General features: G+C 70.2%; 60 protein-coding genes (2 of these 60 running past the window's edge). 29 read left to right on the top strand and 31 right to left on the bottom strand.

What is annotated here, in order from left to right:
• Positions 1-429, bottom strand: partial view of a hypothetical protein gene (locus tag NIE79_RS14670; protein ID WP_238679095.1) — the start only. Its footprint begins 1,014 nt before the window's first position; 429 of the gene's 1,443 nt are visible here — the first part of the coding sequence; the start codon lies at positions 427-429; its stop codon lies beyond the left edge, outside the window.
• 145 nt (positions 430-574) lie between these two features.
• Here NIE79_RS14670 and NIE79_RS14665 point away from each other — a divergent pair, with 145 nt between their 5' ends.
• Positions 575-805: a CDGSH iron-sulfur domain-containing protein gene (locus NIE79_RS14665; RefSeq protein ID WP_238679094.1), complete on the top strand. Its 231-nt coding sequence runs from the start codon at positions 575-577 to the stop codon at positions 803-805.
• A gap of 15 nt (positions 806-820) precedes the next feature.
• On the opposite strand, the gene NIE79_RS14660 is transcribed toward NIE79_RS14665, so the two are convergent.
• The 3 genes from NIE79_RS14660 to NIE79_RS14650 are packed head-to-tail and all read right to left on the bottom strand — an operon-like array spanning position 821 to position 4,839.
• Positions 821-1,918, bottom strand: a complete 1,098-nt coding sequence (locus NIE79_RS14660; protein WP_238679093.1) for an iron-containing redox enzyme family protein — start codon at positions 1,916-1,918, stop codon at positions 821-823.
• Positions 1,919-1,967: 49 nt separating this feature from the next.
• Positions 1,968-3,722: a thiamine pyrophosphate-binding protein gene (locus NIE79_RS14655; protein WP_238679092.1), complete on the bottom strand. Its 1,755-nt coding sequence runs from the start codon at positions 3,720-3,722 to the stop codon at positions 1,968-1,970.
• The gene (locus NIE79_RS14650; RefSeq protein WP_238679091.1) at positions 3,715-4,839 is read right to left on the bottom strand and encodes a baeRF2 domain-containing protein; all 1,125 of its coding nucleotides are present in this window, start codon (positions 4,837-4,839) and stop codon (positions 3,715-3,717) included. The genes NIE79_RS14655 and NIE79_RS14650 overlap by 8 nt, the downstream gene beginning before the upstream one ends.
• A gap of 142 nt (positions 4,840-4,981) precedes the next feature.
• Here NIE79_RS14650 and NIE79_RS14645 point away from each other — a divergent pair, with 142 nt between their 5' ends.
• Positions 4,982-5,530 carry a hypothetical protein gene (locus tag NIE79_RS14645; RefSeq protein WP_238679141.1) on the top strand — a complete coding sequence of 183 codons (549 nt, stop codon included), beginning with the start codon at positions 4,982-4,984 and terminating at the stop codon, positions 5,528-5,530.
• A gap of 72 nt (positions 5,531-5,602) precedes the next feature.
• On the opposite strand, the gene NIE79_RS14640 is transcribed toward NIE79_RS14645, so the two are convergent.
• Positions 5,603-5,941, bottom strand: coding sequence for a DUF3817 domain-containing protein (locus tag NIE79_RS14640; RefSeq protein ID WP_112602008.1), 339 nt, complete (start codon positions 5,939-5,941; stop codon positions 5,603-5,605).
• A 153-nt stretch (positions 5,942-6,094) separates the two neighbouring features.
• Here NIE79_RS14640 and NIE79_RS14635 point away from each other — a divergent pair, with 153 nt between their 5' ends.
• Positions 6,095-7,573, top strand: a complete 1,479-nt coding sequence (locus tag NIE79_RS14635; protein WP_238679090.1) for a glutamate-cysteine ligase family protein — start codon at positions 6,095-6,097, stop codon at positions 7,571-7,573.
• 30 nt (positions 7,574-7,603) lie between these two features.
• Here NIE79_RS14635 and NIE79_RS14630 read toward each other — a convergent pair whose 3' ends face one another.
• The gene (locus NIE79_RS14630; protein WP_238679089.1) at positions 7,604-7,990 is read right to left on the bottom strand and encodes a DUF2267 domain-containing protein; all 387 of its coding nucleotides are present in this window, start codon (positions 7,988-7,990) and stop codon (positions 7,604-7,606) included.
• 299 nt (positions 7,991-8,289) lie between these two features.
• Between NIE79_RS14630 and NIE79_RS14625 the strand changes: the two genes are divergently transcribed.
• Complete coding sequence (locus NIE79_RS14625) at positions 8,290-9,330, top strand: S66 peptidase family protein (RefSeq protein WP_238679088.1); 1,041 nt, start codon at positions 8,290-8,292, stop codon at positions 9,328-9,330.
• Here NIE79_RS14625 and NIE79_RS14620 read toward each other — a convergent pair.
• The 3 genes from NIE79_RS14620 to NIE79_RS14610 all read right to left on the bottom strand — a co-directional run bounded on the left by NIE79_RS14620 (position 9,327) and on the right by NIE79_RS14610 (position 12,152).
• A complete protein-coding gene (locus NIE79_RS14620) occupies positions 9,327-9,461 on the bottom strand; it encodes a GNAT family N-acetyltransferase (protein WP_238679087.1) in 135 nt (44 codons plus the stop codon). The genes NIE79_RS14625 and NIE79_RS14620 overlap by 4 nt on opposite strands.
• A gap of 538 nt (positions 9,462-9,999) precedes the next feature.
• On the bottom strand, positions 10,000-11,172 hold the full coding sequence (locus NIE79_RS14615) for a zinc-dependent alcohol dehydrogenase (protein WP_238679086.1): 1,173 nt from the start codon (positions 11,170-11,172) through the stop codon (positions 10,000-10,002).
• A gap of 29 nt (positions 11,173-11,201) precedes the next feature.
• Positions 11,202-12,152, bottom strand: coding sequence for an SRPBCC family protein (locus NIE79_RS14610; protein WP_238679085.1), 951 nt, complete (start codon positions 12,150-12,152; stop codon positions 11,202-11,204).
• A gap of 241 nt (positions 12,153-12,393) precedes the next feature.
• Between NIE79_RS14610 and NIE79_RS14605 the strand changes: the two genes are divergently transcribed.
• The 3 genes from NIE79_RS14605 to NIE79_RS14595 all read left to right on the top strand — a co-directional run bounded on the left by NIE79_RS14605 (position 12,394) and on the right by NIE79_RS14595 (position 16,151).
• Positions 12,394-13,404, top strand: coding sequence for a carboxypeptidase-like regulatory domain-containing protein (locus NIE79_RS14605; protein ID WP_238679084.1), 1,011 nt, complete (start codon positions 12,394-12,396; stop codon positions 13,402-13,404).
• 329 nt (positions 13,405-13,733) lie between these two features.
• Entirely contained in the window at positions 13,734-14,096 is a 363-nt protein-coding gene (locus NIE79_RS14600; protein WP_238679083.1) for an SCP2 sterol-binding domain-containing protein, read from the top strand.
• Between the two features lie 3 nt (positions 14,097-14,099).
• Complete coding sequence (locus NIE79_RS14595) at positions 14,100-16,151, top strand: amylo-alpha-1,6-glucosidase (RefSeq protein ID WP_274524082.1); 2,052 nt, start codon at positions 14,100-14,102, stop codon at positions 16,149-16,151.
• Positions 16,152-16,159: 8 nt separating this feature from the next.
• On the opposite strand, the gene NIE79_RS14590 is transcribed toward NIE79_RS14595, so the two are convergent.
• Complete coding sequence (locus tag NIE79_RS14590; protein ID WP_238679082.1) at positions 16,160-16,624, bottom strand: hypothetical protein; 465 nt, start codon at positions 16,622-16,624, stop codon at positions 16,160-16,162.
• 159 nt (positions 16,625-16,783) lie between these two features.
• Entirely contained in the window at positions 16,784-17,737 is a 954-nt protein-coding gene (locus NIE79_RS14585) for a helix-turn-helix domain-containing protein (RefSeq protein WP_238679081.1), read from the bottom strand.
• Positions 17,738-17,830: 93 nt separating this feature from the next.
• Here NIE79_RS14585 and NIE79_RS14580 point away from each other — a divergent pair, with 93 nt between their 5' ends.
• Positions 17,831-18,841: a saccharopine dehydrogenase family protein gene (locus NIE79_RS14580; RefSeq protein ID WP_238679080.1), complete on the top strand. Its 1,011-nt coding sequence runs from the start codon at positions 17,831-17,833 to the stop codon at positions 18,839-18,841.
• Positions 18,842-19,090: 249 nt separating this feature from the next.
• A complete protein-coding gene (locus tag NIE79_RS14575) occupies positions 19,091-20,584 on the top strand; it encodes a DUF1996 domain-containing protein (RefSeq protein ID WP_238679079.1) in 1,494 nt (497 codons plus the stop codon).
• A gap of 72 nt (positions 20,585-20,656) precedes the next feature.
• Here the strand turns inward: NIE79_RS14575 and NIE79_RS14570 are convergent, their stop codons facing one another.
• The 3 genes from NIE79_RS14570 to NIE79_RS14560 form a co-directional block, all read right to left on the bottom strand.
• Positions 20,657-21,163, bottom strand: coding sequence for a hypothetical protein (locus NIE79_RS14570; protein WP_238679078.1), 507 nt, complete (start codon positions 21,161-21,163; stop codon positions 20,657-20,659).
• 82 nt (positions 21,164-21,245) lie between these two features.
• Positions 21,246-22,256 (bottom strand): HEAT repeat domain-containing protein, encoded by a 1,011-nt coding sequence (locus tag NIE79_RS14565; RefSeq protein ID WP_238679077.1) that lies wholly within the window; start codon positions 22,254-22,256, stop codon positions 21,246-21,248.
• A gap of 6 nt (positions 22,257-22,262) precedes the next feature.
• The gene (locus NIE79_RS14560; protein WP_238679076.1) at positions 22,263-22,931 is read right to left on the bottom strand and encodes a HEAT repeat domain-containing protein; all 669 of its coding nucleotides are present in this window, start codon (positions 22,929-22,931) and stop codon (positions 22,263-22,265) included.
• A 468-nt stretch (positions 22,932-23,399) separates the two neighbouring features.
• On the opposite strand from NIE79_RS14560, the gene NIE79_RS14555 reads away from it, so the two are divergent.
• Positions 23,400-23,690, top strand: a complete 291-nt coding sequence (locus tag NIE79_RS14555; RefSeq protein WP_238679075.1) for a hypothetical protein — start codon at positions 23,400-23,402, stop codon at positions 23,688-23,690.
• Here NIE79_RS14555 and NIE79_RS14550 read toward each other — a convergent pair.
• The 7 genes from NIE79_RS14550 to NIE79_RS14520 form a co-directional block, all read right to left on the bottom strand.
• Positions 23,679-24,443, bottom strand: coding sequence for an HTTM domain-containing protein (locus tag NIE79_RS14550; RefSeq protein WP_238679074.1), 765 nt, complete (start codon positions 24,441-24,443; stop codon positions 23,679-23,681). The two genes, NIE79_RS14555 and NIE79_RS14550, sit on opposite strands and share 12 nt — an antisense overlap.
• Complete coding sequence (locus NIE79_RS14545) at positions 24,433-25,050, bottom strand: hypothetical protein (protein WP_238679073.1); 618 nt, start codon at positions 25,048-25,050, stop codon at positions 24,433-24,435. The genes NIE79_RS14550 and NIE79_RS14545 overlap by 11 nt, the downstream gene beginning before the upstream one ends.
• Entirely contained in the window at positions 25,047-26,327 is a 1,281-nt protein-coding gene (locus NIE79_RS14540) for a sulfotransferase family protein (protein ID WP_238679072.1), read from the bottom strand. Before NIE79_RS14540 ends, NIE79_RS14545 begins: the two co-directional genes overlap by 4 nt.
• A 20-nt stretch (positions 26,328-26,347) precedes the next feature.
• Positions 26,348-28,504: a peptidase domain-containing ABC transporter gene (locus NIE79_RS14535; RefSeq protein WP_274524080.1), complete on the bottom strand. Its 2,157-nt coding sequence runs from the start codon at positions 28,502-28,504 to the stop codon at positions 26,348-26,350.
• Between the two features lie 7 nt (positions 28,505-28,511).
• Positions 28,512-28,694, bottom strand: coding sequence for a hypothetical protein (locus NIE79_RS14530; protein WP_238679070.1), 183 nt, complete (start codon positions 28,692-28,694; stop codon positions 28,512-28,514).
• Complete coding sequence (locus tag NIE79_RS14525) at positions 28,687-31,797, bottom strand: type 2 lanthipeptide synthetase LanM family protein (protein ID WP_238679069.1); 3,111 nt, start codon at positions 31,795-31,797, stop codon at positions 28,687-28,689. Before NIE79_RS14525 ends, NIE79_RS14530 begins: the two co-directional genes overlap by 8 nt.
• Positions 31,798-31,905: 108 nt before the next feature.
• Positions 31,906-32,124, bottom strand: a complete 219-nt coding sequence (locus NIE79_RS14520) for a hypothetical protein (RefSeq protein WP_238679068.1) — start codon at positions 32,122-32,124, stop codon at positions 31,906-31,908.
• A gap of 478 nt (positions 32,125-32,602) precedes the next feature.
• Between NIE79_RS14520 and NIE79_RS14515 the strand changes: the two genes are divergently transcribed.
• The gene (locus tag NIE79_RS14515; protein ID WP_238679067.1) at positions 32,603-32,803 is read left to right on the top strand and encodes a hypothetical protein; all 201 of its coding nucleotides are present in this window, start codon (positions 32,603-32,605) and stop codon (positions 32,801-32,803) included.
• Positions 32,804-32,886: 83 nt separating this feature from the next.
• Here NIE79_RS14515 and NIE79_RS14510 read toward each other — a convergent pair whose 3' ends face one another.
• On the bottom strand, positions 32,887-33,408 hold the full coding sequence (locus NIE79_RS14510; protein ID WP_238679066.1) for a hypothetical protein: 522 nt from the start codon (positions 33,406-33,408) through the stop codon (positions 32,887-32,889).
• Between the two features lie 261 nt (positions 33,409-33,669).
• Between NIE79_RS14510 and NIE79_RS14505 the strand changes: the two genes are divergently transcribed.
• On the top strand, positions 33,670-34,857 hold the full coding sequence (locus NIE79_RS14505; protein ID WP_238679065.1) for a DUF418 domain-containing protein: 1,188 nt from the start codon (positions 33,670-33,672) through the stop codon (positions 34,855-34,857).
• A gap of 9 nt (positions 34,858-34,866) precedes the next feature.
• Positions 34,867-35,958, top strand: coding sequence for a winged helix DNA-binding domain-containing protein (locus NIE79_RS14500; RefSeq protein ID WP_238679064.1), 1,092 nt, complete (start codon positions 34,867-34,869; stop codon positions 35,956-35,958).
• A 13-nt stretch (positions 35,959-35,971) separates the two neighbouring features.
• On the opposite strand, the gene NIE79_RS14495 is transcribed toward NIE79_RS14500, so the two are convergent.
• The 4 genes from NIE79_RS14495 to NIE79_RS14480 all read right to left on the bottom strand — a co-directional run bounded on the left by NIE79_RS14495 (position 35,972) and on the right by NIE79_RS14480 (position 38,410).
• Positions 35,972-36,415, bottom strand: a complete 444-nt coding sequence (locus NIE79_RS14495; protein ID WP_238679063.1) for a DUF5990 family protein — start codon at positions 36,413-36,415, stop codon at positions 35,972-35,974.
• 14 nt (positions 36,416-36,429) lie between these two features.
• Positions 36,430-37,083: a TMEM175 family protein gene (locus NIE79_RS14490; RefSeq protein ID WP_238679062.1), complete on the bottom strand. Its 654-nt coding sequence runs from the start codon at positions 37,081-37,083 to the stop codon at positions 36,430-36,432.
• An 8-nt stretch (positions 37,084-37,091) separates the two neighbouring features.
• Complete coding sequence (locus tag NIE79_RS14485) at positions 37,092-37,874, bottom strand: MBL fold metallo-hydrolase (protein ID WP_238679061.1); 783 nt, start codon at positions 37,872-37,874, stop codon at positions 37,092-37,094.
• Positions 37,875-37,939: 65 nt separating this feature from the next.
• Entirely contained in the window at positions 37,940-38,410 is a 471-nt protein-coding gene (locus NIE79_RS14480) for a hypothetical protein (protein WP_238679060.1), read from the bottom strand.
• Positions 38,411-38,567: 157 nt separating this feature from the next.
• On the opposite strand from NIE79_RS14480, the gene NIE79_RS14475 reads away from it, so the two are divergent.
• The 3 genes from NIE79_RS14475 (at position 38,568) to bla (ending at position 43,005) form a co-directional block, all read left to right on the top strand.
• On the top strand, positions 38,568-39,269 hold the full coding sequence (locus tag NIE79_RS14475) for a DUF4396 domain-containing protein (RefSeq protein ID WP_238679059.1): 702 nt from the start codon (positions 38,568-38,570) through the stop codon (positions 39,267-39,269).
• Positions 39,270-39,438: 169 nt separating this feature from the next.
• The gene (gene rph / locus NIE79_RS14470) at positions 39,439-42,054 is read left to right on the top strand and encodes a rifamycin-inactivating phosphotransferase (RefSeq protein ID WP_238679058.1); all 2,616 of its coding nucleotides are present in this window, start codon (positions 39,439-39,441) and stop codon (positions 42,052-42,054) included.
• Positions 42,055-42,081: 27 nt separating this feature from the next.
• Complete coding sequence (bla, locus tag NIE79_RS14465; RefSeq protein WP_238679057.1) at positions 42,082-43,005, top strand: class A beta-lactamase; 924 nt, start codon at positions 42,082-42,084, stop codon at positions 43,003-43,005.
• A 5-nt stretch (positions 43,006-43,010) separates the two neighbouring features.
• Here bla and NIE79_RS14460 read toward each other — a convergent pair whose 3' ends face one another.
• Positions 43,011-43,442, bottom strand: a complete 432-nt coding sequence (locus tag NIE79_RS14460; RefSeq protein ID WP_238679056.1) for a winged helix-turn-helix transcriptional regulator — start codon at positions 43,440-43,442, stop codon at positions 43,011-43,013.
• Between the two features lie 119 nt (positions 43,443-43,561).
• On the opposite strand from NIE79_RS14460, the gene NIE79_RS14455 reads away from it, so the two are divergent.
• Positions 43,562-44,281 carry a DsbA family oxidoreductase gene (locus NIE79_RS14455; RefSeq protein WP_238679055.1) on the top strand — a complete coding sequence of 240 codons (720 nt, stop codon included), beginning with the start codon at positions 43,562-43,564 and terminating at the stop codon, positions 44,279-44,281.
• 5 nt (positions 44,282-44,286) lie between these two features.
• Here the strand turns inward: NIE79_RS14455 and NIE79_RS14450 are convergent, their stop codons facing one another.
• Positions 44,287-44,853, bottom strand: a complete 567-nt coding sequence (locus tag NIE79_RS14450) for a dihydrofolate reductase family protein (RefSeq protein ID WP_238679054.1) — start codon at positions 44,851-44,853, stop codon at positions 44,287-44,289.
• Between the two features lie 58 nt (positions 44,854-44,911).
• Positions 44,912-45,409 carry a pyridoxamine 5'-phosphate oxidase family protein gene (locus tag NIE79_RS14445; protein WP_238679053.1) on the bottom strand — a complete coding sequence of 166 codons (498 nt, stop codon included), beginning with the start codon at positions 45,407-45,409 and terminating at the stop codon, positions 44,912-44,914.
• 75 nt (positions 45,410-45,484) lie between these two features.
• On the opposite strand from NIE79_RS14445, the gene NIE79_RS14440 reads away from it, so the two are divergent.
• Positions 45,485-46,159, top strand: a complete 675-nt coding sequence (locus NIE79_RS14440; protein WP_238679052.1) for a winged helix-turn-helix transcriptional regulator — start codon at positions 45,485-45,487, stop codon at positions 46,157-46,159.
• A 155-nt stretch (positions 46,160-46,314) separates the two neighbouring features.
• On the opposite strand, the gene NIE79_RS14435 is transcribed toward NIE79_RS14440, so the two are convergent.
• The gene (locus tag NIE79_RS14435) at positions 46,315-46,884 is read right to left on the bottom strand and encodes a TetR/AcrR family transcriptional regulator (RefSeq protein WP_238679051.1); all 570 of its coding nucleotides are present in this window, start codon (positions 46,882-46,884) and stop codon (positions 46,315-46,317) included.
• Positions 46,885-46,987: 103 nt separating this feature from the next.
• Here NIE79_RS14435 and NIE79_RS14430 point away from each other — a divergent pair, with 103 nt between their 5' ends.
• The 10 genes from NIE79_RS14430 to NIE79_RS14385 all read left to right on the top strand — a co-directional run bounded on the left by NIE79_RS14430 (position 46,988) and on the right by NIE79_RS14385 (position 53,594).
• Positions 46,988-47,920 carry an NmrA family NAD(P)-binding protein gene (locus NIE79_RS14430; RefSeq protein WP_238679050.1) on the top strand — a complete coding sequence of 311 codons (933 nt, stop codon included), beginning with the start codon at positions 46,988-46,990 and terminating at the stop codon, positions 47,918-47,920.
• Positions 47,921-48,018: 98 nt separating this feature from the next.
• On the top strand, positions 48,019-48,555 hold the full coding sequence (locus tag NIE79_RS14425) for an RICIN domain-containing protein (protein ID WP_238679049.1): 537 nt from the start codon (positions 48,019-48,021) through the stop codon (positions 48,553-48,555).
• Between the two features lie 178 nt (positions 48,556-48,733).
• Positions 48,734-49,267, top strand: coding sequence for an RICIN domain-containing protein (locus tag NIE79_RS14420; RefSeq protein ID WP_238679048.1), 534 nt, complete (start codon positions 48,734-48,736; stop codon positions 49,265-49,267).
• Between the two features lie 9 nt (positions 49,268-49,276).
• Positions 49,277-49,558 carry a hypothetical protein gene (locus tag NIE79_RS14415; protein WP_238679047.1) on the top strand — a complete coding sequence of 94 codons (282 nt, stop codon included), beginning with the start codon at positions 49,277-49,279 and terminating at the stop codon, positions 49,556-49,558.
• Positions 49,559-49,614: 56 nt separating this feature from the next.
• A complete protein-coding gene (locus NIE79_RS14410; protein WP_238679046.1) occupies positions 49,615-50,499 on the top strand; it encodes a S41 family peptidase in 885 nt (294 codons plus the stop codon).
• A 209-nt stretch (positions 50,500-50,708) separates the two neighbouring features.
• Positions 50,709-51,098: a hypothetical protein gene (locus NIE79_RS14405; protein ID WP_238679045.1), complete on the top strand. Its 390-nt coding sequence runs from the start codon at positions 50,709-50,711 to the stop codon at positions 51,096-51,098.
• Between the two features lie 243 nt (positions 51,099-51,341).
• A complete protein-coding gene (locus NIE79_RS14400; protein ID WP_238679044.1) occupies positions 51,342-52,112 on the top strand; it encodes an alpha/beta hydrolase in 771 nt (256 codons plus the stop codon).
• A gap of 412 nt (positions 52,113-52,524) precedes the next feature.
• The gene (locus NIE79_RS14395) at positions 52,525-52,902 is read left to right on the top strand and encodes a DUF2089 domain-containing protein (RefSeq protein WP_238679043.1); all 378 of its coding nucleotides are present in this window, start codon (positions 52,525-52,527) and stop codon (positions 52,900-52,902) included.
• On the top strand, positions 52,902-53,159 hold the full coding sequence (locus tag NIE79_RS14390; RefSeq protein WP_238679042.1) for a hypothetical protein: 258 nt from the start codon (positions 52,902-52,904) through the stop codon (positions 53,157-53,159). Before NIE79_RS14395 ends, NIE79_RS14390 begins: the two co-directional genes overlap by 1 nt.
• A 12-nt stretch (positions 53,160-53,171) precedes the next feature.
• Complete coding sequence (locus tag NIE79_RS14385) at positions 53,172-53,594, top strand: SHOCT-like domain-containing protein (RefSeq protein WP_238679041.1); 423 nt, start codon at positions 53,172-53,174, stop codon at positions 53,592-53,594.
• An 11-nt stretch (positions 53,595-53,605) separates the two neighbouring features.
• Here the strand turns inward: NIE79_RS14385 and NIE79_RS14380 are convergent, their stop codons facing one another.
• The gene (locus tag NIE79_RS14380) at positions 53,606-53,947 is read right to left on the bottom strand and encodes a GlsB/YeaQ/YmgE family stress response membrane protein (protein WP_238679040.1); all 342 of its coding nucleotides are present in this window, start codon (positions 53,945-53,947) and stop codon (positions 53,606-53,608) included.
• A gap of 21 nt (positions 53,948-53,968) precedes the next feature.
• On the opposite strand from NIE79_RS14380, the gene NIE79_RS14375 reads away from it, so the two are divergent.
• Positions 53,969-54,307, top strand: partial view of a hypothetical protein gene (locus tag NIE79_RS14375; protein WP_238679039.1) — the 5' end (the start) only. 435 nt of this gene lie beyond the right edge of the window; 339 of the gene's 774 nt are visible here — the first part of the coding sequence; the start codon lies at positions 53,969-53,971; its stop codon lies beyond the right edge, outside the window.

Raw genomic sequence — 54,307 nt, 5'->3', positions numbered from 1 at the left:
TGTCATCTCGAAGCCCGCCGGGAGCCATGGCACGCCGAGGGCCACCGCGAGGTGCGCTGCCGCGCCGTGCGGAGAGCCGATCAGCACCCCGGGGTAGCGCCGGCGGGGGTACTGGTCGACGAACCAGCGGGCCACACGGGCGGCGTCCACCTCGTCGATCTGGGCCATGGTGAGGGCGACCCGGCCGGCGGCGCGGGTGACAGCGGCACGGCGTACCGGCTCGGGTGCGCCGGGGAACCGCGACGTCGGCCCGGTCTGCCCGAGGTCGGCGCAGTCGACCCCGCGCAGTGCCCGGGCGGTGGCGGCGACCAGCACCCGGGCGGAGCTGCCCGCGGCCACGACCCGGTCGCCGGCAAGACCGGCGCCATCGGCCGTGAGCCCCTTGTGCACCTTGTGCACCGGCCCCACCTTGCCTCGTTCGCTCACCACGCGGCCCGGCTTCCCGTCCCGATGGGGTTCAAACGGGGCATCACCCACCCGGCGGCACATTCCGCTGGTCAGCGGGGTGCCCCGGTCATCACCGGCGTTCGGCGGCTCGGGTTTCGCCAGGGCCAGGACGGGCACTTCCGGGGCCATGCGCACCGACGACACCAGCGAGCCTGCCGCCGCCACGATCACCCCGTACGAGGACGGACCGCTGCTGGTCCGCGGCGACTTCGCGTTGGTCACCCCGGACGGCGAGCGCATCGACGCGCGGCGGGGCACCGTGGCGTTGTGCCGGTGCGGCAAGTCGGCGCTCAAGCCGTTCTGCGACGGCACCCACAAGGCGATCAACTTCCGCGCGGGCACCAGCCGCGAGGGCTGACCCCGCCGTCGGGTCTCAGCCGGCGGCGAGTGGGACGGCGGCCGTCGAGGCGAGCGGGACGGTCGGCAGCACTGTGGGTGGCAGGGCCGGTGGGGCGGGTGTCCGCAGCGAGCTGCGGCCGGCGGCCCAGCTGTCCAGCAGGTGCGCGGCGAACAGCCGGTCCACAGCGAGCCCGGCCGCCGCGCCGAAGAGCACGTCGGAGGCGAGGGCAGGCTCGACGCGGACCAGGCCGCCGCACAGGTCGTGCGCGGCGATCTGCTCGTGCACCGCGTCGGCCTCGACGTGCTCGTCGTAGAAGCGGGTGGCCACCTCGTCGAAGCCGAGCCGGCGAAGCCCGTTGCCGTAGCGACGGTTCGGCAGCGAGGAGGTCATCTCGAACGCGGCCAGGTGCCCGAGCAGCGCGCCGCGCAACCGTCGGTGCAGCCCGAACAGCGACATCAGGTTGTTGGTCGCCAACGTCACCGCCGGTGCCACGTCGATGTGGGCGCCGTAGCCGGTGTCCAGGCCCAACCCGTCGAGGGTGCTTCGGAACAGCTCGGCGTGCATCCGGTCCAGCCGCCCGTTGCCGTACTCGTCGGTCTGGATCTCCACCAGCGCGGCCTTGGCCGGGCCGCCGAGGCGGGGCAGTGCCCAGCTGTGCGGGTCCGCCTCCCGCAGGTGGTAGACGGAGCGGTGGGCGACGAACTCGCGGAACTGGGTGAGGTCGGCGCGGCGTTGCAGCGTCGCGGCCAGCGACGGCCCGTCGTCGGCCGCGACCAGCTCGGCCAGGCCGGCCGCCACCCCGGCGGCGGGCACCGACGGCGCGCCGACCAGCCGGCGCAGCGCCGCCTCGAAGACCCGTTCGCAGCGGGCGCGCAGCGCCAGCAGTGTCGGCTGCCACTCCCACGACTCGTCCACCCCGAGCCAACCCCGGTAGTGCAGCTCGTAGCAGAGGAACAGCGTGAGCTGAAGGTCCTCGTCGGTGATCGGGTCCGCCGGGTCGAGGTCGACGCCGAGATCGGCCGGCAGGTCGCGCGGTGGGCGCCGCAGAGCCTCGACGACCGCTGTGGAGAGCGGACCCCGCGCCGTCGGCACTGTCGCGGGACCGTAGCGGCGGTCGGCGGGCTCGGACATGGGACCTCCAGCGTCGTCGGGCCGCTACTGATGCCCTGGTCCGGGGTGGCTAAACGAGGTCGTCGGCGTTCGCGGTGACCTCCACCTGCTCGCGGACCTTCCGGGCCGGAGCGCCCTCGGCGTACAGGCCGCGAAGGTCGGCGAAGGCGGGCTCCGGCGGCGCCAGCGACACCGCCGGGTCGACGACGGCCTCCAGTACGCAGGGGCGGTCCGCGGCGAGGGCCTCGTCCCAGGCCGCGCCGACCAGCTCCGGGCGGTCCACCCGCACCCCGTGCAGCCCCAGCAGCCGCGCCCACCCGGCGTACGGCACGTCCGGGCGGCGGTGGGTCGGGTCGGACGACGGCCGTCGCCCGCCACCCATGCCGTTCTGGTCCCGGTTGTTGAGCACCAGCACCACCAGCCGCGGGTCGCGCCACTGCTGCCAGAGGTGCGAGACGGTGATCAGTTCGGCGAGCCCGTTGAGCTGCATCGCCCCGTCACCGACCAGCGCGACCACCGGCTGGTCGGGGGCGGCGAGCTTGGCCGCCACCGCGTACGGCAGCGCGCAGCCCATCGAGCCGAGGGTGCCGCACAGCTGCGCGTTGACCCCGGGCGGCAGGGTCAGGTGCCGGGCGTACCAGTAGAGGACCGAGCCGACGTCGACGGCGACCGCGCCGGTGCCGGGCATCCGGGCGGACAACTCCTGAAGGACGAGCTGCGGGTTGACCGGGTCCGCTGCGGCGGCGGCCCGCTCGGCGGCGACCTCCCGCCACCGGTCCACCGAACTCTCCACAGTCGCGCGCCACTGCTGTTCGGGCCGGCCGCGCAATCGGCTCAGCAGCGCCCGCAGCGTCTCGGCGGCATCACCGACGAGCGGCACGTCGGCCGGGTACCGGGTGCCGATCCGCCGGCCGTCGATGTCGATCTGCACAGTGCGCGCCTGCTCGGGCATCGGGAAGTAGTCGGTCCACGGGTCGTTGGTGCCGACCATCAGCAGCGTGTCGCACCCACCCATCAGCTCGGCCGCCGCCGGGGTGCCGACCTCGCCGAGCACCCCGGTGTGGAACGGCAGCCGCTCGTCGAGCACCGGCTTGCCGAGCAGCGAGGTGGCCACCCCGGCGCCCAGCCGGTCGGCGATCTCGATGATCTCGGCGGCCGCGTCCCGACCACCCTGGCCCACCAGGATCGCGGTCCGCTGGCCGCCGCTGAGCAGCTGCGCGGCGGCGTCCAGGTCCACGTCGTGCGGCAGGACCCGAGCCAGCGGCTCGCCGGGCGTCGCCGTGATCACCCCGGCGCCGTACGACTGCAGGTCGGGCACCAGCGCCTCCTGCAACTGTCGGGGCAGCACCACGCACGTCGGGCTGCGGGTGGCCGCCGCCGTCCGGAACGCCTGGTCCAGCAGCGCCCCCACCTCGTCGGGGCTGCGGCCGTACCGGACGAACTGGTTGCACACGTCCCCGAGGAGACGGCTCAGCCCGATCTCCTGGTGCGCTCCGCCGAGTGGCCCGGAGATGTCCTCCCCGACGATGGCCACCACCGGCTTGCTGTCCAGCTTGGCGTCGTAGAGCCCGTTGAGCAGCTGGACGGCGCTGGGCCCCTGGGTGGCGAGGCAGACCCCGATGCCGCCGGTGAACTTGGCGTGCCCGGTGGCCATGAACGAGGCGGTCTCCTCGTGCCGGGCCGGGATGAACGCCGGCTCGCCGCCGGTGCGGTCCAGCGCGTCGACCAGTGGAGCGATCGCCTCGCCCGGGTACCCGAAGGCGCGGGGCACCCGCCAGGCCAGCAGCCGCTCCACCACGATGTCCGCGACTGTTCGGTCAACCATTGCCGCGCCCCGGTGTGCCGGGGTCGACGTAGCGCAGCACCGCGCCGACGCCGTCGGTCAGATCGGGCGCCTCGTCGGCGCCGAGCACTGTCAGTGCCGCGTCGGTGCCGACGAGCGCTCGGACCAGCGCCGCGTCGGCGCGTACCCGCTGCGGGTCGGCCACCGACATGGCGGCCAACTGCCCCGGGTCGACGGCGATCTCGGTGGGTTCCGCGCCGATCCACAACTCACCGTTGGCCGACGGGTCATCCACGATGATCATCATGTCCACCTGGTTGCGTTGCAGGGCCGAGACGACCGCGTCGAGGCCGCCGCCCACGTCCTCCTGCACGCCGAACTTGTCCAGCGCGTCGCTGATCCGCTGGTCGGCGATCTCCGCGATGGTCTGCACGGTGAGGTCGTCCAGCATCGTCTGGTCGGCGCCGCCGGCCCGCGACCCGGCATCGGTTCGGACCACCAGGTCCTGCCAGCGCTCCGGCATCTGGGCGGCGATCATTCCGGTGGCCCGGACATCACCGGCGACCACCACCACGTCCGCGCCGACCCGGTCGGCCAGCTGCACTGTCGCCGCTGTGACGTCGCCGGCGTTCTGGTGCCACGCCTCCATCGCCGCCCGCTGGTAGCGCGACTGGGACCAACCGCCGGGCTTCGTCCGCCGCAGCGGGTACTCGTCCCGGCCGGCGACGTGCGCTCGTCGGGGCACCCCGCCGGCGCTGACCGCCATCGCGTCGGCGCCGAGCCGATCGGCGACCACACGTACCCAGGCCACCTGCTCGCCGCGCTGGGCGAGCAGCGGCATCACGTGCGGCAACGGGCCGACGTTGGCCAGGTCCCGCAGTGGCGGCGCGGACAGGTACTCGGAGAGCACCACGTGGCCATGACTGGCGAACAGTGCCAGGCCGTAGTCCCCGACCATCGGATCGTGACCTCGGACCACCCGGTCCAGCGCGGCGATGTTCGCCTCGTCCGCCCCCTGTTCGGCCAGGCTGCGTTCCAGGGCACGCCAGCGCAGGTCCAATGCGGGTTTGGCGTCCTCCGTGTCCGCGGAGGCGTCCAGATACACCGAGCACCACGGCCCGGGACGGTCGTAGAGCGGGCGCAGGAAGGACAGCTGCATGCTCGACCCCTTTCCAGCTCGGCCCCCCGCTTACCCGGGTCGCCGGGGATGTCACCTCGCGGCCGTGAGCCCGTGACCAGGTTTCATTCACGTCGTTCAACTGAGGACGTCGATACGATCTGTGAACACAAGCGGACTCTCGGTGGTGGGAATGGACAGCGGACTCGATACCCGACGGATCGTGCACCCGACGGAACGAATCGTCACCGGGCGGCTGATCCGCCTGCTCGACGGCTACACCCGTGAGGTACGCATCGGTCAGCCGGTGCTGGTGGCGGTGCTCGCCGCAGCGGCCTTCGCCCGGTTGCCCGCCCTGCTGCTGCGCTCGCTCTTCTCGTTCGGCGGTGGCGGCACCCGCCGTCGCTGGAAGGAGCTGAAGCAGGGCCCGGAATACCTGGTCACCCCGGTGCGGCTCCGCAACACCGCCGGTCAGCTCTGCGAGGTGGAGCTGCACGGTCACCTGCCGCAGAGCGCCCTGCACCCGGCCGATCAGGTGCAACTCACACTGCGCCCGCAACGCGACCCGGAGCTGCCGCCCCGGATCGAGCGGATCGTCAACCTCACCACCGGGCAGTTGCTGACCCCGCGCACGGCGACGCTCTGGTCGCATCTCGGGCCGCCACTGCTGTTGCAGGCGTTCCTGGGCACGCTGCTGCTGGCCGGCATCGCGGCCTGCTCCGCGCTGACCTGACCGGTCCGGCGGACGCGCGGGCCGCCCGGCCGCTCAGCTCAGCGGGGCGGGGTGCGCGGGCGGGTCGGCGGCTCAGCCGACCGGGGCGGGCTCGCGGGCCGGTTGCCGGTCGACGCCGAGCATGCCCCGGCGGCGGGCCCAGCGCTCGAAGGCCAGGGTGGCGAACGGCGGCACCGCGCTGGCCAGGGCCACCGCCGTGGCCAGCAGGCTCCACCTGTGCAGCCGGGCCACGGCCAGCACCAGCAGGACGTACGCGACGAACAGGCCGCCGTGGATCGGCCCGAAGATCTTGACGCCCAGCTCGTTGTCCGGCGGACCGTACTTGACCAGCATGCCGACCAGCAGGGCCAGCCAGGAGCAGGCCTCGGCGATCGCCGCCGCGACGAACAGCCGGGTCACCTTCTCGCGCATCCGCACGCCACCACCTCTCGGGCCGCAATGCTATCGGTCTGCTCCGGCTGGGCTAACGGGGTGGGCAGTTGGGTAGGAAAGGGTCCTCGGGTCTTCCCCCGCCCGCCGATCACGTGCGAGGTTAGGGGGACCAGCGGTGACGGGGTGGTGACCATGGGCGAGGACGTCGGCGTACGAACCTTCAGTCGAGAGGATCGCGCCCGCTATCGCGACAAGGTCCGCCGCTGCCTCGATGTCTTCGCCGAGATGCTGCGCGAGTCCCGCTTCGACCTCGACCGGCCGATGACCGGCGTGGAGATCGAGCTGAACCTGGTCGACGAGGCGTCGAATCCGGCGATGCGCAACGCGGACGTGCTGGCGGCCATCGCCGATGAGAGCTTCCAGACCGAGCTGGGCCAGTTCAACGTCGAGATCAACGTGCCGCCGCGCCGGCTGACCGGCACCGGCACCGCCGACTTCGAGGAGTACGTGCGGGCCAGCCTCAACGCCGCCGAGGTGAAGGCCCGGGCGATCGGCGCGCACATGGTCATGATCGGCATCCTGCCGACGCTGCGCCCCGAGCACCTGACCGCCGAGACACTCTCGGCCAACCCCCGCTACAAGTTGCTCAACGAGCAGATCTTCGCGGCCCGCGGTGAGGATCTGCCGATCGCCATCAGTGGGGTGGAACGTCTGGCGGTCACCGCCGACACGATCACCCCGGAGGCGGCCTGCACCAGCACCCAGTTCCACCTCCAGGTCAGCCCGGCCCAGTTCGCCGACTACTGGAACGCCGCCCAGGCGGTGGCCGGCATCCAGGTCGCGGTCGGCGCTAACTCGCCGCTCTTCTTCGGCCGGGAGCTGTGGCGCGAGACCCGTATCCCGCTGTTCCAGCAGGCCACCGACACCCGGTCGGAAGAGATCAAAGCCCAGGGGGTACGCCCCCGGGTCTGGTTCGGCGAACGCTGGATCACCAGCGTGTTCGACCTGTTCGAGGAGAACGTGCGCTACTTCCCGGCGCTGCTGCCGGTCTGCGATCCGGAGGACCCGGCGCAGGCCCTCGCGGCCGGCGAGGTGCCCAATCTGGCCGAGTTGCGCCTGCACAACGGCACCGTCTACCGGTGGAACCGCCCGGTGTACGACGTGTCGCGGGGTCGCCCGCACCTCCGGGTGGAAAATCGGGTGCTGCCGGCCGGTCCGACAGTGCTGGACACCATCGCCAACGGCGCCTTCTACTTCGGGTTGGTGCGCGCCCTCGCCGAGTCGGACCGGCCGCTGTGGTCACAGATGTCGTTCAGCGCCGCCGAGGAGAACTTCACCAGCTGCGCCCGGCACGGCATCGACGCGCAGGTCTTCTGGCCCGGTCTCGGCTACCTGCCCGTCACCGAGTTGGTGTTGCGCCGGTTGCTGCCGATGGCGCATCACGGCCTGGACCGGTGGGGGCTCGACCCCAGCGAGCGTGACCGGTTGCTCGGCATCATCGAGCAGCGCTGCCTGACCAGCCGCAACGGCGCGACCTGGCAGGTGGAGACGCTGCACCGGTTGGAGTCGGCCGACCACCTGGACCGGCCGGAGGCGCTGCGCGAGGTGGTCCGGCACTACGTCGACCTGATGCACAGCAACCGACCGGTGCACGAGTGGCCGATTCCGTGAGCGCCCCGGTTGGCCGGATCGGCGCGGGGCTCAGCCTCGCGGGGTGGGCACACCGAAGAGGTCGATGATGCCGCCGGGAAGCTGGGCGAGCAGGTCGTGTCGCTCGTCGTCATTCAGCGCCTCGGCGACGGTACGCAGCACCGCCTGGGCGTGTTGACGCACCTGGTCCGCGTTCGCGACCTGTTCGCGGTCGCCGACGTGCTTCAGGAACTCACCAATGTCCCACCGGCGGCCCTGCGGATTACGGGTGACCGACGCGTCCAGCCGCTCCGGTAGCTGTGCCGCCAAATTGTCCGCCTCCTGTCCGGCGAGCCGCTCGCCGAGCACCGACAGGACGGCCTGTATGGACCGCACGGCTTCGTTCTCACCGAGGCCCGCGCGCTGTCGTACCGTGGCGATCATCTGCTCGTACTCCATGCCCCGCTCCTTCGGTCTCGTCGGCATGCCTTCAGGCCTGCCTGCTGACGAACGGGGCGAGTTCCCAGGCTCCCTGGCCACAAACGGGGTGACGGGCGGATCCGGACTCCCCGCCATCGGCGGGCGGTACCTCACGAAGCAGTCACGTCACGCCGGAGTGGCTTCCGTCCCTTGTGGACCCCGCCCGACATCGATGAATGTCGTAGGCTGTGGCAGCTCGTACATCGTCTGATCACGATGAGGGGACGCCGGTGGCCACTTCTGAAACAGACCCAGCCACGATTAAGGGGCCCGCGCGGGTGCCCCTGTCCCGTCGAGGCGTGCTGCGGATGGGAGCGGCGGCGGCCGGAGGCGCTGCGCTCGTCGGCTCGGCGGAGACCGCGTCCGCGCAGGCCGCGCCGGTTGGCGCGAAGCGCGTCCTGCGGGCACCGGCGCTGGCACCCGGTGACCGGGTCCGGGTCGTCTCACCAGGCAGCACGCCGGACCCCACGAACATGGCCCGCGGCATCGAGATCCTGCGCAGCTGGGGCCTGGAGGTCGAGCTGGGCACGCACGTCTTCACCAAGTACGGCTATCTGGCCGGCACCGACGCGCAACGGCTGGCCGACCTGAACGCCGCCCTCACCGACCCGGGCATCCGTGCCGTCTTCGCCGCCAGAGGTGGTTACGGCACCCAACGGATCGTCGACCAGATCGACGTCTCCGTTCTCCGCCGGGACCCCCGGGTGGTCGTCGGCTTCAGCGACATCACCAGCATCCACGGCAAGCTCTGGCGCGACACCGGCCTGGTCACCTTCTACGGTCCCATGGTCAACTGGAGTGACGCCCGCACCGGCCCCGAGTCGGCCGAAGCGCTCCGCAGGGCGGTGATGAGCACCGCGCCCGTCACGATCTCCCGGGACCCGGCCGAGACAGCCGCTTCAGTGGTGGTGCCGGGGCGAGCATCGGGGCCCCTGCTCGGCGGCTGCCTGACGCTGATCTCCACCTCGCTCGGCGCGGAGGACTCCCCGAAGTTCGACGGCGCGATCCTCTTCTTCGAGGACGTGGACGAGGCTCCGTACAGCATCGACAGCATGCTGACCGAACTGCGCCGGGTGGGCGTGCTGTCCAGGGTCGCCGGGGTGGTGATCGGCCAGATCACCAACAGCGTCGGTGAGCCGGGCGAGTGGGACGCGGCGGCGGTGCTCAAGGACCGCCTGTACGACCTTGGCGTGCCGGTCCTGGGCGGGCTACGGCTGGGGCACGGCAACGGACAGCTCACCGTTCCACTGGGCTCACGCGCCACTATCGACGCCGCAGCGGGGACCCTCACTGTGGAGCCGGGAGTCCGCCCGCGCTAGCCTCCCGTCGCCGCATCCCACGGCGACGGGTCGTCGCGCAACCGGCTGTAGAGGTAGCCGTCGCGCCACTGACCAGCTCGGAACTCGCTGGCCCGCACGACGCCTTCCAACTGGAAGCCGGCCTTCTCCAACGACCGCTGCTCGGCGACGTTCTCGGGGTGGGTGCCGGCCTGGATGCGCTGAGCCGGGCTGTTCGACCTCGACGACGAGCCGTCCGTCGTCCTCGCCGAGGTAGCCGTCGACGGCGAACCGCCGTGCCGGCGCGCCGGCGTCCCGGAAGCCGGCCCAGTCCAGCCCGATCAGGCCCGGCTCGGTGCAGAACCGCCGGAACATCGCCAGGTCGGGCTCGGCAACCGGCCGTAGCCGGACAGTGAGATCGGCCGAGACAGACATCGACATGTCGCCAGTTCCCATGGCGTCACGCTAACTCGCGTCGAGCCAAGGCCGGGTACGGCGCCGTGCGCACGCAGAGGGACCAGCGTTGACAGCCGAGGCTCTGGTCGGCTCCTGTGGAGCTGAATCGTCGACGACATCACCCCCGGCCCCACCCCGTCCAAGCCGCCGGGCTCTCCGGCAGAGGCAGCCAAGTCAGCCGGACCGAATCGTTTGCGACATCAGCTCCAAAGGCAGCGCGCGAAGCACTCCCCACCGCAGAGCTGGATCCACCAGTCAGACCTTGAGCAGCACCTTCGTACAGTCGTCCTGCTTCTTCTGGAAGATCTTGTAGCCCTTCGGGGCGTCGCGCAGCGGCATGCGGTGGCTGACGATGAAGCTCGGGTCGATCTCACCGCGCTGGATGCGCTCCAGCAGCGGTCGGGTGTAGCGCTGGACGTGGCACTGACCGGTCCGCATGATCAGCGACCGGTTCATGAACGCGCCCATCGGGAACTTGTCGACGAAGCCGCCGTACGCGCCGACGACCGAGACCACCCCGCCGGAGCGGCAGGCGAGGATCGCCTGCCGCAGCGCGAACGGCCGCTCCGTCTCGACCCGCGCGACCTGCTTCGCCCGGTCGTAGGCGTACATGGCGGCGTTGCCGTGGTGGCCCTCCAGGCCCACCGCGTCGATGCACGCGTCGGGGCCCCGACCGGCGGTCATCTCGTTGAGGGTGTCCAGCACGTCGGCTTCCTCGTAGTTGATCGTCTCGGCGTCGATGTGCTCCTCGGCCAGCCGCAGCCGGTACGGGAACCGGTCGATGACGATCACCCGCTCCGCGCCGAGCAACCGGGCGCTGGCCGCGGCGAGCAATCCGACCGGCCCGGCGCCCCAGACGGCAATCACCTGCCCCGGTTTGATGTCGCACATCTCGGCGCCCATGTAGCCGGTCGGGAACACGTCGGCCAGCATGACCGCCTGGTCGTCACTGATCTCGTCGGGCACCTTGACCGGGCCGATGTCGGCGAACGGCACCCTGGCGTACTCGGCCTGGCCGCCGGCGTACCCGCCGAGCAGGTGCGAGTAGCCGAAGATGCCGGCCGGCGAGTGCCCCATGATCTTTTCGGCGATGCCGGCGTTCGGGTTGGAGTTCTCGCAGACCGAGTAGAGGCCGCGCTGGCAGGACGAGCAGTGCCCGCAGGCGATGGGGAACGGCACCACCACCCGGTCGCCCGGCTTGAGGTTGCGCACCTGCGGGCCCACCTCGACCACCTCGCCCATGAACTCGTGGCCGAGGATGTCGCCCTTGCGCATCGCGGGAATGTAACCGTGGTAGAGGTGCAGGTCGGAGCCGCAGATCGCTGTGGTGCTGATCCGGACGATCGCGTCCCGGGCGTTCATGATCTTCGGGTCGGGTACGTCGACGACCTTGACGCTGTCGGCGCCCATCCAGGCGGTGGCCTTCATTCTCGGTCCCTTTCGGAGAGCTCGGGCGGTCAGCGGCGGGACGCCGGCAGCGGCTGGGCGGGTCGCTGCATGGCCTGTTGGCGTACGGAGATGCCGTTGGGGCTGCCCTCGGAGCGGACGACCTCGCCGGTCTCCAGGACCTGCTTGAACCGGCGCAGGTCGTCGCGGACCTGCTGCTCGGGTTCTTCGCCGAAGAGCTTCGCCACCACCCTGCCGAGCGCGCCGGCCGGCGGCGCGTAGCGCAGCTCCACCCGCACCTCGGTCCCCCGGTCGCCGGGCGCGGGCACGAACCGGACCCGCCCGGCGTTGGGCACCCGGGTCCCCGGCAGCGAACGCCAGGTGATCGACTTGTTCGGCTGGTCGTCGATGATCTCGGCGTCCCACTCGACGCGGTGACCGGCCGGACCACGGGCGATCCAGTGCGAACGGCGCAGGTCGTCGGCGCGGACGGACTCCAGGTGCGCCATGAACCGGGGCAGGTTCTCCATGTCCCGCCAGAACCGGTACGCCTCGGCGGGTGACCGGTTCACCGTCACCGCGATCTGCATCCGGATCACCCGGGCGCGGGCCCGTCGAGCCCGGCCGACGCGTACGGCGGCGAGCACGTCGACGGCGGTGATGCCGGCGATGGCGAGGGTGGTCAGCGCGACCCGGTGACGGCGTTCACCGCCACGGTCGGCGAGGGCCCGCCCGAGCAGTGTGAGGTCCATGGCGTCGCCGGCCACCCGGCTCCAGGCCCAGCCGGCCGGGCGGCGGCCGCTGAGCAGGCCGGCGGCGCTGCCCAGCTCGCGGAGGCCGATGGCCGGAAGCACGGCCCGCGCGACCGGGGAGTCGTCCACCCCGGTCAGCCGCGCGATGGGCCTTGGTGCGACCAGCGCGCCCACTCCGAGGGCCAGGCTCAGCAGGCCGAGCGCGCTCGGCAGCGTGGCGGGCACCGGCCCGTCCAGCTCCGGCAGGAGCACAGCATCGACATGACTCATGTCCGGTTCCTTCCGGTGGGCGTCGCCGCCGGTCCGCCGGCGGGGGCGGCGGTGGTCCCGCCCCCGTGACGCTATGTCGTACCGGTGCCACATGCGCCGGGTTCGGGGCAGAACGTCCGATGCGGTCGGTGTGGGCGGGAACGCCCACGGCAACGGGTCGACATCGCGACATGGACCGATTTGGATCACTAGAACGCCGTTACCGTCGGCCCAACCACCGCGCCGTCGAAAGGACACCCCCATGAGCCGCGCTCTGCTGCGCCACCTGACCGCCACCATCGCCGTCGCACTGCTCGTCGGGGAGGCCGCCCCGCCGGCCGCCGCACGTACCCCCGCGTCGCCCGCGCCCGGCGGTGTCCGCACCGTGGTCCGCGACGCGACGACCGGCGCACCGGTCCCCCGGGCCTGCGCCGCGCTCGTCCCGGTGGACGCCGCGGCGTTGGCGGCGGTCACCCTCGGCGAGGACCAGCTCGGACGGTACGGGGGTTGCGCCGACGAGCAGGGCGTCCTGGTGACCGGCGACGTCGCCCCGGGGAGGTACCGGCTGCTGGTGCGCCCCTACGACACGACGACGCACGGCTGGCAGTGGGTCGGCCGACACGGCGGCACCGGTGAGCGCGAGCGGGCCCGGGTGGTCCAGGTGCGCGCCGGCGCGGTGACCGGCGTGCCGGACGTCCGGCTCGACCCGCCCGGCACCGTCGTCGGGGTGGTGACCGACGCGGCGACCGGCGCTCCGGTCCCCCGCGCCCGGGTCATGGTGGTGCCGTACGTGCCGGACCCGAAGTACGACGACCACGGCCCGACCACCGACGAGAACGGCCGCTACACGATCACCGGCCTCGGCCCGTACCACTGGCCGGTGCAGTTCGCCGCCTCCGGGCTGGCCACCGTGTGGTCCGGCGGGGTGGGCGGTCGGCAGCAGGCGCGGCCGGTGCGGGTCCGGGCCCAGCAGACGGCGACCCTGAATCAGGCGCTGCCCGCCGGGACGCCGCTCACCGGGGCGGTACGGGTCGACGAGTTGCTCACCTACGCCCAGGTGATCGCGTTCGACGCGGCCACCGGGGACCTGGCCGGCGTGGCGGACGTGGGCACCGGGTACGCCCTGCGCCTGCTCCCGGGGCAGCGGGTGAAGCTGCGCTGCGACTGCGCGTACACCCCGCCGGTCTGGCACCGCGACGCCGCCGGCTTCGACGCGGCGACTCCCGTGCGGGTCCGACGGACGCCGGTCGTGGTGGACTTCAACCTCGGCTGACCCGGATTCTGGCCCGAGCTGTCGGATCAGCCCCACTACGACCTCACTGTGGGGTCCGACGGGTCTCTGCTGGCGATCACGCCCGGTGAGGGCACCGAACTCGACCGCCGCGCCCGGCTGCTGGTCAGCCGGGACGACGGAAAGCACTTCACGCTCGCCCGGGAGTACGGCCGGCTCGTTTGTGCGGTCAGTGTCGCGCCCTCGTCACCACTGACGCGACCACCTGGACCCGCTTCTCGCTCGCACCGTGACCAGGGCGCCGCCCGGCGTTAGAAGTGCGCGGCACCGGGTAGCCGGCATCCGCTCTTACCAGCGCCCGAGGAGGTGCGATGTCGGCGACCAGCGCCTTCTTCGAGCGGCTGACGGTCGCTGGCCAGGATCCGCGGTTCAGCAAGGTCTGTGGCAGCGTGCGATTCGACATCCGCGACGACGGCCACCTGGAGCAGTGGCTGCTGGACATCGATCATGGCCGGATGCGGGTGACCCGGAGCGGCGGCCCCGCCACCACTGTGATCCAGGTGTCCGCGCAGGTCGCGGAGGCGATGGCGCGAGGCGAGGTGAACGGGCTGGCCGCGATTACCCGGGGCGAGATCATGGTGGATGGTGACCTCGCCCTGGCGTTGCGCATCGGGCGGCTGTTTCCGCGAGAGCCCGGACGGCTCCAGCGCGACGACCCCGACAGTGGGACATGACCGATGAGGGACATCGCGGGCACCGTGGCGTGCATCGACGGGAACACCTTCATGGTGTCCGACACCGCCGGCGACGTGGCGTCCTCCCCGAGCACCCCGGTCGGCCTCTTCGCCGCCGACACGCGATTCCTGTCCCGCTGGCGGCTCACCGTCAACGGCGAGTGCATGACAGCTCTGTCGGTGGACGACAGCCAGTACTTCGAGGTCACGTTCTTCGTGGTGCCGGGCGCGGCGGTGGACTACGTGGAGGCCGACGTGTCGGCCATTCGACGTCGGCGCATCGGCCCAGACCTCACCGAGTCGCTGACGATCTTCAATTACGGCGAGCGGGACATGACGCTCGACGTGCGCCTGGAGGTGGCGGCCGACTTCGCCGACATTTTCGAGATCAAGTTCGACATCGGCGACAAGAGCGGCGAGCACTACACGCACGTCGGCCCGAACGAGTTGCGGCTGGGCTACCGGCGCGGCACCTACCGCCGTGAGGTCGTCGTGTCGGCGAGTGAGCCAGCGGAGTTCGACAGGGGCGGCCTCCGGTTCGCGGTCCGGCTGCGCCCCGGGCAGCAGTGGTCGACCCGGTTGCAGGCCGCCATGCTGGCGTTGCGTCCGGACGGCGTCGACCTGCGCGCCGCCCTGCGCGCCCTACGGCCGGACGACTCCACCCTGCCGAGGAGCGTGCAGGCGTGGGTCGCCGCGGCCCCGACCCTGGACACCGAGAGCGTCGGCCTCCAGCAGGTCTACCACCGCAGCCTGGTGGACCTGGCGGCGCTGCGCTTCGCGCCGCTCTCTCTCAGCGGCGCGAGCGTGCCCGCGGCCGGGCTGCCCTGGTTCATGACCCTGTTCGGCCGCGACAGCCTGTTGACCTGCTTGCAGACCCTGCCGGTCACCCCGTCGCTGACCCCACCGACGCTGCGGATCCTCGCGTCGCTGCAGGGTGCCCGGAGCGACGACGTGCTGGAGGAGGACCCGGGCCGGATCCTGCACGAGTTGCGCTACGGGGAGTCGGCAGCGTTCGAGGAGCAGCCACACTCCCCCTACTACGGCACTGTGGACGCCTCACCACTGTTCGTGGTGCTGCTCGACGAGTACGAGCGCTGGAGCGGCGACACCGCGCTGGTGACAGAGTTGGAGCAGGAGGCCCGCGCGGCCCTGGCCTGGATCGACAGGTACGCGGACCTGACCTCCACCGGCTACGTCTGGTACCAGCGACGCAACCGCGCCACCGGGCTGGACAACCAGTGCTGGAAGGACTCCTGGGACAGCATCTCCTACGCCGACGGCCGGCTGCCGGGCTTCCCGAGGGCCACCTGCGAAACCCAGGGGTACGCCTACGACGCGAAGATCCGAGGAGCACGGCTGGCCCGTACCTTCTGGGGTGATCCTGCCTTCGCCGATCGGCTGGAGAGCGAGGCGGCGGCCCTGTACGAGCGGTTCAACCGGGACTTCTGGCTGGAGGACCGCGGCTTCTACGCCCTCGCGCTCGACCACGACGGCACTCCCGTGGACAGCCTGTCCTCCAACATCGGGCACCTGTTGTGGAGCGGCATCGTGCCACCGGAGCGGGCTCCCCGGGTGGTCGAGCACCTGATGGGTCCTGCGCTGTTCTCCGGCTGGGGGGTGCGGACGTTCGCCGAGGGGCAGCGCCGCTACAACCCGCTCGGCTACCACAACGGCACGGTCTGGCCGTTCGACAACTCGTTCATCGCCTGGGGTCTGCGCCGCTACGGGTTCAGCAACGAGGCGGCCCGCATCGCCGAGGGCATCCTCTCCGCCGCCACCTACTTCGAGGGTCGGCTACCCGAGGCGTTCGGCGGGTTCGACCGCGAGACCACACGGTTCCCGATCCGGTACCCGACCGCCGGCAGTCCGCAGGCGTGGTCCAGCGGCGCCACCATGCTGCTGATCCGCACCATGCTCGGCATCAACCCGCACGATGACCACCTGGCCGTGGACCCGGCGTTGCCCACCACCTTCGGGCGGATCGCGCTCCTGGACATCCCCGGCCGTTGGGGCAAGCGCGACGCGTTCGCCCGGCAACGCCCCGACCAGCGCTAGCGGGACGCTCAACTGACTGTGAAGCCGCCGTGGGTACGTGTCTCCCGCAGCCAGTCGAGCCAGGCCACCCACAGCGCGTCGGTCTCCCACTCGGCGCGCAGGCTCGTCGGCAACGCGTCGTAGAGGATCAACGCCTGCTCGATCTCGGTCTCGCCCACCACCCAGGGGCCGTTGCTCGTCAACTTGAACTCGGGGATCCCCACCTTGCCGGGGCTGGTCTGCGCGGATGCCGCCCGTTCGGCCTCCTTGTAGGCGTTGCGGCGGCGCTGGTCGTTGAGCCAGTCGGCGACGCTGTCGAACGGCCAGTCCGGAAAGGGCTGCGGCGTTGCCTGGTAGGTCATGCCGGCCCACCGCATGCGTTCCCGGCAGAACCCCATGCCGGCGATGTTCAGGTCGAACTGGTAGGCGGCCGCGAGCGACGAGTACTCGTCGTAGCACTGTGGCCAGTTGCCGCACGACCCGTTCAGGTCCATGCACGCTTCGGCGTGGGCGCGCGCGGTAGCGGCGGGTTCGGGCAGATCAACGTGTTCGAAGCTGTAGCCCATCGGACCCCCGACCGCCGGCAGAGCAGGAACTTGGCATTCTGCCCGACGCCGACGAGCGATGCCCTCCGCACGTACCCCGGTCAGGGCTCAACCCACGGCAGGCCCGGTGGCCCGGAAGGTGCGCCGGTACGCGTCCGGAGGCACGCCGACGGTGCGGTGGAAGTGCCGACGCAGCGTCGCGGCGGTGCCCATGCCGGCCGCCTCGGCGATGGCGTCGATGCTGTCGTCGGTGTTCTCCAACAACTCCTGGGCGCGGCGGATCCGCTGCGTCGACAGCCACAGCAGTGGGGTGGTGCCGGTGACCGACCGGAAGTGGCGGGCCAGGTTGCGTGAGCTCATGTTCGCCTGCCGGGCCAGGTCCTCGACTGTCAGTGGCCGGTCCAGGCGGGCCAGCGTCCAGGGGAACAGGGTGGCGAGCGGGTGGTCCTCGCGGGCCGGCACCGGGGTGGTGACGTACTGGGCCTGACCACCGGCGCGGTGCGGTGGCACGACCAGGCGACGGGCGACGGCGTTGGCGACGGTCGAGCCGTGGTCGCGTCGGATCAGGTGCAGGCACAGGTCGATCGCGGCGGCCTTGCCGGCAGAGGCGAGCACTGTGCCGTTGTCGACGTAGAGCACGTCCGGGTCGACCAGCACCCGGGGATAGCGGGCGGCCAGCACCTCGGTGTGCGCCCAGTGCGTGGTGGCCCGCAGCCCGTCGAGCACCCCGGCGGCGGCCAGCACGAACGCGCCGGTGCACAGCGAGACCATCCGGGCACCGGCGCGGTGGGCCGCGCGGACCGCGTCGAGCAGGTCGGGGGGTACGTCCCCGTCGACCTCCTCGATCGACGGGATGATCACGGTGTCGGCGCGGGCGAGGCGATCCAACCCGTCGTCGGGCGCCACCAGGAAGCGTCCGATCCGCACCGGGGCGGGGCCGCAGATCGCCACGTCGTACCAGGGGTCGGCCAGGCCGGAGGGGTCGTGGGCGAAGACCTCGCAGGCCAGCGCCAGTTCGAAGTGCAGCATGCCGTCGGTGGCGGCGATCGCGACGAGGGCCATGTCCGAAACTGTACGGGGTTTGGCGTTCCCGACACTGGTCGGTCGCCGGCCGCTGCGGGAGGCTGGATCCAGTCGATCTTCGAGGGGGCAGCGATGGGCCACAGCGTGGCGGTGTTCGGGGCATACGGGCACACCGGACGGTTCGTGATGGAGGAGCTGCGCGAACGCGGGTTCGACGCGCTGGCGGTGGGCCGCGACCCGCGCCGGTTGGCGGCGTTCGGGCCCGCCCACCGGGTGGCGTCGGTCGACGATCCGGCCTCGCTCGACGCGGCGCTGACCGGCATGGACGCGGTCATCAACTGCGCCGGCCCGTTCGCGTCGACCGCTCCCGGCGTGATCGAGGCCGCGCTGCGCGCCGGGATCCCGTACGTGGACGTGGCGGCCGAGATCGAGGCGAACGTCGACACCTTCGCGCACTTCAGCGAGCGCGCCCGGGCGGCCGGTGTCGCCGTGGTCCCGGCAATGGCCTTCTTCGGCGGGCTCGGTGACCTGCTCGCGACGACGGCGATGGGCGACTGGACGTCGGCCGACGAGGCGCACGTCGCGTACGGACTGAGCAGCTGGCACCCGACGGCCGGAACGGTCGCCGCGGGCACCGTCTCCCGCGAGCGTCGCGCCGGCCGTCGGGTCCGCTACACCGGCGGCCGGCTGGAGTACCACTCCGGTGGGGAGCTGCCGAGGGTGGACTGGGACTTCCCCGCACCGCTGGGCCGACGCAGCGTCCTCGGGGAGTTCACCATGGCCGACGTCGTCACCATCCCCCGTCACCTGGCCATCCCCGAGGTCCGCACCTACATGACCGTCGACGCCGCCACCGACCTGGCCGCCGCGGCGGCGCCGGTCGCTGTCGACGGGCGGGGCCGGTCGGCGCAGACGTTCACCGTCGACGTCATCGTGCGACGCGGCGACACGCGCCGCCGCGTCGTGGCCAGTGGCCGGGACATCTACGCCGTGAGCGCGCCCCTGGCCGTGGAGGCGGTCCGGCGCGTCCTCGATGGTCAGACCAGGACCAGCGGTGTCGCATCCGCCGGCGAGATGTTCGACGCGCCCGACTTCCTGCGCGCGCTGTCGCCGACCATCCGCGTCGAACCGGTCGGCGACTGAGGCCGAGAATTCGACAACGATTCGTTACGCAAAAGTCGTAATCATTGAGCCAGCACGAGACTGAGGAACTTAAAAGAAACTTAAGACTGTACGAGCGAAAAATTGTCATTCGGAGCCGCCGCGCTGGCTGCCAGGGCACTTGTCAACCGGCCTCCTTAATTCTTTCCCCGCGAGTTGATGAAGGCCCCTGACGTGCACATACTCCTTCTGACAGGAGCTTTTCCCTCGACTCGAAGGAAACCACTGGTAATGCGGACTCCCCCCGCGCACGTCGCACCGCCGGATCGGGCGCGAAAGCGTCGTCGCGTCACTCGCATAACGCTCGCGTCCGCGGTCGTCGCCGCGCTGGCCGGCAGCGGCATCTACATCGCCGGCGCCCAGGCCGAAGAGGTCGCCGTGCCCGGCCGGGTGCAGGCAGAGGCCTTCGCGGCACAGTCCGGAGCGCAGACCGAGGGCACCGGCGACGCCGACGGCGGCCGGAACGTCGGCTGGCTGGCCGGCGGAGACTGGCTGCGCTACGACGGTGTGTCGGTAGCGGGCGTCGACCTGGCGGCCCGGGTCGCCTCGCAGAACGCCGCCGGCGGCACTGTCGAATTGCGCCTCGGCGCGCAGGACGGTCAACTGCTGGCCAGCTTCCCGATCGCCCAGACCGGCGGTTGGCAGAAGTGGACGACCGTCACCGCGAAGGCGTCTGCTGTGCCGGCCGGCGCGCAGACCGTCTTCGCGGTCCTGAAGAGCACCTCGAAGTCGGATTTCGTGAACCTGAACTGGTTCACGTTCGGCTCCGCGACGGGCACGTCGCCGGCCACGCCGAGCACGTCGGCCGCCCCTTCGGCCACGCCGAGTTCCACAGCGTCCCCGTCGACGTCCGTTCCGCCGAGCGCGCCGACCGGCGGCTGGGTGCCCGTCGACCAGGCCAAGTGGAACAAGGAACTGGCCGCCTTCAACGCCATCAAGCCGAAGGCGGTTCCGCCGGGCACCACCCGGGTGCCGGAGTTCCACACCGACTGCGGCGTCGCGAATTCCGCTCCGGACGACCCGATCGTCCTGCCGGGCCTCGCGGGCGCCTCGCACATGCACACCTTCTTCGGCCCGAAGATCGACGCCTTCACCACGACGGACAAGTTGTTCGCCGCGGCGAACACCTGCAACGCCCCCGGGGACAAGAGCGCCTACTGGACCCCGGAACTGCGCAAGGACGGCAAGGCCGTGCCGATCAAGAGCATGCGCATCTACTACGGCTCGCGGGTCAAGGACCCGTCGACCGTCAAGCCCTTCCCGCCGGGCCTGGTGGTGGTCGAAGGCGACGCCAAGCGGCAGGTCGACACTCCGAAGAACGCCGGTAGCAACCAGTTCTGGTGCGCGGGCAGCGCCGAGATCGGCCGCAGCGCCGACGGCAACTGGCCGAAGTGTGCCCCCGGCGGCAACCTGATCTTCCAGCTCGTGTTCAAGGACTGCTGGGACGGCAAGAACATCGACTCCCCCGATCACAAGTCGCACATGGGCGATCCGGTGAACGGCGTCTGCACCGGCAAGTACCCGGTAGCCGTGCCGGATCTCTCCTTCATGGTCAACTACGAGTCGCTGGGCGGTGACGGCCTCAGCCTCTCCTCCGGCAAGCCCTCATCCATGCACGGCGACTTCATGAACGCCTGGGAGCCGGAGCGCCTCGGCGACCTGGTGAAGTCCTGCCTCAACCAGAACGCCAAGTGCGGCGTCGACACGACCTTCGCCGGCGGCTGACCACCGCCTCCGTCGTCGACGGACGGCCCCCACGCTCAGGCGTGGGGGCCGTCCGTCATCGCAGCACGCTGGTCACAGAACCAGGTTGACGCCGAATGCCTTGCACGCGGTGGAGATGTCCTTGCCGGCCTTCTCGAAGACCGGATTGTCGGCGGCGGTCGCCGGGTCCGCCGCGGCCGCGGCCTTGGCCGCCTCGGCGCCGAACGTGCGCAGGGCAGCGGCCAGCTTGCCGTCCCCGCTCGCGGCGACCGCTGTCACCTTCTTGTCCAGATCGCTCAGGATCTTCTGGAAGTCCGCGGCCGACGGCTCGCCGGCCGTGGCGACCTTCACCAGCTCCACCCTCATCTCGTCGCTGGCCTTCTTCGCCGACTCGCAGAGTTCCTTGTCGCTCGCGGTGCCCGCCGCAGGCGACGAGGCCGGAGGGGCGGCAGCGGAGGTGGCCACCGCGGACGGGGCTGCGGAGGTGGGAGCGGGCGTGGTGGACCCGGCGGTCGTCGCCTTGTCGGTGTCGCCACAGGCGGCGAGGGCTGTCGAAACGGCAAGGATCAACACGGCTGAGGCAACACGGGAAGGTTTCACGGACGGGCACGATAGCCGATGCCCAAACGATGATCAATTTCCTCGGCGGCTCACCGATCCTGACTGATTCCACAAGGTCCGGTCATGGTGAACCGTTGTCGCAGAGGGCGAGAATGGAGGTCGCCGTCAGTGCGACGGCGCGGTCCTCGTCGTGCGACAGGTCCGTGAGGGCGCGTGCGGCGGCGCTCCCCGGGATGTCCGCCAACGCCTCGGTCAGCCGTCTCCGGGCAGACGGTGCGACGCCGCTCTGCCCGAGGCAGGCCACGAGCCCGGTCGTGATCTGGTCTGCCAGCGCGGGATCGGCCGCCAGCAGGCTCAACGCGTCGGCGGCGTCCACGTCCTTGGTCTCTTCCACGACCATACCGATCAACGTGGGAAGCGCGTCCGCCACTCCGCGTGCCCCGAGCGCCAGAGCCGCGTACCCGCGGACCACGAGGTCGGGGTGCGCGAGGGCGTCCCGCAGCACGTCGGTCGCCGCGGCGTGCGGAATCTCGGCGACGGACTGGACGGCACGCTTGCGGACCTCGGCTTCCGGTGAGCCGAGGCCCTCGGCCAGCACCGCCACCCCGCCGTCGCCGGACTGCGCCAGCGCCCAGCGCAGGGCTCCGGCGACGATCGGGTCCGACTCGCTCAGCACCGCCTCGGCAAGTGCCTCCACCGGCACCGGCCCCGCACCGACCGAGGACAGGGCGGCGCGCTGGCGGGTGCCCGCGCTCTCCGACCCCAGTGCCCGCAGGAGCGTGACGACCTGAAGGACGTCCTCCCAGTCGGCGGGGTCCGCGGCACCGATCCGGCGGAGTCGGGTGAGCAGCTCCATCTCATCCGCGATGCGGAGTCGCGTCCGCCGGATCAGGTCGTCGACGAGTTCGGCGGGCGTGAAACCGGGATCGTCGAGCGCGCGGCGCACGTCGCGTAGCGACAGGCCCAACGACCGCAGGCTCTCGACGTGGAAGATCAGCCGGATGTCCTCGCTGGTGTACTCGCGATAGCCGGAACCGGTGCGACCGGTGGGCCGGATCAGCCCGAGCGCGTCGTAATGCCTGAGCATGCGGGCGCTGACGCCGGACCGTCGCGCCACCTCACCGATCAACACCTGGCGTCACCCCTTCTCACCCGTCGGGCCGAGGGCGACGACACGCTTCGCCGCCTCGATCGCGAACTCGAACCCGGCATCCGGATCCCGCATCAGCCGTTGTGTGGCGACCGCGTGCGCGCGTACGCGCGGGTCGAGATCCGCCAACGCGGCGCGCAGGATCGGCAAGACCACCTCGCCGAGCGCGATGAGCGCCCGACTCAGGCTCAACTGCATCTCCCGCCCGCCCCGCCCGAACTGTGTCGACAACAGCACGGCCAACTCGGGCTCTCCGCCGGGGGGTACGAGCACGACCGCTGCGCGCCAGGCGCTTCGCGCCACCTCGTCGTCGGCGTCGGTCAGCAGCGCCCGGGTGATCGCCGGCCAGGCTCGTCGGTCCCCGATCTTGGACAGCGTGTGCAGCGCCTGACTTCGGGCCTGAGCGCGCTCCGAGCGGAGCTCGTCGGTGAGCTTCGCGACGGTCAGTTCGGGTGGGTGGCGCAGGAGCGCCCAGGTGAGCATCTCGCGTACGGAGAATTCGGGCTCGACCGCGCAGCGCTCGATGAGCGTGTCGATGAGCTGCGGGTCAGGAGTCGTGCCGACGGTCAGTGCCGCGCGCAGCCGCACCGACGGGTCGCTGTGTTCCAGCCCGCGGAGCACCCTCATCGCGTTCATGTCCTGTTTCGGCGTGGTCATCGGAATCACCCCTTTCCGCCCCAGTGAAAACCTTGCCACTGTGTCAAGGTCAACCCGTTCTCGCTGCTGCAGCATCCGCAGCACTGGCGTACGAAACGCCCCGGCCCGTTACGCGCGGGTGACTGTCATAGGACTGTCATATTAATTTGCGCGTGCCCGTCATAGAGTTGTCAACGAACTGTCCACGGGGGAGAGTGACATCGGCGATGCTCGCCGAGCATTGGGTGCACGTTGCTCGGGCCGCATCGGTGTTGTCAAGCCGAGCGAGGCAATTGACAGTCGCGTTCGGCGTCTCCATGTAAGCCATGGGAGACGGCAGTAATGCACTTACGCACGTCATGGGAAGAGTCTGTTCCGGCAGAGGAGAACAGGACGGTACGGCCGAGAGCCGATTCCACCACGACCGGCCCCACCATCGCAGACCCGGCACCTGCGTCCTCTGCCCCGGACGGGGCCCCCATCGATCAGTTGGCCAGCCTTTCTCAGGACCTGGAGCAGTTGGCTCAAACGACAATCGACGATTGCGCCGACGCCAGCCAACGAGGCACCGAGACCGACGCCATAACGCTGGTGAACCTGGCGCTGGCCCTGCACGCCTGCTCGGCCGAAATGGTGGAATGCGCGGTGGCCCATGCGCGATCCAGCGGCGTCAAGTGGCGCGAGATCGGGGCGCTGCTCGGTGTCAGCCGGCAGGCCGCGCACGCGCAGTTCAGCGACGCCGTGCAGCACCGCCAGAGCTGGGGTCATTCAGACCATTGACCGCACGGCGACCAGGCTCAGCAGGCCCGCGCCGAACGCCCACAAGAAGCGTCCCAGGCCCATGATGAGGGCGACTCCGACGTGCATCAGGACAGCGCAGAAAGCCCAGGCCAGCAACGGCCATCCGCCGAGGACAAAGAAGACGGGGCAGGAAACCTCCAGGGTCATCACGCCCCATGCCGTGAGCTGTGTGAATTTGGCATGGTTGAGGAAGCGCCAGGCGACCCACGGTGACCCGAACCGCGGCGAGTTCACCGCCAGGGCGATCTGACGACCGTGCCGCCAGGCGCGGATGCGCAGCTTCGCCACTCCGCTCCACCAGTAAGCGACACAGACGTTCACCGCGACCAGCCAGGCCGCCCACCTACTCAACGCTGGGGAGGGCACCAGCGACAGCACGCCCAGCCCGGCGAGGACGATCACGAGCATCACGTCCGCCCCGTCACCCAAGGGCTGCAGGGCCACCATCAGATAACCGACGACCAGCAGTGCCACCAACCCGCCACCGTTGAGGCAGACGCGCGGATCGACGACGAACCAGCCGCCAAGGAGACCCAGCGCTGTGGCGAGGATCTGGTGGGCGGTGATCCACCGTCGGCCGACTGGGAGGCCCGGCCGGCGCCACCGAGCGAGTCCGGGCAGTCCGGCGGCCAGTTCCAGACCGGTGACGAGCAGTGCGACCCCGGCGACCCGGGCCGCCAGCGAGAACGTGGTGGCTACGGTGGATTCACCCAGGAACAGCTCAGCGTCCATGGCGTGCCTCCAGCCCAGGCCGAGCCGGTCGGCCGACGCCCGCGGGCTCGGGAGCAGACACGAAGATCGTCTGAGTTGGCACCGTGGTCCAGTAGCCCCGGGAGAGGGCCAGCCGGAACACCACGTAGTCCCCCGACGGCGACATCTCGTGGCCCGCTGCGGTCTGCCGGCTGGTCGTGCGTCGCACCACCGCGGTGATCCGTTGGTAGGCCGGGTCCCCCCGCATGTCCCGGTTGGCGGCGGCACCACCACTGATCAGCCGATAGGCCAGGATCTGGCTGGCCTGGTCGGCGCGTTGGCCGGGACGCCAGAGCCAGCACCACCAGCGCCAGCGGTTATCGGTCAAGGGCAGCCAAGCCTCCGGTTCCGGGTGAGCTCGCGCGCCGTCCAGCGGACCGCGAAGACGCCGGTACGAGAGGTCGAGGTCGAACATGCCGAATCGCTGTGCGAACAGGCCCCAGAAGGGCAGAACCGAGCGGAGCGTGGCGGCACCCAGCCGTTGCCGGCGCATCCAGCGGTCCACAGGTGGCGCGAAGCTGGCGATCGCGGCCGCCGTGTATGCCGAGAAGAGCAGCAGGAAGCACCAGGCCAGGACGGTGCCGATCATCGCGCGACCGTCGCGATCGCGCGGCCCGGGTCGTGGTTCGGCGCGTCCTCGCCGTAGGACCCCGTGCTGCTGAGGTCGCGCAGCGCCAGCACCGCGCCAGCGACCCGGGACACCCCACCTACGGCGCGAAGCGCACCGGTGCGTAGCACGCCGCCGATGTTCAGCTCGCCCGCGACGATCCCCTTGAGGGTGGCCGAGTCGGTCAGTAGCCGGCTCGGAGGCAGGCACGTCGAGTCGCAGGTCAGCACTGCCCCTGATCGGGGGTCGACCAGCCAGGTCAGCTCCCCGTCCTCCAACGTGACCAGGATCTGATCCTGGATTGCCCGCTCGTTGTGTGGGCAGGAGTGAACGACAGGCACTCGCCCGCCGAGCACCTGGCTCAGCACCGCCAGCCCGGCCGGAGCAGACAGGCTGCGCCGGCGCCCCTCGCGGCTCGGGAGAGCGTTCCAATCTGGCCCGACCTCGGGGTAGTCGAGCTGACGCAGGCAGTCGTTCATCCGATCCATGAGGTCGGACGGGATCAGGTGAATCGGTACGCGACGCCCGGTGCCGACGCTGCTGTCACTCACCCGATCCGTGAAGGGCAGTTTGTGGTCTCCGGCTCCCAGGTCATGATGAGTGCTGAAGGCCGCCCGGGGCAGATCGGGTCGGTCCTCGACGCCCAGGAAACCGGTCACCCGACGCAGCTCGCCGTCCGTGTCTCGGGCCAGGTCCTCGTACCGGATCCGCGCTGCGCCGGTGGGGTTGCTCTGCTGGTAGCGCAGCAGCGCCTCGGTGTGGTCACACCAGTACCGGACGAGCGCGTGCACGGTGTTGCCAGGGGACTTCTGAACGTACTTCTCGAAACCGTACGCGGCGAAACCCCACCGGCTGGCGTCCAACCCGGACATCACGAAGTCGAGGCAGTGCCGGAACAGACAGATGAAGCGCCCGTCGGGAAAGACCTCGCTCAACAAGGGCGCCAGCCAGACGTTGTCGAGGGACTTGTCGCACCACACCCGCTTGCCGTGCGCTCGGGCGTAGGCGCGCATCGGCCGGTCGGCCGCCGAACGGATCTCGCTGAGCGCCTCCGGGGTGAGCGGGCCTGGTGCACCCCCCATGGTCACCTGCCGCCAGGCACGTTCGGCGGTCTCGCACACGCGGGCGACACTGGTCTCCGGCGGGCTGGCGATCTCCGGGTGAGCGTTGAGCAGAACGCGCAGCAGCGTCGATCCGGACCTGGCGAAGCACAGTATGAAGATGGGACCGCTGGTGTCTCGGGATGGCTGGCTGATCACGCGCATTACCTCCGGTCTGATCAGTTGACGGCGTCGACGCGGCTCACGGTCAGCAGGTCGCCTTCAGTTCCCAGCAGCGGAACGAGGCTGCCCGCGGTCATCCTGAACGCTCGGTCGCAGGTGCCGAGCACCTGCGGGGAATGCGCCACGACGACCCGAGTGCCGGGCATCGAACGCAGCGCGGCGAGTATCGCCTGCTCGGTGCTGGGGTCGAGATGGCTGGTCGGCTCGTCGGCCACGAGCAGATCCGGCTGTGCGAGGAAGGCTCGGGCAAGGGCCAGGCGTTGGCGCTGGCCGCCGGAGAGATGCATGCCACGGCTGCCGATCGGCGTGTCCAGGCCGAGCGGCATGGACTTCACGTCCTGCACGACGGCCGCCAGTTCCAGCGCCTCCCACACCGAGCGGTCAGGTACGCCCGCTCGCCAGGCGAGAACGTTGTCGCGGATCGTGCCGGAGAACAGTTCCGGGTCCTGGGGGACATAGGCGTACGACACGTCGTCCGGCAGCACGCGATCATTCACGTCGACACGTCGCCGTGTGATCGTTCCAGCACCTGGCTGATACAGCCCGAGCAGCAGATGGATCAGGGTGGTCTTGCCGCCCCCGGTTGCCCCTCCGATGCCCAACAACTCACCCGGGCGGACGTGCAGGGACACCTCATCCACGACGTCGGCGCCATCGCGGTGATATCGGTAGCTCACCCGATCCAGGTGGACGTCCGCGCGGGCCGGTTGCTGAGGGCCGACCGCCGGTGCGCCGTGAACGTGTGCGGGTCGGGTCGGCGTGTGCGAGGTGCCGTCGATGATGTCCTCAAGCCGCTCCAGTTGCCCGCGGACCAGATAGACCCCCTGCGCGCCCGTCACCAGCCGGCCGAGGGTGGCCAGGAAGATTCCGGCAACGGTGAGCATGGCCAGCACCGAGCCGAATTGCACCGAGCCGCGTACCGACAGCCAGACGCCGGCCAGCACGATGGTCACCGGCACGGCGAACTGCACGAGCCCGGTGAGGGCCTGCAGTGATTGCAGTTCCGAGTCCCGCCTCAAGCCACGGGAGGTCGCGTTCGCGAAGGTCCGCAGCCAGCGGCTGGCGACGCCGTCCTCCAACCGCATCGCTTTGATCACCGCGTAGTTGTTCACCGCGTCCACGGAGTTGATCTGGAGTTCGGCGTCGGCCCGCAGCGCCTCGCGCTGCGCCGTCTCCACTCGGCGACCGAACGCCACGGCCGCGGCCACCTGCAGGACGGCGCCCAGCACCGGGATGACGGAGAGGGCCGGTGAGACGATCAACAGGGCTGCGAGGTAGATGAGAGTCAAGGGGAGGTGCAGTCCGCCGGCGAGCAGCAGGAGGGTCAGCGAGTCGCGCAGTGCCGCGTTGGCGGAGATCCGAGAGAGGATGTCCCCGGCTGCTCGCTGCTCCAGAAACTCCAGATCCTTACCGAGCAGGTTGTGCACGAAGGCGGCCATCAACCGTGTGTCGATGCGGGTGCGTAGCCGTAGTACCAGGCCGGATTGCACCAGCGTGCCGAGGAACTGCAGGCCCAGGCAACCGGCTGCCGCCGTGACCACGAGCCAGGGTGACAACATCTCACCGGGGCTCACCGCCTGGTTCACGGCTGTGCGCGTGAGCAACGCCGGGCCCAGTGTCGCGCCGACCATGACCGCGGTGGCCGTCAACAGTTGTACTCGCAATCCGCGTGAGCTGCGCCGGATCACACCACGCAGCGACAGTCGTGGCGTCATGTCGGTCCACGCCGACCTCTCCCCCACGACTCCCCGGTCGGCCCGGAACACCACAAGTGGGCCGGACATTCGCCGACCCAGCTGGTCGAGCTCCAAGCGCTGCCGACCCTCACTGGGATCGACGATCTCGACCCGTCCGCGGCGCATCGCCGTGACAACCACGAAGTGGTTGCCGTCGAGGTGCAACACGGCCGGCAACTCGGTGGTGTTCAGCGCCGCACGCAGATCGGTGATCGCGTAGGCCTGCGCGACCAGGCCGTGTTCCGTGGCCGCAGTCACCAGCCGCGCAACGGACGTACCGTCGCGGCCACTGCCGAGCGCTCGCTGCCAGAACCCGGTCGAGGCACTGCGACCGAGGGCACTGCCGACCATCGCCAGGCACGCCGCGGCGCAGTCCGCCTGCGACATCTGCAGGATTGTCTGTACCCGTTTCGTCATGGCTGCCCTACCCCGCAAGCCAACGGATGACGAGCACCAGCGCGAGGCCGGCGATCAGCACCCACAGTGCCAGGGCCGTCCAGAGGCGTGCGATCGAACGCTGTGCCGCCAGCCCGCGCAGCGCCTCCCGCTCCACCGCGATGGCCGACTCCTCGACCGCTTCATATGGATCGACGGTCACCTCACGCATCGCGCGCCTGCCCTCCATCCGAAGGGAAGCGCTCGGCTTCGTTGTTACCCGGCAGGCTGAGTGTGAGTACTCGTGGCACGGTCTCCGGCGCCAGGTGCCGCAGCAAGCCGAAGCCGACGCCGGCGAGCCCGGTGAAGAGGCCGGGATCGGGCACCGGGCGGGGCAGGCCGGTTCTCCAACCATCCCGCCGGCCGGCGGCCAACACTCCGCCGAGATACTTGTCGTACTCTGCCCGTCGCCCAGCCGCACGCAGCAGTTCCAGGGAACCCATGGCGCCGTGGCAGAGGCTCTGGTCACGGCCGAAACCGTGCTCGATCGTCAGCCTCACAGCCAGCTCAAGGTCCGTGTCCTCCTCGGCCCCGGTGATCGGTTCGCCGGCAGTTGCACCCTCGGCATCCAGATCGGCGAGGGCGAGACGGATCAGCCCGATACCTGCGCCGCCTCGGCACCAGCTCTGCCGTTTGGTTTCCTGTCGCGCACCGTCGCGCGCCAGCAGCGCATCGTGCCAGCCTCCCGCGTCGAGGCGTCGTTGAGATCGTTCGGCGTCGAGGCACACCCGGACGGCACGGGCGAAGTCTTCGCCGGGAAGCAGCCGGTCTGCCCGGGCGAAGGCGAGAGCGGCGCCCGACAGGCCATGAGCGACACCGCACTGGATTTCGCCATGTCGCAGCAGCCGTTCGAGTTGCACGGCGGTAGCGTCCAACGCAGCGCGGGCTGCAGTGCCATACCCATCCTGACCCAGATGCGTGGCCAACTCCGCCGCCGTCGCCGCGATACCGGCAGAACCTCCAACGAGATCCCAGGACGACATCGGTGGTGGGGCGTAGGCGAGCCGGGTGGCCATGTCCCGGGCCCAGCGCAGCAGGCTCGCGTCCCAGCCCGAGCGGCCGAGGCAGGCAGCGACGTAGACCACGCCCCATGCCCCGTTCAGCACACCGAGCTGGCGATTCCGGGACACCTGTTCCAAGGTGCTGTGCTTGAGCAGGGAATCGACGTCGGCCAGCATTGCTGACGTCGCAGCTTCAGCCAACCGGCTACGTGAGCCGGTGACGATGTCGAGGTAGCCAGCGAAGAGAGCGATGCCTGCGGCGCCGTCGTACAGACCGAACGGGCTCGGACGTACGCCGAACATGCCGTCGGAGACCTCGACACCGCTCAGCCACCACGCTCGGCCACGAGTGTCGGCCATCTCCGCTGTCAGCGAGTCCCGGATGTCGGTCGCCGCACGGAGCACAGCGGTGTGGTGCGGCACGGCCGCGACGACCGGGTGGTACGACTGGCGCGCTCGGGCGTCGGCTGGCATCTGGATGAGGCGCAGGGCGGCTCTCACGATGCGCGTCTGCAGGTCCGCGTCGGCGGGAGAGAGCGCACGAAGACGCTGGCGCACCAGGTCGAGCCCGCTGACCGGCAACGCCTCCGGATGGACGACCTGACCAGTCGACCACAGACCGACCTCGCCGGCTCGCCGTTCGAAGGTCGGGATGCAGCCGCGGAGAAGCCCTCGCCGTTCCTGCTCGAAGAGCCGTAGCGCAAGCGGTCGTTCGTGGGCATTGGCCGGCCAGAGAGTGTTGACGATCTCTTCCTGCTTGACGGCCGAGGCGGCGGACTCCGGATGACCCAACTCGAACAGGATCTTGCCGTACTGCCAGGTCGGTCGCACGATGTGCCGGACCCGGACTTCGGCGAATCCGGCGAGCAGGGATTCCAGGTGGTCACGGTCGCTGAGGAACAGGTCGTACGTGCGCCTGAAGCCGTCGACCACTGTGGCTTCGTGGCCCAGGACCGACACCACCGCGCCGTCGAGGACCGGCATGTGCGTTGGGTCCTCCTGCGGCAACGAGCGCATCACGAACTCGTTCTGACCGTGTTCGTCGACCCGCAGCTCGCGGATCTGCCGAGGGTGGCGCCGTTCACCGATCGCGCCGAGCATGGACAGGTCCAACGCGGTCGGCAGGTCACCGCGCTGTCCGGGGTCGGGCAGCAGGCCAGCATCGAGGACGGTGGCAGCTCTTACTCCCGCCATCTCGTCGACCCCGTCGGCCTGGGTCCGAAACGAGGAGCCGAACAGGCATTCTGGGTCGACCAGAACCGGTGAGCGGCCGTCGCAGAGCACGTTCTCGTAGTGCAGATCGGTCGCCCGCAGCAGGTAGGCCAACGCGACGAGCGCCCCGGATCTGTGGTAAAAGTCGATCACGTCGGCAGCCGAATCGGCGGGTGACCACTCGACGAACTCCTGCCACCCGTACGCCCCACGATCCACCGATCTGGGAACCCGCGGTGCCAGCCCGGGTTGGCGGCTGTCCAGCCAGCGGAGCATCTCCGCAAGCCGGCACTCCAGGGCCAGGCTGCGTGGTTTGTACAGGAGCTTCGATGCTCCCCCGAATCCGAGCAACACCACCGCGCCACGCTCGTGCAGATCGCCGACGACCCGTGCGACCTGCAACTGCGCGGGCTCGTCGGCCTCGACCAGCGTGCGGATCGTCGGCCAGTCCGCGCGTAGTCGCTTGAGCATTTCCGCGAACGCCGTCCGGTGGGCGGCCAACACATGACCGATCTGGTGAATCAGCGGGCGGTGGTGGTCGGCGAAGAACTCCGCCGCTGCCCGTTCCGCGTAGCGGACGGCCAGCGCTTCGGCCGTCTTCGCCTCGGCGTTGCGGCGGCCGAGATCCGACGGCTCGACCGCCGCCGGCAGTCGTGCGGCGTCGTTCGCGGCGGCTCTGCAGGCCAACCGCCGTACATCGCCGAGCAGGCTACGCAGGTACGAATCTGCCAACGCGGGTGCGGTCGGACCGGCTACCTCTCGGCCGACCACGGTCAGCGCCTGGTAGGTGTCAGCCAGCAGCGGCCAGAGCGGGAGCAGTGGCCAGAGGACTGGTTCGTCGGCCAGCCACGCGACGGGGGATTCGTCCAGGCGTCGGGGTGGTCGCTCGTGGTGGGAGTAGGCCGGAGCGGCCACCGGGCCCGCGGAGTCGTCGACGCCGGCCAGCCCCGACACCGACTGGCTGCCGTCGACCGGCAGCGAGAGGCGGGTGCGCAGGGCGTCTTCCGGAAGGGTTCGGAACGGCGGCACCATGGACCAGCGCCGCTTCAGATCGGTCGACATCGGGGCCTCCCTGGATGGCTGATGGACGGCCGCCCGCCCCGAGCGGTTCCGGGACGGGCGGCCGGTGCACTGGGACGGATCCCAGCGCTGTGCGTCAGATGTGACCGATCAGGCGCAGAGATTGCTCGTCGTCGGGCAGACGACGGAGGGGGGAACGCTGCTGCTGCACACGAAGGTAAAGAAGTCGAGGCTGTCGGCGGCTCCGCCGACGATCGACTCCAGGTACACCTCGTCCAGCGGTGACGCGCCCGCGGGAGCAGCGGGCAGCGCGGCGGTCTCACCAGCCGTGCGCTGCTGCCAGGCCTCGGTCATTCCATTGATGATCATTGTTCGTCCTCCCTTTCGTTTGTGCGAACAATGGAAATCTCAAAGTAACCATCGACGCCGGCGATGGAACCCCATTGTGAAATTGTTCGTGCGAACTCGAACTCGCGTCAAAGGACGCTTGACGAATGCAACGACTACGCCCCCGAGCCGTGGCCGTCAAGAATTCCTTGACGGCCACGCCAGCCCACCGAGAGGATTTCATCTCACCGTTGAGGACCGTCCGACACCGCACTGGCGCCGACGAGACAACGGCTGCGCGTCGTCGTACGATGTCCCTATGGGACTGGCTGGAGCGTCAATCGTGCTGGCAGTGGCCGCCGTGGTGGCGGTGTCGATGGCGGTGGCCGGGGCTGTGACTCGGCACCGGCGTCGACGCCGCTGAGACACGCCTGCTCCGCAGTGGTGAACGGCCGACGTACGTCGAGTCGGCACTATTGCTCGCACTGAAGTTCGGCGTGGGTCGCGCTATCATCTGACGATGACCATCGTTCTCATCGTCGGATTGTTCTCCGTAGTGGCCGGCGCGCTGTTGGCATGGCGACCCATTGGAATGGCCCGCCTGGTGGGCCACTTCGGCCTGGTCAAATACGATCCGGCCAGGACTTCGGAATATCGGCTCACCGGAATCGTGATGGCCGTAATCGGGCTGGTGCTGACCGGGGTGGCCCTGCTCCTCTGAGGTGACGACCGCGCCCAGTCGTCGGCAATCCAGCCCCGGCCGCACCGACGGCAGCGCCGGCCGTTCATGGGGCCGGACGAACGTCACCGGTCGCGTCGCAGTGCACGGGTACGGCGGTAGTAGGACCATCCGGCCAGCGGCAACGCGACCGCCCAGGCCAGCAGGAGCGGGAGACCGATGAGGACGCCGGTCGGGGTGAAGATGTCCTCCGCGCTGGATTCCGGCAGGTCCGCGGCGAACTGCCAGGGCAGGGTCGCCGAGTAGCCGATCATCAGGGCGGATCCCAGCACCGTTGGCGTCAGCGGCAACCACGGCGGCACCCGGCGTCCGCGCAGCCACGGCACCCACCGGGGGAAGACGACGCCCCAGTCCTGGATGAGCCCCAGCGCCAGTACGCCGCCGAGCCCGGCGAGCACGCACAGGAGGCCCAGGTAGAACGCACCGGCCGGCAGGCCCAGGAAGCCGTCGACCGGGTGGTCCCCCACCCCGGGCCCGCGACCGTGGTACCACTCGCGGAACGGACCGGGATTGGCGAACAGCGGGATGCCGAGGATCCATGGCACGTGCAGCGGGATGAACCCCAGTACGGGGGCGATCCACGCCACGTGACCGGCTCGGCGGGCCCAGGATGGCGGCGGTGGCGGGGCGGGCATTGGCTTCGTACGTGGTGTTCGAGTCACGGCGTCGTCTCCATCAGCGGCGGGCGTTGGCACCTCTGAGATCACCGTGGCCGAACGACGGGACGAGCGGATCGCCGCGCGGAGGGAATCGCCTCCCCCCGACCGGGGATGGGGCCTTTTCATCACGACAGCCCGTGTGACGAAAACACTTCACGGCAGCGGGCCACGCTCCGGAGGCTGGACACCATGAATGTGACAGGGCTCGACCGACCGGGCGACGGCCACCCACAGCCCTCGCCCGGGGACACCCTCGCCCGCATCACCGCCGTGGACGCGCTGCGGGGAAGCGCGCTGCTGCTCATCCTGCTGGTGAACATCGCGTACTTCAGCTCCGGCTACGACTTCCACCTGGTCGACGATCCGACGCGCGGCGTCGTCGACCTGCTGATCGCCGGCGCTGTGGAGCTGTTGTTCGCGATGAAGGCGTACCTGCTGTTCGCCTTCCTGTTCGGCTACAGCTTCACCCTGCAACTCGACTCCGCGGCGCGGCGCGGCTCGGCCTTCCGCCCGGCGTTCCTGCGCCGGCTCTCCGGGTTGTTCGTCCTCGGTGTGCTGCACGCGGTGCTGCTGTTCCACGGCGACATCCTCACCACGTACGCGCTGCTCGGTCTCGTGCTGCTCGCGGTCCGGCGGATCGCGCCTCGCACCGCGCTGATCGCGGCGGCGTCCATCATCGGCGGCATCGCCGTCGTGGTCGGGATCGCCGCGGTCCTCGGTGCCACGCTGGTCCCGGACGAGGCCACAGCGGTCAGCGCCGGTGCCCGTTCGACGCTGGCCCTGGGCGGCGGCCTCGGCGATGTCGTCCTGGAGCACCTGCGGTCGATGCCGGCGATGATCGGCGGCCTCGCCGTGCAGGGGCCGCTGGCGTTCGCGGCGTTCCTCGTCGGCCTCGCCGCCGGCAAGCACCGGCTCCTCGCCACCGTGCCCGCCCACGAGGACCTGCTGCACCGATGCGAAAGGGTGGGGTATCCGATCGGTCTGGCCGGCGCCGTCGTGTTCGCGGTCGGTGGTTCTACGGCGAACCTGACCGGACTGATGGTCAGCATCGTCACCGCGCCGTTCCTGGCCGCCGCCTACGCCGCGACCCTGCTGCGCCTGTTCACGCGGCGGCCGCGCGTCGCGGACGCGTTCGCGCCCGCTGGGCGGATGGCCCTGACGAACTACCTGGCCCAGTCGCTCGTGTGCGTGCTCGTCTTCACCGGCGTCGGGTGGGGCCTGGTCGGCCGCACCTCGCCGGCACAGACACTGCTGATCGCACTGGTGATCTTCGCGGTGCAACTGGTGGTCAGCTCGTGGTGGCTGCGGCGGTTCCGCTACGGCCCCGCCGAATGGGCGTTGCGCGCCTGGACCCACCGGGAGCGCCGTCCCAACTAGGGTGCTGACATGGTCGATCGGCACCAGGTGATGAACTTCCGGGTCCGAGCCCAGCAGCTCGACCGGGACGACGGCACGCTCGCCGACACCGCCGTCCTGGACCTCGGCGTGCAGAACACCGGTCCGGACGGCGGCCGGTGGGCGCTGGCGGTGCGCGGGGTCGACGTGACCGCGTTGTCCGACACGGATCTGGTCCTGTTGTGGACCGTGCGGGGTGCTCCTCACCTCTACCGCCGGGCCGACGTCGCGAAGGTCGCGTCCGCCGTCGAGCCCTTCTCCGAGGCCGACGCGGGCAAGCGCATCTACGACGCCGCGAAACCGTTGAAGGCCGCTGGCATCGACACCCTCGCGGGCCTGGACGAGATTGCCGACCGGATGCGGGCCATCGTCAGCACACCGACGGTCAAGGGGGTCGTTTCCGGCCGGCTGGCCACCATGCTGCCCGAGCCGTATCTGCGGTTCTGCCGGCCGTGCGACGCCACGCACGTTTACGAGATGCCGTTCCGGCTCGCCGCCGTGCGGGCCGGGCTGGAGTTGCAGCTCGACACCTCGCCCCCGGTCCTGCGGCGCATCACCGGGTTCAGGAAGGCAGCCGCTGCGGGCGACCGCTTCGACCTGATCCGCGGGTATCTTCGCCTGCTCGGTCCGGCGACCCCGAAACAGGTGGCCGACTATCTCGACGCCCCGGTGAAGGACGTGAAGGCGCGCTGGCCCGACGATGTGATCGAGGTGACTGTCGACCGCGAGGTGCGCTCACTGCTCGCCGCCGACGAGGAGGCGCTGGAGTCGGCTGACGCCATGGTCACCCGTCTGCTCGGCCCGTTCGACCTGTTCCTGCAGGCCAAGGACCGGGCAACGCTGGTGCCGGACGCCGCCCACGCCAAGGAGCTGTGGCCGGTTCTGGGTCGCCCCGGCGCCGTCCTGGTCGACGGCGAGTTGGTCGGCACCTGGCGGCCCCGCAAGTCCGGCAGGACGTTCGCTGTCGCCGTGCAGCCGTGGCACCGGCTGTCGGACGCCACGCGTAAGGCCATCACCGCGCAGGCCGAACACCTCGCCGCATACCGCTCCGTCTCCCTCGGCGGCGTCGACTTCGGCAGCTAGTTCTCGAAGGCATTCACTCCACCGCCCAGGCGATGGCGGGCGGGTGCACCCGAGCGCAGATCGGCCCACCGGCGGCATCGCTCAACCCGACCCGGCCGACCAGCGTCGCGTTGCCCTCGTGTGCGGCGCGCAGCAGCTCGGTCGGCACGTCGGTGAACATCAACTTCGCTCGTCGGAACATCGCGAAGCCGTCCTGGGTCACCGCGCCCCAGCTCAGGTAGAGAAACCGCGCCCCGGGGCGGCCGTGCACCCAGGGGCCGCCGACGTCGAGTGCTCCGTCGATCTCGCGGCTGGACACCTCGAAGGACCAGGTGGCGCTGGCGGCGTCGGCCGGCACCTGATCGACCACCTCGGCCTTGCGCTGAACCCCGACGTGCACGTTGCCCCGCCGCAGCGCGTCGGCCTCCGCACCGGGACGCTGACCTGGGAAGTCGGTGCCGTCGATAGTGATCCGCATGGCAGCGACTCTAGTTACCGGGCTTGCTGCTCGGCGGGGGTGTCGTCCTCGCCGTACTCGCCGCGGATGGGCAGGTAGTAGGCGGGCAGGAACGCGGCGATGATGGCGACGCCGGCGATCGGTACGAACGCGCCGACGAGGATGCCGGAGCCGATCCAGACCAGTGCGAGCGCGAACCGGCGGCCGATGGCCCGCGCACCGAAGGGACCGAGGCCGGGGTCCAGCAGTTTGGCCCGGCGCAGGTGCACCCACACGATGTTGAAGAGGGCCGCTGCCGTCCACAGTGTGCCGCCGTAGACGACTACCGAGGCGCGCAGCCCCTGCTCCGCCCGCAACGCGTCGGCGAGCAGTGACGTGGAGAACGGCAGGAACGCGATGACCATCAGGAGCAGCGTGTTGAGGAACAGGACCCACCGGTCGACGTGCCGGACGCGGTCGAACATGACGTGGTGATTCACCCACACCTGCCCGATGAGCAGGAAGCTCAGCGTGTACGCCAGATACGAGGGCCACAGCGCACCGAGCCCCTGGACGAGGCGCCCGAAGTCGTGGGGCGGTTGGATCTCCAGCACCAGAAGCGTCACGGCGATCGCGAAGACACCGTCGCTGAAGGACAGCAACCGACCCGGGCTACGGGTGAGCCGCGAGGTTTCCCTTTGGGGAGGCACCTCACGAATTATGCTATATGTCGGCTTTCCTCATCGGCAACGTTGGCGACAGTCTTGCGCAGGTAGGTCTCGGCCAACTGGCGAAGCCGTGACTTGTCGAAGCTGTCCCCGTGGCCGGGATGGACGACGGACACGTCGAGGTCGACGAGAAACTCCATGCTTCGCCGGTACGCGGCCACGTCGGAGTTCGGCAGACTGTCGATCAGGGCACCCTCGTAGATGATGTCGCCGGAGTACAGGGTGCCGGTGCGCTCCTCCAGCAGGGCGATGCTCCCCGGCGTGTGACCGGGAAGGTGCAGCACGGTCAGCACCCGCCCGCCCAGGTCGATCCGGTCGCCGTGGTCGAGCAGGCGGTGCAGGGTCATCGGCGCGACGCGGTAGGCAGCCGGGTCGTACGCGGGATCGGGCAGAACGTCGATCATGAGATCCGGGACGACTTCCCCGGCGGCGTCGATGCCCAGCTTGTCGAAGAGTTCCGGGCCGTACAGGCTCGCCGGTATGCCCGCCGCCAAGATTCCCGCCTCGGCGGGGTGGGCGGCCCGGTCCCCGAACTCCGACGCCCCACCGACGTGATCCAGGTGCGCGTGGGTGAGCACGACCATCGGATCGCGCTCGAACAGGCCCGGAATCGCCTCCCGCACGCCGACGACACCGAGACCGGCGTCGATCAGGATGTCCCGATCGTCGCCCCGCAACCACCAGAAGTTCGCCGACAGCAGTTCGTTGACGTGCGGCTCCGAGATCCGGACGACGTCGCCGTCCACTTCGGCCTGCGTATACCAGTCGACCATGCCCGAGAGTCTGCCAGCGCGGCGATGCCACTTCGACCCGCCGATCATGCTGGGCGAGGGGAAGCTCAAATGATCGCGAAGAGGCGGTCGGCGGGGTCCACCACGGCGGCCAGCGCCGCGCCGGGCACGAGGGCGGGGTCGGTCGCGCGGATCGTGTCCGCCTCGAAGGTGGCGAACCCCGGCCCGCTGATGCGCAGGCGGAGTTCCAACTCGGGGTTCTCTCCCGCCAGGTGGTTCGCCACCGCGAGGATCTCCGCCGTCGCGGCCACACCGGTGGCGGCCAGTTGACGCGAGTCGCGGCGCGAGCGGCCCACCACCCGCCATCCGAAGACGCCGAACCCGACACCGATGGCCGTCGCCAGGACGCCACCGACCAGCAGACCCCAGAAGTCGGTGGACGATCGCGGCGGATCCAGCGTCACAGCGGCGACGAGCAGTACCGGTCCGGGTAGGCAGATCGCCAGGAACAGGAGCCGGGAGAGCAGCGCGCCGACCGGTCCGACACGCGCTTCCGCTTCGCGAGGGGCACTCGTCACCCTCGCACCGTAGTGCAGCAGTTGGCTGGGACCACTCCACCGTCCAGGCGAGGCCGGGGAGGGTGAATCCGTCCGCGCCGGCAGGCGGGAACGCCCGATCCGCCGATCCGAACGAGTACGACATGAAAGACTCGCCCGGCTGGCGGAAGGGGCGAGGATGCAACCTACCTGGCTCGTAGCGCTCTCGTGGGCTTCGCTCGCGGTCGGTGTCGTCAGCTTCGCGGTCGTCCTGGCCGACACCTATCTGCGCGGACACCGTCAGCCGGTCCGGGTCATGGAGATCGTCTGGCTGGTGACCGTCCTCTACATCGGCCCCGCCGCCGTCCGCCTCTACTGGAACTGGGGCAGGCCCGAGTCGTTCACCCGACGGCGGCAGGAGGGTCAACCGCGGCGGCCCCGCCGGGGCATCGTCGTCACCCACGTGTCCCGCTGCGGCGCCCACTGCGCTCTCGGCTTCATCGTCGCCGAGGTCGCCCTGTACGCCGTGAGATTCGACCCGGCCGAGGACCCGATGTGGGTCGACTACGCCGGCGACTACCTGATGGCGGTGACGATCGCCGTGCTCTTCCGGTACTTCGCCGGGCCGGGCCGCAGCCTGTCGAAGGTCTGGCACGCGGCGTCGAAGGTCGGCAGGATCGAGCTGCTGACCATCACCGCGTTCGAGGTGGCCCTGTTCGCGTGGTTGACCCTCGCGCATCGTGTGGTCTTGCCGGAGCCACCCCTGCGACCCGACAGCCCCACGTTCTGGTTCGCCGGTCAGCTCGGACTGATAGCCGGGTTCATCGCGGCCTGGCCGACCGCCTCCTGGCAGCTGGGCCGAGGGTTGAGAATCGAGCCGCGCCGACTCCCCTACGACTGAGTGGCCCGGCCACCCCGACACAAAGCAAGCGGCAAGGAGATCACTCTCCCTGCCACTTCTAACGTATACCGCACCTGGGGGCTTGCGGCAAGACCCCGGTCGTGGCGCAGAATCGGCGGCCGGACCAGCACAAACGAGGTAACGGGGGCGCGACGTGGGTGTGTTGTCGATGAACGGGGACCGCGGCGACCAGGCACCGCTGGTGGATCTTCGAGAGGTCGACGAGACGCAGGTGTCGCTCGTCGGCGGCAAGGCCGCGCACCTGGGCGCGCTGTCCCGGATCGACGGCATCCGGGTGCCGACCGGGTTCTGCGTGACGACGGCCGCCTTCCGGCAGATCATGACCCGGACGCCGTCGATCGACGATCGGCTGGATCAGCTGTCGCGTCTGAGGCCGGACGACCGGGAGGAGATTCGCACGCTCAGCGCGGAGATCCGCCGCAGCATCGAGGAGACAGCGGTCCCGGGCGAGCTGGCCGCCGCGATCACCGGCGCGCTCGCCCGGTTCGGCGAGCAGACCGCCTACGCCGTGCGCTCCAGCGCGACGGCCGAGGACATGCCCACGGCGTCCTTCGCCGGCCAGCAGGACACCTACCTGAACGTGGTGGGACCGGAGGCGGTCCTGCGGCACGTCAGCCGGTGCTGGGCGTCGCTGTTCACCGAGCGGGCCGTCATCTACCGCCTGCGCAACGGCATCGACCACCGCACCGTCCAGATGGCTGTCGTCGTACAGCGGATGGTTTTTCCGGATGCCTCCGGCATCCTGTTCACGGCGGACCCGGTAACTGGCAACCGGAAGGTCGCGACAGTGGACGCCAGCTTCGGCCTCGGCGAAGCCCTGGTGTCCGGCCTGGTGAACCCGGACATCTTCACGGTGCGCGATGGCGAGGTCGTCGCCGGCACTGTCGCCGCGAAGGAGCGTGCGGTCGCCGCGCTGCCGGGCGGCGGGACGCGCGAAGTGGCGATCGACAGGCAGCGGCAGGAGCAGCCAGCGCTGACGCAGGCCCAGGTGCTGCGGCTCGTCCGGCTGGGGCGACGGATCGAGGCGCACTTCGGCCGCCCGCAGGACATCGAGTGGTGCCTGGTCGACGACGACTTCCAGATCGTGCAGAGCCGGCCGATCACCACGCTGTTTCCCATTCCGGCGGCCGACGACCAGGAGAACCACGTCTACCTCTCGGTCGGCCACCAGCAGATGATGACCGACGCGATGCGGCCGCTGGGGCTCTCCATGTGGCAGCTGACCGCCATGGCCCCGATGCTGGCGGCCGGCGGGAGGTTGTTCGTCGACGCCACCCGGTTGCTGGCCTCCCCCGCCAGCCGCGCCGGCTTCCTCACGATGGCGGGGCGCGACGATCCGCTCATGAAGGACGCGCTGGAGACCCTCCTCGACCGCCGGGACTTCATTCCGACGCTCCCGGACCAGGGTGGTCCGGGTAGGCCGACGACCGGCGGCGCGTCCACCTCGGCCGACACCGACCCGGCCGTCGTCGCCGAGCTGATCGAACGCAGCGAGGCGTCCATCGCCGCCCTGCGGCGCGATATCGCGACGGTGACCGGTCCGGCGCTGTTCGACTTCCTGGTGGAGGCCTTCCAGGAACACAAGCGGGTCCTCGGTGATCCGCTGAACATGCAGGCGATCATGGCCGGCATGGAGGCCACCTGGTGGCTCAACGACCGGCTGCACGAGTGGCTGGGCGAGAAGAACGCCGCGGACACCCTCACCCTGTCCGCCCCCGGCAACGTCACGTCGGAGATGGGGCTGGCGCTGCTCGACGTCGCCGACGTGATCCGTCCGCATCCGGAGGTGGTGGCGTTGCTCCAGGACGTCGCGCACGACGACTTCCTCGACGAGCTGCCGAAGGTCGCGGGCGGGGCCGAGGCGCGGGCCGCCATCGAGGCGTACCTCGACCGGTACGGCATGCGCTGCGTCGGCGAGATCGACATCACCAGGCCGCGGTGGAGCGAACGCCCCGGCACGCTCGTGCCCGTGCTCCTGGACAACGTCAAGCTCTTCGAGCCGGGCGCGGCCCAGCGGCGCTTCGAGCAGGGCCAACAGCAGGCGCAGGAGCAGGCCCAGGAGGTGTTGACGCGCCTGCGGGCGCTGCCGGACGGGCAGCAGAAGGCCGACGAGACCGCGCGGATGATCGACCGGGTGCGGGCCTTCATCGGCTATCGGGAGTACCCGAAGTACGACATCATCAGCCGCTACTTCGCCTACAAGCAGGCCCTGCTGGCGGAGGCCGAGCGTCTGGTGCGGGCCGGCGTGCTCGCCGAGACCGAAGACGCCTTCTACCTCACGTTCCAGGAGTTCCACGATGTCGCGCGCTCGCACCGGGTGGACGACGAGCTGATCCGGCGACGCCGGGACGAGTTCCGGTCGTACCAGGCGCTCACCCCACCCCGGGTGTTGACCTCCGACGGCGAGGCGATCACCGGCGCGTACCGACGCGACGACGTGCCGGCCGGCGCCCTGGCCGGTGTGCCGGTGTCCGCCGGGACTGTCGAAGGGCGGGCCCGCGTCATCCTGGACATGGCACAGGCCGACCTCGAGGCGGGTGACATCCTCGTCACGGCCCACACGGACCCGAGCTGGACGCCCCTGTTCGTCGGCATCGCCGGTCTGGTGACGGAGGTCGGCGGGTTGATGACGCACGGCGCGGTGATCGCGAGGGAGTATGGCCTGCCGGCTGTCGTCAGCGTGCTCGACGCCACCCGGCTGATTCGCGACGGGCAGCGGATCCGCGTGCACGGCAGTGACGGGTACGTCGAGATCCTGCCCTGACCGTCGGCACCCTCAGGAGGAACGACGATGGCGGTTTCGGTCCGACGGCTGGCGATCGTGGTGGCCACGGCGTCGACAGTGGTGTCGTTGGCGGGGTGCAACGGCGGCGGCGACGCCACCGAGGCGCGGACGACGCCGAGCCCGCAGGTGTCGCTCGCCCCGTCGCCGGCCGCCGATCAGGAGTTCCGGCGGCTGGAGGAGCAGTTCGGGGCGCGGCTGGGGATCTACGCCGTCGACACGGGCACCGGCCGCACCGTGGAGTACCGCGCCGACGATCGGTTCGCGTACGCCTCGACGTGGAAGGCACTCGCTGCGGCCGAGGTGCTCGACGGCACCACCGACGCGCAACTCGATGGGGTGGTGCGGTACTCGGCGCGGGACCTGGTGGCGCACTCCCCCATCACCGAGAAGCACGTCGGCGAGGGAATGCGCCTGCGCGCCCTCGCCGACGCCGCGGTGCGCTACAGCGACAACACGGCCGGCAACCTGCTGCTGCGCCACCTCGGCGGGCCGGCGGGGTTCGAGTCGAAGCTGCGCGCGGTCGGCGACACGGTCACCGACGTCGCCCGCTACGAGACCGCGCTGAACGAGGCAACACCCGGCGACAAGCGGGACACCAGCACCGCCCGGGCCCTGGTGCGCGACCTCCGGGCGTACACAGTGGGGGACGTCCTGGAACCGGCGGACCGTGACGTGCTGTGCGGCTGGCTGCGGGGCAACACCACCGGCGCGGGGCTGGTCCGCGCCGGGGTGCCGGCCGGCTGGGTGGTCGGGGACAAGACCGGGACCGGCGGGTACGGCACCCGCAACGACATCGCGGTGCTCTGGCCGCCCGACCGGGCCCCGATCGTGATCGCCGTGCTGTCCAGCCGCGACACGAAGGACGCCACCCCCGACGACGCCCTCATCGCCCAGGCGACCCGGGTGGTCGTCGCCCAACTGGGAGCATGAGTCGGTCAGGTCGCGGCGCGGGTGTCGTACGCCGTCTGGTGGCGGCGGATCTCGGCGTGGTGGTCGGCGGACCACGCCGCCAGGGCCAGAACTGTGGAGAGCAGTGACGTGCCCAGGTCGGTGAGGGCGTATTCGACGCGGGGTGGCACCTCGGGGTACGACGTCCGGGTCACGAGGCCGGTGCGCTGGAGGTGTTTCAGGGTCAGCGTGAGCATGCGCTGGGAGATACCGGGGATCGCGTCGCCCAGGTCCGAGTAGCGGACGGGGCCGTCGGCGAGCGTGCCGATGATCAGCACGCTCCACTTGTCGCCGACGAGGTCGAGGACCTCCCGGATGAAGTCGGCGTCCTCGTCGTTCCAGTGCGCGCAGGGCCCCGGAGCGGCCCGGACGTTCCCCCGGACGTTGGTGCGCCTGCGCCGAAGATCTCCTGCGCTCATCCCCGCCCGCCATCCCTCCGCGCAGCCCGCGCTACGCACATGAATGTACCTTTTGTGGCTCTCCGATTCTGACGCATCATGGCCCTACGAACAAGAAGTGAGAATCGAGGAGGAGCACCATGAAGATCGAGTTCTGGTCGGACATCGTCTGCCCGTACTGCGGGCTGATGGACCACCGGCTCCACCATGCCCTGGACCGGCTCCCGTACGGCGAACAGGTCCAGGTGATCCACAGGTCATTCCAGCTGCATCCCGACCTGCCCCGCGCGGGCGTCAGCCAACGGGAGCTGATCACGATGGCGGGGGCTCCCGCGACGACAGTCGACCGGGTCCTGCGGCCCATCGAGCAGGCGGCCGAGGCGGAGGGTTTGACCCCCTACCACGCCGTGGACCGCACGCTCGGGCCGACAGATTTCGCCCACGAACTGCTCGCGTACGCGACCGACCAGGGGCGCGGCACCGAAATCTGGACAGCGATGTTCCGCGCGCACTTCGGGCAGGCCCGCAAGCTGTGGACCGTCGAGGAGGTCCTCGACTTCGCCGCCGAGGTGGGTCTGGACAGCGCCGGGGCGGCCGACGCCCTGCGAAGCCGCCGCTACCGGGCCCGCGTGGCGGCCGACCAGCGCGAGGCACAGCGACTCGGGGCACGCGGCGCGCCGTTCCTCGTCTTCGACGGCCGCTTCGCCGTCCCCGGGGCGATCGGCCTCGACGACCTGCTCACGGTCATCGAGAAGGCGTGGGCCGAGAGCCACCCGACCCCGCAGCCGCTGCCGGTTGTCGGTGCGGCCGAGGGAATGTGCGCCCCGGACGGCTGCGTGGTGCCCGACCGCACCACCTGAGCTCGTCAGGCCGGGTGGTACCTCAGCAGGACGACACCGGAGGCGAAGGGTTCGGCGGACACCAGGTCCAATCGTGCCGGCGGCTGACCACCGTCGAACAACGCCTTGCCCTGGCGAAGGAACACTGGGTGCACCAGGAGGTGCAGTTCGTCGATGAGCCGGAGATCGGCGAGGGACCGGATCACTGTGAGACTGCCGTAGACCACGATGTCGCCGCCGGGCCCCCGCTTGATCTCGGTGATCTCGTCGGCGTCCAGGCGGGTGAGCCGCCGGGTGTTCGTCCAGGTGGCGGTGTTTCCCGAGGCGGAGACGACGATCTTCTCCAGCGCGTCGAGGCGTTGGGCATACCCTCGTACGTCGTCCGGCTGGTCGGGGTTCTGGGCGGTCGACGGCCAGTGGCCGGCGAAGTCGGCGTGCGTGATCCGGCCCAGCAACAGGCTGCCGGCGTTGTCCACCAGGGCCCGCTCGTATTTTTGCAGGTGGTCGTCGACCAGCAGCCAGTCCATCTCGTCGTCGGGGCCGGCGACGAATCCGTCCAGCGTGGTCCACATCGACACGACGATCTTGCGCAACGTCGTCCTCGCCCTTATGTGTGGTGAGCCCCGAGGATCCGGGTCCTTGGCGTGCTGATCAGTGGCCGCCGCCGAGCGCGGCTCGGACGGGTTGCGGTGTGCGAGCCGGGAACCGCTCCTGGAAGTCGACGACGCCGACCCAGGCGGGGCGCAGGCCGATCCGGACCATCCGCAGGCCCGGCTGATCGATCGCTGCCAGGTAGGCGTCGCCCATCTCGTCGCCCATCCCCGCGCGCTGGATCGTCGCGTACTCCGGCAGGACACCCGCGACCTCGGTCATGGTGACCCTGCCGCGCAGCATGAGCACTTCCGGAAGCCCGTCCGCGGTGTCGATGCAGACCGCCACGTCCGGCCGGGCGCTCAGGTCACGGATCTTGTACGTGCCGGCGAACGCGCCGACGACCAGCTCGTCGCCGGTCCACAGGAAGTTCACCGGGATCAGCCGCGGCGTGCCGTCCCTGCTGGTGTAGGCGAGGCGTGCCACCAGGGACGCGGCGAGCAGACGGCGGGCCAACGGGGTGTCCAGCAGCTTGACGTCACCTTGCGGCAGGCTCATGTGAGCCACGCTAGGGGTCCAACTCCTAAAGAACAAGTGATACTCCTGAATTAGGACCCAGCTAGAGTGGGCGCCATGAGCGGCATGCGTAGTTACGGAGATCCGTGCGGTGTCGCGCGTGGACTGGACATCATCGGCGAGCGGTGGGCGCTGCTGGTGGTACGCGACCTTCTGCTCGGCCCTCGGCGGTTCAACGACCTGCTCGGCGGACTACCGGGCGTGAGCCCGAACGTGCTGAGCCAGCGGCTGCGCCAGTTGACCGAGCACGGCGTGGTGCACCGGCGGGACCTGGGCCCGCCGACGCGGGTCCACCTCTACGAGCTGACCGAATGGGGCCGCGCCCTGGAGCCGATCCTCCTTCAGTTCGGACGCTGGGGAAGTCAGTCCCCCCAGCCTCCCGACGGCCCCCTCGGCGTCGACTCCCTGCTGCTGAGCATCAAGGCGGCGTTCGACCCGGCGCGAGCCCCGGCACTCGCCGGCAGCTACGCGTTCCACATCGACTCCGACACGTACCTCGCCGACGTCGCCGGCGATACGGTGCAGCTCCGGCGGGGCACCGCGTCCGACCCCGACGCGACGCTCAGCACCGACCTCGACACCCTCCGGGCCGTCTGCGGCCAGGAGATCACCATGGACGCGGCGCTGGAGTCGGGCGCACTGCGGTTGAGCGGCGACGAGGACGCCAGGCGGCGCCTCACCGATCTGCTCCTGGCCCCGTTCACCCCCTCGCCCCAGCCCCCCACCCCCTGACGCCCACCACCCGCTCGCCCCGCCGGCCGGCCCGCCCGCCCTGGCCGTGGTCGATCATGGAGTTGTGGTGGGCCACAAAAGCCGCGATGCATCCCAAGCCAGCACCACAACTCCATGATCAGCCAGGGGCGGGGTCGGGGTAGGGGCAGGCGCGCTTACCCTGCCCCTGGGCTGATTCCCGCTACCGCCAGGTCGAGCAGTCGGGTCGCGGCGGCGGCGGGATCCTGGTGGTGCTCGGTTGCCAGAGCGATGCCGGTGATGAGCGCGAGCAGATCGGCGATGGTCACGTCTGGCGCGACCGCGCCGCCCTGCACGGCGCGACGAACGAGTGGGTCGCCCGCCTCGGTGAGCTGCGCGGAGGCGCAGTGCTCGTGAGCCTCGGTGGGGTTGGCCGTGCAGTCGCGGGTCAGCGCGATGGCCAGGCCCCTGATGGTGGCGACGCTCCCGTTGACGGCGGCGAGCCAGTCCAGCAGCGCGGCCCGCGCGTCGGCGGCGCCGGAAAGCTCCCGGGCGCGGGCACCGAGGTTTTCGATCACGCCACGGAAGACGGCGTCCAGCAGCGCGTGGCGGCTGGGGAAGTGTCGGCGCACGGTACCCGAGCCGACTCCGGCGATGCGGGCGATCTGCTCCAGGGACGCGTCGGCGCCGTGGGCGGCGATCTCCTGTTCGGCCACGGTCAGCAGGCGCGCGTAGTTGCGCCGGGCATCCGCTCGCTGGCTGGACATGGCGTCACCTCACGGTTGCTAAGTGGCGGGGTCCGCCGTATCTTAGCGAAGCATAAACGGCGGGCCCCGCCGTTTATGCTTCGCCCGTGACAGGAGACCCTCCATGCCTACTGAATCCGCACCCGTTTTGGTCACCGGCGCCACGGGAAGGCAGGGCGGCGCCACCGCTCGCGCCCTGCTCGCGTCCGGCGCACCCGTCCGGGCTCTGGTCCGCGATCCCGCGACCGACCGCGCACGGGCGGTCGAGGCCCTCGGCGCCGAACTGGTCACCGGCGACCTCGACGATCGGGACTCGCTGGTCCGGGCCGCGCACGGAGCACGGGCCGTCTTCTCGGTGCAGATGCCCGCGATGACTGACAACGGCATCGACTTCGACGGCGAGCTGGCGCAGGCCGTCAACCTGATCGCAGCCGCGCTGACCGCCGAGGTGCCGCAGTTCGTGCACACGTCCGTGAGCGGGGCCGGCCAGCACACCGGGACGCCCGGCTGGACCGAGGGTCGGTGGGCGGCCATGGAGCCCTACTACACCGCCAAGGCCGGCATCCAGGATCGCGTCCGCGAGGCGGGCTTCCCGTACTGGACGCTCATCAAGCCGGGCTTCTTCATGGACAACCTCCTACCCTCGGCGGCCTACCTGCTCCCCCGGGGCGTCGCCGGAGGCCTGGCGACGGTTATCAAGCCACAGACCTCACTCTCCCTCGTCGCGGTCGACGACATCGGCCGCGCAGCCGCCGCGGCCATCGCCGATCCCCATCGGTTCCACCGAGTCGAGCTGGAACTGGCGAGCGACCACCTGACGATGACGGAGATCGCGAAGACGCTCTCCGACGCGCTGGGCGCCGAGCTGATCGCGCCGAACATGACCGAGGAGGACGCGGTCGCCGCCGGGATGCCGGAGTGGGCCGGCACTTCCCACGAGCAGATGAACGTTGCCGGCCAACCCGCTCGCCCGGAGTACGCGCGGGCCCTCGGCATTCCCCTCACAACGTTCGCCGAGTGGGCGCGCGAGAACCTGCCTGAGCCGTCGCGGCGCTGAGGGGGCGGCGGCGCATCTCGGTCTGCCCCGAGTGGCGGGCATCGAACATGATCGTTAGCCTTACCCAGCCTCCATATTGGACAAAGGAAAGGCCCCTCATGAAGCGCAGAACGATGACCAGCCTGGTGGCGATGTTCGCCATGATCGCGGCGACGCTGATCGGCACCGGCAGTCCAGCGGCGGCGGCCTCCTCCGGCCCGTGGATTGTCCAGCCCTTCACGAACCTCTACTGCCTCCACCCGGCGGGCTACTCGTCGGCGCTCAACGTCGTGGTCGAACAGCGCCTCTGCGAGGGCGGACTGAGCCGTAACTGGATCTTCACCACGACCAGTTCGGGCTACTACCACATCTCCTACCGCAACGGCGGACGGTGCATGGCCGTCCGCGGCGCGGTGACCACCGAGCGGGCGAAGATCGCTACGCAGGTGTGCGGCGACGCCCGCCTCAACGACCAGTGGCTGCCAATCAAACTCTTCGGCTCCGGTGGTTCCGACTACTACCAGTTGAAGAACCGCAACACCGGCAAGTGCATGGCAGTGGAGGGCAACTCGGTGCAGAGCGGCGCCGACATGATGCAGTTCACCTGCTACACGACGTCGAACAACCAAGCCTTCACCTGGTTCTCCCCGTCGTAAGCAACGCCCCGGGGCAGAGATCGACTCAAGTTTCGTGGAGTCGGGGTGTTCGCGCTCCTGGGACACCCCGATTTCCGTGGACGCGAGCGGATCGCCCACCCGCCGCCCACGGTGGCGCGCATCGAGCATGATCGTTAGCCTTACCCAGCCTCCATATTGGACAAAGGAAAGGCTCCTCATGAAGCGCAGAACGATCACCGGCCTGGTGGCGGCGCTCGCCATGATCGCGGCGACGCTGGTCGGCACCGGCAGCCCGGCGGCGGCAGCCACCACCGGCCCGTGGGTGATCCAGCCATTCACGAACGACTACTGCATCCACCCCGAGGCGTACGCGTCGGCGAGCGGGACCGTGGTCGATCAGCATCTCTGCGACAGGGGACCGCTCCGCAACTGGAACTTCACCACGACCAGCTCGGGCTACTACCAGATCTCCTACCGCAACGGCGGAAAGTGCATGGCCGTCCGCGGCGCGGTGACCACCGAGCGGGCGAAGATCGTCACGCAGGGGTGCGGCGACGCCCGCCTCAACGACCAGTGGCTGCCGATCAAGCTCTTCACCTCCGGGTTCGCCGACTACTACCAGCTGAAGAACCGTGGCACCGGCAAGTGCATGGCGGTGGAGGGCAACTCCACGCAGAACGGCGCCGACATGATGCAGTTCACCTGCTACACGACCTCGAACAACCAGGCGTTCACCTGGGGCCTGGACTAAGCAACGTCGTTGAGCCGCGGCGGGACCTGTCCAGGTCCCCCGCGGTCCCGCCCGGCACGACATCGACGCGGATCTGGTGAAGGCCGGGGCGTCCCCGGCGACAACGCCGAGCTGTTCTGCCTGAACGCCCTGATCCTGGGTGGCGCGCTGTCCGCCTACACCTCGCCGCCGCCGAGCCTGCTCGCCGTCTACGAGTCCGAGCCGGCGCTCGCGGTCCACCACGTCGACCTACGGACAGCCCTGCGGGTCGCCATCATCACGTCGCTCGTGGGCATGCTGCCGCGCTCCTGATCCCCGTCTGGAAACTCGGTGGTCATGAGGCTGTTTGCGGTCTATCGTCGCCCGCCGTGCTCTCAAACGAACAGATCATCGGACAGGCCCTGGACCGGATCGAGGCCGGGTACGTCTTCCCGGAGAAGGTCACTGACATCGACGCCGCGATCCGGCGCCGTCTCGCGGCAGGCGAGTACGACGACCTGGACGGGCCGGCGCTCTGCGAGACGGTGACCGTCCACCTTCAGCAGGTGTGCCCGGACAAACACTTGCGGCTGCTGTGGTCGGACCAGCCGCAGTCGCTGGATCCAGCCGACGAAGACGGCGGGCGCGCCGCGTTCCTCGCGCTGCTCAGGGCGGAAAACCAGGGAATCCGCCGGGTCGAGCACCTGAACGGCAACGTCGGGCTCATCGACGTGCGGCGCATCGCGTACGCAGACGAAGGCGCCGCGGCGATCGGGGCGGCCATGCACCTGGTCGCCCTCAGCTCCGCGCTCGTGCTGGACCTGCGCGCCTGCTTCGGCGGAACACCGGAGGGAGCCGCGATGTGGTGCAGCTACTTCTTCGACGACGACCAGGTGCACCTCAACGACTTCTACGAGCGGTCCACCGGTGCCACCCGCCAGTTCTGGACGACCGCGCACCTGCCCGCGCCGCGCTACGCGGACCGCCCGGTCTACGTGCTCACCAGCGCGGCGACGTTCTCCGGCGGCGAGGACGTGGCGTACACCCTTCAGGCGCACGGCCGGGCCGTCGTCGTCGGTGAGACGACGCGCGGCGGCGCGCACCCGACAGCCCGCCACCCGGTCACCGAACACATCCTCGTGACAGTGCCGACCGCCCGGACCATCAACAGCGTCACCGGCACCAACTGGGAAGGCGTCGGAGTGGTTCCCGACGTACCCGTCCCAGCGGACCAGGCACTCGACACGGCGCTCAAGGCCATCCTGGCCGCTTAGGCGCAGGGGCGTGCCCGGCCGATGCCAACCGCGACGGTGGCCCCCGTTCCGTCTTCCCGGCGGCGGCGAAGATCGCCTCGGTTTTCGTGAAGTCGGGGTGTCCGTGGAGCCGGGACACCCCGACCTCCGTGAACGCGAGTGGATCATCGGGTCGTGCTGCCGGTGCCGCCGCCACCCCGGGGTTGTCCCCTGGTGGCACCATCGTTCTGATGAACGTTCGTCGCCTGGCGGCCATCGACATGTACGGCAGCCGAGGAACCACGCGTCGACGGAGGATCATCCTGGCCGAGTTCCTCGTCGGCGTGGTTCTCATGGTGACGTGGGGCATCTGGCTGCTGACGTCGTCGAGCGGCCTCAGCACCCGAGCGATCGGCCTGTGGCTGACCGGCGCAGGTCTCAACTACACGCCGCTGTCCCTGTACGCGCTCGCGCTGATGCGACCCGGTGCCCTCGAAGCCGAACTGGCAGGCGTCGACATCGATCGGGAGCTGCGCCGGTACACAATGCTGCAGCTCTGGGTGTTCGTGCCGCTCTCGCTCGTCGTTCTCGCCATCCGCGACGCACTCGCCCGGCGTAAGGCTCGAACGACAACTCCTTGACCACCTGACGAGCCTGTTCGACGCGCCCGCCATCCCAGTGGTTTGGCCGACGACAACTTCGAGCACACGTAGGAGTGAGCCCAGTGAAACGACCGACTCTCGGCGTACTCCGGCAGCCTAGCCGTCCCCCGCCAGGGCCGCCCCCGCTGACCAACGGCGTCCGCTGTGGCCATACCGCCCCGCACTCACGGCAGGACGACACCGCAACTTGCAGACGTACACCGTCAATGGTCGGATGCCGCCATGACGAGGGCCGGTCGGGAGTTCTCGACGTCCTACCGCGCCGCCGACGGCAGCGAGCTGCCCCTGCTGGTCTTCGAGCCGGCCGAGGGCACGCCGCCACGCGCTGGCATCATCCTGTTCCATGGCGGCGCCCTGCGGGAGGGATCGCCCAACGGGTTCGCCCCGCACTGCCGATCACTGGCGTCGCGGGAAATCCTTGCGATGTCGGCCGGCTACCGGCTGCTCGGTCGTGGCGCCGCCAGCATCGACGACTGCCTCATTGATGTTCGGCGCGCTGTCGAGCAGTTCGGCCGGCTCGCAGCGTCGCGCGGGCTCGACGCGCCGCACCTGGCCGCCGGTGGCAGCTCAGCGGGCGCTCATCTCGCGATGCTGGCCGCGATGACCCCGTCCAGCACGGAGTTCGGCGTCGCGGCCCTGGTGGCCCTCAACCCCGCGGGGCTGAATCTGGGCTCCTTCGAGCCGGACGCGCAGCGCCGCCTCGCACAGGAGGTCGGCATCGCCGCTGACAGACTGACCGAGTACTCGTTGATCGAGTTCGTGCGGCCGGGCAGTCCGCCGACGCAGATCCACCACGGCACCCGCGACGAGGTCGAGCCGATCGGCTCGGTGCGGCAGTTCCGGGACGCGATGGTCCGCGCCGGCAACGAGTGCACGCTCCTGGAGTACGCGCACGCCGAGCACGGATTCCACTACCCCGGCACCGGCGGGCACTTCGACGACGTCATCGACGCCACGACGCGGTTCCTCCTCGACCGGACAGCAACGACCTGAACGGCGCGCGTGTCAGCTGGGCGGCGGCGGACACTCCAGGACGGCGATCGAGTTCCCGGCGAACAGCCCCAGGTGCGGGTGCCCGGAGAAGATCTGAACCGCCTCGTCGTGCGAGGCCGCTTCCACAATGGTGTAGGCGATCAGGGCGTCGGTGAAGTCCTCGTGGACTTCTCGCCGGTCTGGTACATCAGGATGTGCTGATCCGCTTGCCGTGGGCGAGGGTCGGGTTTGCCCGCTCCCGCCCGCCAGGCAACACCCTTCGACCGCGGCGGGACCTCTTCGGGTCCCGCCGCGGTTTCGCGATCCCCGGCCGGCGGCCAGATCGACTCCTGCTTCTCCCAACCGAGCGCTACTTAAGAAAGTTAAGGTCAACATCTTGGTAGTTGGGGATTCTTAAGATACAACTTCAGGTATGACAGAGCAGGCGATGGACTGGCAGGAGCTGACCAGCCTGACCCGGGGGCAGCCGTTCGTCGTCGAGCGGGTGCGCCTGGCGAGCAACGGCGTCGCGATCGAGGGCCAGTTCGAGCCACCGCAACTGGCTCAGCTCAACGTCGACGATCAGGTCTTCGTCACGGCCTTCGTGCGCTGCCACGGTTCGATCAAGGAGATGGAACGCATCTTCGGCGTGAGCTACCCGACGATCAAGTCACGACTCAACCGGATCACGCAGATGCTCGACTTCGTCGAGACCGACCCGGCGCCCTCGCGAGCCGACGTCATCGACCGGTTGCGCCGCGGTGAGATCACCGCACAGCAGGCGCTGGCCGAGCTGGACGGCCAGGCGTGATGCCGCAGTTGGTGACCGTGAAGGTCAACCGCCCGGACCGCCGGCCCGTCCGCGTCTGGGTTCCGGTGCTCCCCGTGGCGCTCGTGCTCCTCCCGGTCGTGGTCCTGGTCGTGCTGGCGGCGATCGTGGCCTGCGTCGTGTTCCGCATCGGTGTGGCGCGGGCACTCGGCGCCGCTTGGCGTGTCATCTCCGCGCTACCCGGCGCCCGCTTCGACATCGAGCACTGCCGCACAGCCGTGCTCGTGGCTATCCGATAAGGAGAGGTTCGAATGACCGAACAACGCAAGGACATCCTCGACCTGCTGGTCGCCGGCAAGATCACCGCGGAGGAGGCGGAGCAGCTGATCGCCGCACTCGAACGGGACCAGGCACCGACGACGGCGAGTCACGACGCCCGGCCGAAGGGCAAGGTGAAGTACCTGCGGGTGCTGGTGGACGCCACCGACCTCGGCGAGCGGTCGCGGGTCAACGTGCGGGTGCCACTACAACTGCTGCGGGCCGGTGTACGGCTGGCGGCGCTGATCCCGCCACAGGCCCTGGTCAAGGCCAACGCCTCACTCAGCGACTCGGGTGTGCCGATCGACCTGACGCAGCTCAAGCCCGAGCAGTTGGAGGCGCTCGTGGAGCACCTCGACGAGGTCACCGTGGAGGTGGATTCACCCGATGCCACAGTCCGGGTCTTCTGCGAGTAGGCGCCATTCCGTCAGCCCTTGGCCTGGCTGCGACGGGCCCGCCGACGGGGCTTGTCGTCGCCGCCGGCAAGCCGGGTGAAGGTGAGCATGTTCGCCAGCGCCACGGCGATGATCGCGACGCCGACCTGGATCGCGAGCACGACCCAGTCCCAGCGCAGCACCCACACCTTGACGCCGGCTCCGTCGTCGATGTCGAGCGCCCGGGCGACCACTGTGCCCAGCACGGCCGAGCCGACGCCGATGACGAACGTGGCGAAGAAGCCGATCCGTTGCCGCCCCGGCAGGATGAGCCGGCCGAGCAGGCCGACGAGGGCACCGATGAGCACCGCGCCGAGATAACCAGTTACCAGCATTGCCGTATCTCCCCTCCAGCAGTGCCCAGGTACATGCCCGAATCTCACGTTCCCGGAAACCCGACCGCGGCCCGATGCCGCGGGCGTGTCGGCTCGATCCTCTACGCTGGCGGAACTTTCACACGTGAACGAAGGACGCACATGGCCCGCCCCTACAGTCCCGGACCGAAGCTGTTCGTCTTCGCTGCCGGTGATGGCAACGACCAACACGTCTCGGTGGGTGACCCCCAGGAGGCCTACGTCGCGTTCTCTGCGTTCTTCCGGGGTCGAGAGTCTGACACGTACACCATCACTGACGACGCGGCGAAGCAGAGTTTGGTACTCAGGCCCGGTCGAGGTGTGATCTCCCGAATCGAGGAT

It is taken from the genome of Micromonospora trifolii (genome assembly GCF_022229005.1).
In the GTDB taxonomy this organism is placed as follows: domain Bacteria; phylum Actinomycetota; class Actinomycetes; order Mycobacteriales; family Micromonosporaceae; genus Micromonospora; species Micromonospora trifolii.
Note: the sequence above shows the minus strand (reverse complement) of the source record. Positions and strands in the feature narration are given on the sequence as shown.

What these genes read in the sequence shown, in the direction of transcription:
- NIE79_RS14520 (WP_238679068.1), bottom strand. Translation starts at nt 32,124, where the DNA reads ATGATCATCAATGGAATGACCGAGGCCTGGCAGCAGCGCACGGCTGGT.
- NIE79_RS14615 (WP_238679086.1), bottom strand. Translation starts at nt 11,172, where the DNA reads ATGAAGGCCACCGCCTGGATGGGCGCCGACAGCGTCAAGGTCGTCGAC.
- NIE79_RS14485 (WP_238679061.1), bottom strand. Translation starts at nt 37,874, where the DNA reads ATGGTCGACTGGTATACGCAGGCCGAAGTGGACGGCGACGTCGTCCGG.
- NIE79_RS14640 (WP_112602008.1), bottom strand. Translation starts at nt 5,941, where the DNA reads ATGCGCGAGAAGGTGACCCGGCTGTTCGTCGCGGCGGCGATCGCCGAG.
- NIE79_RS14400 (WP_238679044.1), top strand. Translation starts at nt 51,342, where the DNA reads ATGACGAGGGCCGGTCGGGAGTTCTCGACGTCCTACCGCGCCGCCGAC.
- NIE79_RS14420 (WP_238679048.1), top strand. Translation starts at nt 48,734, where the DNA reads ATGAAGCGCAGAACGATCACCGGCCTGGTGGCGGCGCTCGCCATGATC.
- NIE79_RS14390 (WP_238679042.1), top strand. Translation starts at nt 52,902, where the DNA reads ATGCCGCAGTTGGTGACCGTGAAGGTCAACCGCCCGGACCGCCGGCCC.
- NIE79_RS14650 (WP_238679091.1), bottom strand. Translation starts at nt 4,839, where the DNA reads ATGCAGCTGTCCTTCCTGCGCCCGCTCTACGACCGTCCCGGGCCGTGG.
- NIE79_RS14500 (WP_238679064.1), top strand. Translation starts at nt 34,867, where the DNA reads ATGGTCGATCGGCACCAGGTGATGAACTTCCGGGTCCGAGCCCAGCAG.
- NIE79_RS14655 (WP_238679092.1), bottom strand. Translation starts at nt 3,722, where the DNA reads ATGGTTGACCGAACAGTCGCGGACATCGTGGTGGAGCGGCTGCTGGCC.
- NIE79_RS14530 (WP_238679070.1), bottom strand. Translation starts at nt 28,694, where the DNA reads ATGCGTGAGGTGACCGTCGATCCATATGAAGCGGTCGAGGAGTCGGCC.
- NIE79_RS14585 (WP_238679081.1), bottom strand. Translation starts at nt 17,737, where the DNA reads ATGGCCCTCGTCGCGATCGCCGCCACCGACGGCATGCTGCACTTCGAA.
- NIE79_RS14660 (WP_238679093.1), bottom strand. Translation starts at nt 1,918, where the DNA reads ATGTCCGAGCCCGCCGACCGCCGCTACGGTCCCGCGACAGTGCCGACG.
- NIE79_RS14430 (WP_238679050.1), top strand. Translation starts at nt 46,988, where the DNA reads ATGCCTACTGAATCCGCACCCGTTTTGGTCACCGGCGCCACGGGAAGG.
- NIE79_RS14605 (WP_238679084.1), top strand. Translation starts at nt 12,394, where the DNA reads ATGAGCCGCGCTCTGCTGCGCCACCTGACCGCCACCATCGCCGTCGCA.
- NIE79_RS14545 (WP_238679073.1), bottom strand. Translation starts at nt 25,050, where the DNA reads ATGATCGGCACCGTCCTGGCCTGGTGCTTCCTGCTGCTCTTCTCGGCA.
- NIE79_RS14550 (WP_238679074.1), bottom strand. Translation starts at nt 24,443, where the DNA reads ATGGACGCTGAGCTGTTCCTGGGTGAATCCACCGTAGCCACCACGTTC.
- NIE79_RS14595 (WP_274524082.1), top strand. Translation starts at nt 14,100, where the DNA reads ATGAGGGACATCGCGGGCACCGTGGCGTGCATCGACGGGAACACCTTC.
- NIE79_RS14405 (WP_238679045.1), top strand. Translation starts at nt 50,709, where the DNA reads ATGAACGTTCGTCGCCTGGCGGCCATCGACATGTACGGCAGCCGAGGA.
- NIE79_RS14395 (WP_238679043.1), top strand. Translation starts at nt 52,525, where the DNA reads ATGACAGAGCAGGCGATGGACTGGCAGGAGCTGACCAGCCTGACCCGG.
- NIE79_RS14505 (WP_238679065.1), top strand. Translation starts at nt 33,670, where the DNA reads ATGAATGTGACAGGGCTCGACCGACCGGGCGACGGCCACCCACAGCCC.
- rph (WP_238679058.1), top strand. Translation starts at nt 39,439, where the DNA reads ATGAACGGGGACCGCGGCGACCAGGCACCGCTGGTGGATCTTCGAGAG.
- NIE79_RS14455 (WP_238679055.1), top strand. Translation starts at nt 43,562, where the DNA reads ATGAAGATCGAGTTCTGGTCGGACATCGTCTGCCCGTACTGCGGGCTG.
- NIE79_RS14630 (WP_238679089.1), bottom strand. Translation starts at nt 7,990, where the DNA reads ATGGAGTACGAGCAGATGATCGCCACGGTACGACAGCGCGCGGGCCTC.
- NIE79_RS14580 (WP_238679080.1), top strand. Translation starts at nt 17,831, where the DNA reads ATGGGCCACAGCGTGGCGGTGTTCGGGGCATACGGGCACACCGGACGG.
- NIE79_RS14475 (WP_238679059.1), top strand. Translation starts at nt 38,568, where the DNA reads ATGCAACCTACCTGGCTCGTAGCGCTCTCGTGGGCTTCGCTCGCGGTC.
- NIE79_RS14575 (WP_238679079.1), top strand. Translation starts at nt 19,091, where the DNA reads ATGCGGACTCCCCCCGCGCACGTCGCACCGCCGGATCGGGCGCGAAAG.
- NIE79_RS14665 (WP_238679094.1), top strand. Translation starts at nt 575, where the DNA reads ATGCGCACCGACGACACCAGCGAGCCTGCCGCCGCCACGATCACCCCG.
- NIE79_RS14515 (WP_238679067.1), top strand. Translation starts at nt 32,603, where the DNA reads ATGACCATCGTTCTCATCGTCGGATTGTTCTCCGTAGTGGCCGGCGCG.
- NIE79_RS14440 (WP_238679052.1), top strand. Translation starts at nt 45,485, where the DNA reads ATGAGCGGCATGCGTAGTTACGGAGATCCGTGCGGTGTCGCGCGTGGA.
- NIE79_RS14525 (WP_238679069.1), bottom strand. Translation starts at nt 31,797, where the DNA reads ATGTCGACCGATCTGAAGCGGCGCTGGTCCATGGTGCCGCCGTTCCGA.
- NIE79_RS14635 (WP_238679090.1), top strand. Translation starts at nt 6,095, where the DNA reads ATGGGCGAGGACGTCGGCGTACGAACCTTCAGTCGAGAGGATCGCGCC.
- NIE79_RS14535 (WP_274524080.1), bottom strand. Translation starts at nt 28,504, where the DNA reads ATGACGAAACGGGTACAGACAATCCTGCAGATGTCGCAGGCGGACTGC.
- NIE79_RS14445 (WP_238679053.1), bottom strand. Translation starts at nt 45,409, where the DNA reads ATGAGCCTGCCGCAAGGTGACGTCAAGCTGCTGGACACCCCGTTGGCC.
- NIE79_RS14495 (WP_238679063.1), bottom strand. Translation starts at nt 36,415, where the DNA reads ATGCGGATCACTATCGACGGCACCGACTTCCCAGGTCAGCGTCCCGGT.
- NIE79_RS14460 (WP_238679056.1), bottom strand. Translation starts at nt 43,442, where the DNA reads ATGAGCGCAGGAGATCTTCGGCGCAGGCGCACCAACGTCCGGGGGAAC.
- bla (WP_238679057.1), top strand. Translation starts at nt 42,082, where the DNA reads ATGGCGGTTTCGGTCCGACGGCTGGCGATCGTGGTGGCCACGGCGTCG.
- NIE79_RS14380 (WP_238679040.1), bottom strand. Translation starts at nt 53,947, where the DNA reads ATGCTGGTAACTGGTTATCTCGGCGCGGTGCTCATCGGTGCCCTCGTC.
- NIE79_RS14435 (WP_238679051.1), bottom strand. Translation starts at nt 46,884, where the DNA reads ATGTCCAGCCAGCGAGCGGATGCCCGGCGCAACTACGCGCGCCTGCTG.
- NIE79_RS14600 (WP_238679083.1), top strand. Translation starts at nt 13,734, where the DNA reads ATGTCGGCGACCAGCGCCTTCTTCGAGCGGCTGACGGTCGCTGGCCAG.
- NIE79_RS14385 (WP_238679041.1), top strand. Translation starts at nt 53,172, where the DNA reads ATGACCGAACAACGCAAGGACATCCTCGACCTGCTGGTCGCCGGCAAG.
- NIE79_RS14425 (WP_238679049.1), top strand. Translation starts at nt 48,019, where the DNA reads ATGAAGCGCAGAACGATGACCAGCCTGGTGGCGATGTTCGCCATGATC.
- NIE79_RS14610 (WP_238679085.1), bottom strand. Translation starts at nt 12,152, where the DNA reads ATGAGTCATGTCGATGCTGTGCTCCTGCCGGAGCTGGACGGGCCGGTG.
- NIE79_RS14590 (WP_238679082.1), bottom strand. Translation starts at nt 16,624, where the DNA reads ATGGACCTGAACGGGTCGTGCGGCAACTGGCCACAGTGCTACGACGAG.
- NIE79_RS14560 (WP_238679076.1), bottom strand. Translation starts at nt 22,931, where the DNA reads ATGACCACGCCGAAACAGGACATGAACGCGATGAGGGTGCTCCGCGGG.